40 protein-coding genes and 4 pseudogenes (2 of these 44 only partly in view) are annotated in these 46,749 nt (G+C 40.6%); 24 read left to right on the top strand and 20 right to left on the bottom strand.

Features of this window, described 5'->3' with window-relative positions:
- Nucleotides 1-488 precede the first annotated feature (488 nt).
- Entirely contained in the window at nt 489-1,691 is a 1,203-nt protein-coding gene (locus J2T13_RS12180; protein ID WP_429371557.1) for a macrolide family glycosyltransferase, read from the top strand.
- A 108-nt stretch (nt 1,692-1,799) separates the two neighbouring features.
- Here the strand turns inward: J2T13_RS12180 and J2T13_RS12175 are convergent, their stop codons facing one another.
- The 9 genes and pseudogenes from J2T13_RS12175 to J2T13_RS12135 form a co-directional block, all read right to left on the bottom strand.
- Entirely contained in the window at nt 1,800-3,236 is a 1,437-nt protein-coding gene (locus tag J2T13_RS12175) for a sensor histidine kinase (RefSeq protein ID WP_429371555.1), read from the bottom strand.
- Nucleotides 3,233-3,463 (bottom strand): winged helix-turn-helix domain-containing protein, encoded by a 231-nt coding sequence (locus tag J2T13_RS12170; protein WP_429371565.1) that lies wholly within the window; start codon nt 3,461-3,463, stop codon nt 3,233-3,235. The genes J2T13_RS12175 and J2T13_RS12170 overlap by 4 nt, the downstream gene beginning before the upstream one ends.
- Nucleotides 3,464-3,558: 95 nt before the next feature.
- A pseudogene (locus tag J2T13_RS12165) lies at nt 3,559-3,664 on the bottom strand (DNA-binding response regulator); the annotation flags it as partial.
- A pseudogene (locus tag J2T13_RS12160) lies at nt 3,644-3,868 on the bottom strand (response regulator); the annotation flags it as partial. The pseudogenes J2T13_RS12165 and J2T13_RS12160, both read right to left, overlap by 21 nt.
- Nucleotides 3,869-4,188: 320 nt before the next feature.
- Nucleotides 4,189-4,942: pseudogene (locus J2T13_RS12155) on the bottom strand (ABC transporter ATP-binding protein).
- Nucleotides 4,942-5,973, bottom strand: a complete 1,032-nt coding sequence (locus J2T13_RS12150) for a FecCD family ABC transporter permease (protein WP_429371553.1) — start codon at nt 5,971-5,973, stop codon at nt 4,942-4,944. Before J2T13_RS12150 ends, J2T13_RS12155 begins: the two are co-directional and overlap by 1 nt.
- Nucleotides 5,970-7,010, bottom strand: coding sequence for a FecCD family ABC transporter permease (locus tag J2T13_RS12145; RefSeq protein WP_429371551.1), 1,041 nt, complete (start codon nt 7,008-7,010; stop codon nt 5,970-5,972). Before J2T13_RS12145 ends, J2T13_RS12150 begins: the two co-directional genes overlap by 4 nt.
- Nucleotides 7,003-8,094: an iron-siderophore ABC transporter substrate-binding protein gene (locus tag J2T13_RS12140; protein ID WP_429371549.1), complete on the bottom strand. Its 1,092-nt coding sequence runs from the start codon at nt 8,092-8,094 to the stop codon at nt 7,003-7,005. Before J2T13_RS12140 ends, J2T13_RS12145 begins: the two co-directional genes overlap by 8 nt.
- Before the next feature lie 347 nt (nt 8,095-8,441).
- Nucleotides 8,442-9,887, bottom strand: coding sequence for a DHA2 family efflux MFS transporter permease subunit (locus tag J2T13_RS12135; RefSeq protein ID WP_429371547.1), 1,446 nt, complete (start codon nt 9,885-9,887; stop codon nt 8,442-8,444).
- Between the two features lie 167 nt (nt 9,888-10,054).
- Between J2T13_RS12135 and J2T13_RS12130 the strand changes: the two genes are divergently transcribed.
- The 5 genes from J2T13_RS12130 (at nt 10,055) to J2T13_RS12110 (ending at nt 18,698) form a co-directional block, all read left to right on the top strand.
- On the top strand, nt 10,055-10,609 hold the full coding sequence (locus tag J2T13_RS12130; RefSeq protein ID WP_429371545.1) for a TetR/AcrR family transcriptional regulator: 555 nt from the start codon (nt 10,055-10,057) through the stop codon (nt 10,607-10,609).
- Between the two features lie 495 nt (nt 10,610-11,104).
- Nucleotides 11,105-12,475, top strand: a complete 1,371-nt coding sequence (locus J2T13_RS12125) for a transposase (protein ID WP_429371543.1) — start codon at nt 11,105-11,107, stop codon at nt 12,473-12,475.
- Between the two features lie 141 nt (nt 12,476-12,616).
- Nucleotides 12,617-15,784 carry an S-layer homology domain-containing protein gene (locus J2T13_RS12120; protein ID WP_429371541.1) on the top strand — a complete coding sequence of 1,056 codons (3,168 nt, stop codon included), beginning with the start codon at nt 12,617-12,619 and terminating at the stop codon, nt 15,782-15,784.
- Between the two features lie 465 nt (nt 15,785-16,249).
- A complete protein-coding gene (locus tag J2T13_RS12115; protein ID WP_429371563.1) occupies nt 16,250-17,539 on the top strand; it encodes a GntP family permease in 1,290 nt (429 codons plus the stop codon).
- 19 nt (nt 17,540-17,558) lie between these two features.
- Nucleotides 17,559-18,698 carry a glycerate kinase family protein gene (locus J2T13_RS12110; protein ID WP_429371539.1) on the top strand — a complete coding sequence of 380 codons (1,140 nt, stop codon included), beginning with the start codon at nt 17,559-17,561 and terminating at the stop codon, nt 18,696-18,698.
- A gap of 41 nt (nt 18,699-18,739) precedes the next feature.
- On the opposite strand, the gene J2T13_RS12105 is transcribed toward J2T13_RS12110, so the two are convergent.
- Nucleotides 18,740-19,768: a CdaR family transcriptional regulator gene (locus tag J2T13_RS12105; RefSeq protein ID WP_429371537.1), complete on the bottom strand. Its 1,029-nt coding sequence runs from the start codon at nt 19,766-19,768 to the stop codon at nt 18,740-18,742.
- A gap of 586 nt (nt 19,769-20,354) precedes the next feature.
- On the opposite strand from J2T13_RS12105, the gene J2T13_RS12100 reads away from it, so the two are divergent.
- Nucleotides 20,355-20,633, top strand: coding sequence for an alpha/beta-type small acid-soluble spore protein (locus tag J2T13_RS12100; RefSeq protein ID WP_429371536.1), 279 nt, complete (start codon nt 20,355-20,357; stop codon nt 20,631-20,633).
- A 221-nt stretch (nt 20,634-20,854) separates the two neighbouring features.
- Here the strand turns inward: J2T13_RS12100 and J2T13_RS12095 are convergent, their stop codons facing one another.
- The 3 genes from J2T13_RS12095 to J2T13_RS12085 all read right to left on the bottom strand — a co-directional run bounded on the left by J2T13_RS12095 (nt 20,855) and on the right by J2T13_RS12085 (nt 23,936).
- On the bottom strand, nt 20,855-21,316 hold the full coding sequence (locus J2T13_RS12095) for a hypothetical protein (protein ID WP_429371534.1): 462 nt from the start codon (nt 21,314-21,316) through the stop codon (nt 20,855-20,857).
- Nucleotides 21,317-21,401: 85 nt separating this feature from the next.
- Complete coding sequence (locus J2T13_RS12090; protein ID WP_429371532.1) at nt 21,402-22,292, bottom strand: diacylglycerol/lipid kinase family protein; 891 nt, start codon at nt 22,290-22,292, stop codon at nt 21,402-21,404.
- 399 nt (nt 22,293-22,691) lie between these two features.
- Nucleotides 22,692-23,936 carry an ATP-binding protein gene (locus J2T13_RS12085; protein ID WP_429371530.1) on the bottom strand — a complete coding sequence of 415 codons (1,245 nt, stop codon included), beginning with the start codon at nt 23,934-23,936 and terminating at the stop codon, nt 22,692-22,694.
- Between the two features lie 199 nt (nt 23,937-24,135).
- Here J2T13_RS12085 and J2T13_RS12080 point away from each other — a divergent pair, with 199 nt between their 5' ends.
- The 3 genes from J2T13_RS12080 to J2T13_RS12070 all read left to right on the top strand — a co-directional run bounded on the left by J2T13_RS12080 (nt 24,136) and on the right by J2T13_RS12070 (nt 26,678).
- Nucleotides 24,136-24,891 carry an IclR family transcriptional regulator gene (locus J2T13_RS12080; protein WP_429371528.1) on the top strand — a complete coding sequence of 252 codons (756 nt, stop codon included), beginning with the start codon at nt 24,136-24,138 and terminating at the stop codon, nt 24,889-24,891.
- A 20-nt stretch (nt 24,892-24,911) separates the two neighbouring features.
- Nucleotides 24,912-25,847, top strand: coding sequence for an aldo/keto reductase (locus J2T13_RS12075; protein ID WP_429371526.1), 936 nt, complete (start codon nt 24,912-24,914; stop codon nt 25,845-25,847).
- Between the two features lie 192 nt (nt 25,848-26,039).
- Nucleotides 26,040-26,678: an MFS transporter gene (locus J2T13_RS12070; RefSeq protein ID WP_429371561.1), complete on the top strand. Its 639-nt coding sequence runs from the start codon at nt 26,040-26,042 to the stop codon at nt 26,676-26,678.
- 251 nt (nt 26,679-26,929) lie between these two features.
- On the opposite strand, the gene J2T13_RS12065 is transcribed toward J2T13_RS12070, so the two are convergent.
- Complete coding sequence (locus tag J2T13_RS12065) at nt 26,930-27,814, bottom strand: hypothetical protein (RefSeq protein ID WP_429371524.1); 885 nt, start codon at nt 27,812-27,814, stop codon at nt 26,930-26,932.
- Nucleotides 27,815-28,051: 237 nt separating this feature from the next.
- Between J2T13_RS12065 and J2T13_RS12060 the strand changes: the two genes are divergently transcribed.
- The gene (locus J2T13_RS12060; protein WP_429371522.1) at nt 28,052-28,432 is read left to right on the top strand and encodes a tetratricopeptide repeat protein; all 381 of its coding nucleotides are present in this window, start codon (nt 28,052-28,054) and stop codon (nt 28,430-28,432) included.
- A 175-nt stretch (nt 28,433-28,607) separates the two neighbouring features.
- Here J2T13_RS12060 and J2T13_RS12055 read toward each other — a convergent pair.
- Nucleotides 28,608-28,787 (bottom strand): annotated as a pseudogene (locus J2T13_RS12055) (ATP-binding protein); the annotation flags it as partial.
- A gap of 192 nt (nt 28,788-28,979) precedes the next feature.
- Here J2T13_RS12055 and J2T13_RS12050 point away from each other — a divergent pair.
- Nucleotides 28,980-29,279 carry a hypothetical protein gene (locus tag J2T13_RS12050; protein ID WP_429371521.1) on the top strand — a complete coding sequence of 100 codons (300 nt, stop codon included), beginning with the start codon at nt 28,980-28,982 and terminating at the stop codon, nt 29,277-29,279.
- Nucleotides 29,280-29,392: 113 nt separating this feature from the next.
- Entirely contained in the window at nt 29,393-29,734 is a 342-nt protein-coding gene (locus tag J2T13_RS12045; protein ID WP_429371519.1) for a zinc ribbon domain-containing protein YjdM, read from the top strand.
- A 202-nt stretch (nt 29,735-29,936) separates the two neighbouring features.
- Here J2T13_RS12045 and J2T13_RS12040 read toward each other — a convergent pair whose 3' ends face one another.
- Nucleotides 29,937-30,641 carry a zf-HC2 domain-containing protein gene (locus tag J2T13_RS12040; RefSeq protein ID WP_429371517.1) on the bottom strand — a complete coding sequence of 235 codons (705 nt, stop codon included), beginning with the start codon at nt 30,639-30,641 and terminating at the stop codon, nt 29,937-29,939.
- On the bottom strand, nt 30,638-31,123 hold the full coding sequence (locus J2T13_RS12035; RefSeq protein ID WP_429371515.1) for an RNA polymerase sigma factor: 486 nt from the start codon (nt 31,121-31,123) through the stop codon (nt 30,638-30,640). The genes J2T13_RS12040 and J2T13_RS12035 overlap by 4 nt, the downstream gene beginning before the upstream one ends.
- Before the next feature lie 272 nt (nt 31,124-31,395).
- On the opposite strand from J2T13_RS12035, the gene J2T13_RS12030 reads away from it, so the two are divergent.
- Both J2T13_RS12030 and J2T13_RS12025 read left to right on the top strand, forming a co-directional pair.
- Nucleotides 31,396-32,241: a VOC family protein gene (locus J2T13_RS12030; RefSeq protein ID WP_429371513.1), complete on the top strand. Its 846-nt coding sequence runs from the start codon at nt 31,396-31,398 to the stop codon at nt 32,239-32,241.
- 123 nt (nt 32,242-32,364) lie between these two features.
- Nucleotides 32,365-33,504 carry a PsbP-related protein gene (locus J2T13_RS12025; RefSeq protein WP_429371511.1) on the top strand — a complete coding sequence of 380 codons (1,140 nt, stop codon included), beginning with the start codon at nt 32,365-32,367 and terminating at the stop codon, nt 33,502-33,504.
- 113 nt (nt 33,505-33,617) lie between these two features.
- On the opposite strand, the gene J2T13_RS12020 is transcribed toward J2T13_RS12025, so the two are convergent.
- The gene (locus J2T13_RS12020; RefSeq protein ID WP_429371509.1) at nt 33,618-34,646 is read right to left on the bottom strand and encodes a PocR ligand-binding domain-containing protein; all 1,029 of its coding nucleotides are present in this window, start codon (nt 34,644-34,646) and stop codon (nt 33,618-33,620) included.
- Between the two features lie 245 nt (nt 34,647-34,891).
- On the opposite strand from J2T13_RS12020, the gene J2T13_RS12015 reads away from it, so the two are divergent.
- From J2T13_RS12015 to J2T13_RS11975, 9 genes are all read left to right on the top strand, one after another.
- Complete coding sequence (locus J2T13_RS12015) at nt 34,892-36,028, top strand: glycerol dehydrogenase (RefSeq protein ID WP_429371507.1); 1,137 nt, start codon at nt 34,892-34,894, stop codon at nt 36,026-36,028.
- A 1-nt stretch (nt 36,029) separates the two neighbouring features.
- Entirely contained in the window at nt 36,030-37,790 is a 1,761-nt protein-coding gene (dhaK, locus tag J2T13_RS12010; protein ID WP_429371505.1) for a dihydroxyacetone kinase subunit DhaK, read from the top strand.
- Nucleotides 37,791-37,934: 144 nt separating this feature from the next.
- Complete coding sequence (locus J2T13_RS12005) at nt 37,935-38,690, top strand: stalk domain-containing protein (protein WP_429371503.1); 756 nt, start codon at nt 37,935-37,937, stop codon at nt 38,688-38,690.
- The gene (locus tag J2T13_RS12000) at nt 38,653-40,329 is read left to right on the top strand and encodes a transglutaminase domain-containing protein (RefSeq protein ID WP_429371501.1); all 1,677 of its coding nucleotides are present in this window, start codon (nt 38,653-38,655) and stop codon (nt 40,327-40,329) included. The genes J2T13_RS12005 and J2T13_RS12000 overlap by 38 nt, the downstream gene beginning before the upstream one ends.
- Nucleotides 40,330-40,615: 286 nt before the next feature.
- On the top strand, nt 40,616-41,779 hold the full coding sequence (locus tag J2T13_RS11995; protein WP_429371559.1) for an acyl-CoA dehydrogenase family protein: 1,164 nt from the start codon (nt 40,616-40,618) through the stop codon (nt 41,777-41,779).
- 152 nt (nt 41,780-41,931) lie between these two features.
- On the top strand, nt 41,932-42,948 hold the full coding sequence (locus J2T13_RS11990; RefSeq protein WP_429371499.1) for an SDR family oxidoreductase: 1,017 nt from the start codon (nt 41,932-41,934) through the stop codon (nt 42,946-42,948).
- Between the two features lie 163 nt (nt 42,949-43,111).
- Complete coding sequence (locus tag J2T13_RS11985; RefSeq protein ID WP_429371497.1) at nt 43,112-43,714, top strand: RNA polymerase sigma factor; 603 nt, start codon at nt 43,112-43,114, stop codon at nt 43,712-43,714.
- Nucleotides 43,665-43,991: a hypothetical protein gene (locus J2T13_RS11980; RefSeq protein WP_429371495.1), complete on the top strand. Its 327-nt coding sequence runs from the start codon at nt 43,665-43,667 to the stop codon at nt 43,989-43,991. The genes J2T13_RS11985 and J2T13_RS11980 overlap by 50 nt, the downstream gene beginning before the upstream one ends.
- Before the next feature lie 20 nt (nt 43,992-44,011).
- On the top strand, nt 44,012-44,584 hold the full coding sequence (locus J2T13_RS11975; protein WP_429371493.1) for a DUF6677 family protein: 573 nt from the start codon (nt 44,012-44,014) through the stop codon (nt 44,582-44,584).
- 228 nt (nt 44,585-44,812) lie between these two features.
- Here the strand turns inward: J2T13_RS11975 and J2T13_RS11970 are convergent, their stop codons facing one another.
- On the bottom strand, nt 44,813-46,749 hold the 3' portion of the coding sequence (locus tag J2T13_RS11970) for an FtsX-like permease family protein (protein WP_429371491.1). The gene runs 10 nt beyond the window's last position; only the last 1,937 of its 1,947 coding nucleotides appear in the window; the start codon falls outside the window, past its right edge; the stop codon is at nt 44,813-44,815.
- Nucleotide 46,749: a 1-nt sliver of an ABC transporter ATP-binding protein gene (locus J2T13_RS11965; RefSeq protein ID WP_429371489.1), read on the bottom strand. 761 nt of this gene lie beyond the right edge of the window; only 1 of the gene's 762 nt is visible here; its start codon lies off the right edge, out of view; its stop codon straddles the right edge of the window (only 1 of its three bases is visible, at nt 46,749). The genes J2T13_RS11970 and J2T13_RS11965 overlap by 11 nt, the downstream gene beginning before the upstream one ends.

Here is a 46,749-nt window from a genome sequence, read left to right as displayed (position 1 = left end):
GTTCTTTTGTCCATAATCCCATGTGTGCTCCCCAACCTTCCTATATATCTATTTTAATAGATTTGGGAGTTTACACAATCTATTTTACAGACTCTGAAATTCCACGATGGTTCATATTTAGCTAAACCTCCAACAGCCCAATCCTCCACAAATCCCTCGGAAACAACAAGATCAAAGGGCTCGGATTCTTATTCTATTCAAATTATTATCGACAAGTCACTACGTAAACTAAGGAACCGCCATATACCGAACGGTACGTACGGTGCAAAAATAGCTGCAAGCCCCGGGTTGGCATCAGCGATGTCTGTAACGCCTGTGCCTGGTTTGCCGTTCTCGTTATAGGCCGGCTTGTAAAGGCGAATGATTTATACATATAAAACTATTTTCTATCGTATTTATCACTTCCGTTATTTGATTTCTGGCGATCTTATGGGATAGAGTAGCCTACTCTTACACAATCTAAATAGTATTTCTAAGGAGTGGTAGAAATGGCTCGTGTTTTATTTATTAATGGTGGATCAGAGGGGCATATCAATCCAACTATTGGAGTTGTACAGGAGCTTATCTCGCGTGGAGAAGATGTAGTGTACTTTTGCATAGAAGCTTTTCGGGAGCGTATTGAGAAGACGGGAGCAACAGTTCGAACATTTGACGAACATAAATTTATAAAAGCCTTTATTTCAGGCGGGAGAGATTATTTACTTGAAAGAATCAACGGCCTTTTACTTACGGCAGACATAGTCATACCAAGCGTTCTTGAACAGATCAAAGGCGAACATTTTGATTATATCATCCATGATTCCATGTTTGGTTGTGGACGGTTACTTGCTCAAATTCTTAAGCTTCCTGCAATCAACTCGTGTACTTCTTTTGCGCAGACAAAAGGTTCATTTGATAAAATGTTGGAACAATCGTTTGTAAAAGTCCATACAGAAATTGTTAAACCTATAAACGATAAATTTCAAAGCCTGACGGTAATGGTGAAGGAAAAATATGATGTGGAAATCCATTCTCCTTACGAAGTATTTTGTAATCCTGCACCCCTTACAATCGTTTATACAACAAGGGAGTTTCAACCTTTTGGGGAAGCATTCGACCCAACGTATAAATTTGTGGGCCCTGCCATCTCTTCACGATTAACTCAAGAAAACTTCGACTTTACTGCAATCAAAGGAAAAAATCCACTTTACATTTCCCTGGGTACAGTCTTTAACCAATCTATTGGTTTCTATAAGCTTTGTATTGACGCATTTGGGAACACGGATCATACGATTGTTATGTCCATTGGGAATAAAGTCCAAATTTCTGATTTGAGGGAAATTCCTAAGAACTTCATCGTAAAGAATATTGTCCCGCAAACGGAAGTACTGCAATACACAAAATTATTCATTACACATGGTGGAATGAATAGTACCCATGAAGGCCTCTATTACGGGGTTCCGTTAATTGTAATCCCACAAAGCGCGGATCAGCCGATAATTGCGGGGCAAGTCGCCAATATTGGAGCAGGCGTTATATTACAAATGCAGAGCTTGACTGCAAATCAACTACGTGAAGCCGTAGATCATGTGTTGGGCTGCTCATCTTTCAATAAAGCCGTTGCAACGATTAGGGATTCCTTTCGAACATCAGGTGGGTATCATCAAGCTGTTGATGAGATTTGTGAATTTAAAAGTCAATATCATCTCTAAATATAAGCCATCCAACCAAGGATGGCCTTTAAACTTGCCGTTAGAGATAGTTAATTGCTGAACGGGGCAATAATAGATGGCTTCTCGTTAAAGGAGCTAGCACTTGAGTTAACGATTGAAGGAGTCAGGGTTATTTTCAGTCTGATGAATTGGCAGTTGGATCTCGAACGCTGTTTTTTCAAAAGGGACACTCGTCAAAGTAATTGATCCGTTATGGAGAGTAACGATTTCTTTGACAATGGATAGTCCAATGCCGAGTCCTTCGCCTTTTCTGCTGTCATCGACACGATAGAACCGTTCAAAAACATACTCTTGTTCTTGTAAAGGAATGCCGAGTCCTTTATCGATAACCGTCATGGAGATGGTATCATCATTTTTCGAAAGTCCAATCTCAAGGTAAAGACCATCCAAGCCGTAACGGATCGCGTTGTCCAATAGGTTCCGCAGAGCACGTTCGATTAGGGAGGCATCAATCCGAGCTTCGATGTCCTCGTCCGGGATGTTGACTTCAACAGTGAAGTCTTGCCCCTCTAGAAACATCAGGTAGTCTGCGGCGATTTTACGCATCATTTCAGATACATTATGCACAGCAACATTAAGCGCTAAATTCCCCTCATCCTGCCGAGTAACATCTAACAATTGATCTAAGAGCTTATCCATATAACGAGAGCGCTGAAGCAAAATTTTGGCACTCGCTTGCAACTCCTTCTCATCCTTATACAATCCAGCGCGAATCGTTTCTGCGTAGCCTAAAATCATCGTAAGTGGGGTGCGTAGATCATGGGAAAGATTAGATAGTAGCAACTTGCGTCTGGTGTCTAATTGCTTGATTTGTTCGCCTTGATTGTGAATACGGCGGGCCATGGCATTATAATGCGCAGTGAGCTGGCTAATCTCATCTTTTTTCGTGTCCTCTAGTATAGTGATTTCACTTTGGAGGTTAAGCTGCCCTATAGCATGATTGAGCTTATTGATACGCTTGTTCATGGAAAAGAAAAACCATAGAGATAGCAGATATGGAATTAAGAAAGCAACAATTAACGGTAGCATAAAAGTAGACATGACCTTAAAGGTACGCATAAAGAAATAAATTTGTCCTTGTTTCATGGCGTCACTGGACAAGCTCATTAGCAAGTAATAGGGTTGATCCTGTAGGCTAATGGAAAAAGTAAGCGTAATGGGTTCATCGATCCCCCAGAGGTTCTCTGGCATATAAAGCATACGATCCGCAAGCTGCTGAAAATCATATTTTTTTTCTTCCCCGAAGGTATCATAAATCGTTGATCCAGCTGCTGAAATCCATTCATAACGAATATCAGGATGGTTGGTATGTGCATTATCCAGTATTGGCGATATGTCTGCGGCAAGAAAAGCTTGATGCTTTGCAATCGTATCAAGGATTTCTTGCGAGATAGCGTTCAGGCCTTTCAGATTATAACCCCTATCACCTATTTTACCCATAACGAGGGTAAGTGAAGTAAACAGAAGAATACTAATGATTGCACTAATGAGCATAAGTAGCCAAAGCTTTGTTCGATTTTTCATTGTCCATCTCCCGAGAATCTGTAACCGATTCCACGTATGGTTTGAATGTAAGGAGGTGAGCCCTCCCTGGATTCAAGAATACTTCGCAGTCTGCTTATAAAGACACTTAAATTGTTATCATCAAAGTTTTCATGATTCCACACCTGCTTGTAAATTTCCCTTTTGGTTAAAACGCGGTCTGGATTTTGCATGAACATCTCCATAATTTGGCACTCTACCGGGGTCACAGGAAATGATTGTCCATCATTTATCAAAGCATAACTATCAATATCCAGAACTAACTTATTTAATCGCAGAACCTTAGCAGGATAAGAGGAATAAGGGCGATGTCTTCTTAACTGTGCTTGCACGCGAGCACCCAACTCCATTGGACTAAAAGGCTTTGTAACGTAATCGTCTGCACCTAATCCGAGCGTCACGATTTTGTCTTGCACTTCTCGTCTTGCACTAAGCGCAATAACTAACGATTTGGCATTTGCTTCTCGTAAATAGTGGAGCACCTCAAACCCGTTGCCATCATCCATCATGAGGTCCAGTATCAATAATTCTATGGTATGTTCCTGTAAATACTGAATAGCTTGTCGTCCTGAACTGGCTTCTATGACTTGAAGTTCTGCTTGTTCTAAATGCATCCGAATTAACTGACGAATTTCAGGTTCATCATCTACAATTAAGATCTGATTGATGGTGAATCACTCCTCCTTTTCCAATGACATGAATCCCATCGGGATCACAATCAAATCATAACAATAATAAATAAAGAAATATATATATTATACAATGCATTAAGAATCTATTAAGAAAGTCACATCTGTATGTTGATGTAATGGTAAGCAAAAAAGACACTAGTGCTCGGCTGCTCTAGTGTCTTTTTTACTTGCTGTTTCAGACAACGGTGTGACGAGGGCTCCTCAAGCGCCTGCAGATATCTGCCTGGGGTAATAGACTTTATTTAAGGAGTATATTCATTATTAACATGATATCGTCCTATGGGTAGCACCATAGGAGAACCCGAGATCGGATCTTCTATTACCGAGCAATCAAGCCCGAAAATGTCTTTCACTAATGTGCCTGTAATAACCTTAGATGCCTCACCCTCAGCTACAAGCTTACCTTTATGAAGCGCAAAAATATGGTCTGCATAACGTGCGGACAAGTTTATATCATGTAGAACCATTAAAATCGTAGTTCCGTGTTTTCGGTTCATCGAGAAATAAAATGTCGGTTTGTTGGGCCAGAGCCATTGCAATCCAGACACGCTGTCGTTGACCGCCTGAAAGCTCGTCAATATTATGATTGGCAAACTCGGTTATATTCATAATGGTCATTGCTTCGGCAACGGCTTCATAATCCTTTTTGGTCCAACCGCTCAGTAAGGATTGATGCGGAAACCTTCCTCGTCCAACTAAATCCGCTACAGAAATCCCTTCAGGAACAATGGGGGACTGTGGCAGCAGCCCGATCACTCGAGCTAATTGTTTGGCTGGGATTTTGCCGATGGGTCTTCCGTCTAGAGTCACCTTGCCGGATGTTGGTTTTATTAGCCGGGCTAGTGTTTTAAGAAGCGTAGACTTTCCGCAGCCGTTGGAGCCAATAATAACGCTTATTTTATTACTAGGGACAATAAGATCCACACCGTGGATAACCGTTTTATTCTCATAGCCCGCTACGAGTTGTTCGGCTTGAAAAATATGTGTTGGTATCATCATAATTCCCCCTTTCGATTCATTCGGATTAACAAGAAGATCAGATAAGGCGCTCCGAGTAATCCGGTAATGATACCTACAGGGAATCTGTACTCAAAAGCGAATTGTCCGATTAGATCTGACGCCAGGACCAAATTAACGCCAACAAGACCTGCTGGAATCATGTTTGAGGATCCGGCTCCGACGAGTCTATTCGCGATCGGTCCTGCAAGGAAGGAGACAAAGGCGATCGGGCCCGTGGTAGCAGTAGCAATTGCAACCATACAGACGGAACTCACAATCAGTCCAATTCTTGTCTTGTCCGTGTTCACGCCGAGAGAAGAAGCGGATTGTTCTCCAAGTTCCAATATACTTAGATGTTTTCCCAGCACGATTAGGATAGGCGAACAGATCACCACGATAATGACAAGAGGCGGAAGCTCGCTCATTTGAGAGCCATTGAGGCTGCCAGTGAGCCATCTGAGTGCGGAGGGAATGTCTTGTTCAGAACCAACGACCAGAAGATAGGAGATGACAGCATCAAGCATAGCTTGTATGCCTATCCCGATAAGGATTAATCGCCCTATTGAAAATGACTTCCCTCTGGATAGTACGAAAATGAATAGGACCGTAGCAAGGCCAGCAATCACCGCAGCAAGGGAAACAATTGCTCCGCTTGTCTGAAGGACAAGTATGCAAAAAACAGCTGCCGCACTTGAGCCAGACGTAATCCCGATGACATTTGGGTTCGCAAGGGGGTTCCGCAACATGGTCTGGAAGGTGTAACCTGCAAGACCAAAAGCAAATCCTGCAAAAAGACCCGCAAGCATTCTTGGTAGACGTATGGTACTAACGGCAAAAGAGACACCTTTGAGCTGCTCTCCTGAAAGCGCTCGTAGTACATCTTTAACGGGATAAATGGTGTTCCCTAGTAAAAGCATGGCACAGCAAAGAATGACTGCAAGTGCTGCAAGGAGGCTAGTAACAAGTATCCAGCGGCGGCGTCTTTGACGTCTGCCCGCCATAATAAATTCAATAGTCTGATTTGTCATAATGAACGCACTTTCGATCGCATAGCTAATATGATTAGGATTGGAGCTCCTATAAACGCTGTAACTATACCGACTTCAAGCTCTCCAGGGTTTGTAATGAGCCTGCCTGCTACATCGGATAGAGTCAGAATGATTGCTCCAGCAATTGCTGACATAGGTATAACATAACGTAAGTCGGGTCCAAGAATAAGGCGTACGACGTGAGTGGATAACAGTCCGATAAAACCAATAGGTCCAGCCAGAGCAGTAGCCGCGCCACACAATATAACACCCGCGAAAGCTGCAATAAACCGCAGGATTCCTGTTCGGACGCCCAGACCTGTTGCAACTTCGTCTCCTAGTGCCAGGGCATTAAGTGCCGGGGCTGTAATAAAAGCGATGAGTATTCCGATGATCAGAAACGGGATGAATGTACCAATCCCGCTCCAGGTCGCCGAGCCGACGCTTCCCACTTGCCAAAACCTGAACTGATCCATGACATAAGAGCGTGGAATCATTATAGCGGTGACCAGAGAAGAAAGAGCTGCACTTATGGCGGCTCCGGCCAAAACAAGCTTAATGGGCGTGGCTCCGCCACGCCCCATAGAGCCGATTCCGAATACAAACACTGCAGTAATCGCAGCCCCAGCTAGAGCTAGCCATATATATTGACTCGCGCTACTTATGTTCAAGAAAGCAATCCCGAAGACCACAAACAATGATGCACCTGTGTTTACTCCCAATATACTTGGGTCGGCAAGAGGATTGCGAGTGACGGATTGCATAAGCGCTCCGGAAACTCCAAGTGCCGCCCCACAAAGTAAACTGAACACGGTTCGGGAAATCCGCTTGCGAACCACGTTCGCCCCGTAGGAGTCTACGTCTTGGTGAAATAAGCCGTCTACCAGTTCATGAAATCTCACGGGTCGAGAACCGAAGACCAGTGAGGCAATCACGCTTACGCCTAGCAGGATAAAACAAATGATCAGAACGAAGGTGAAATTCTTAGGAATATGTGAACTTGGCTGGTTGTTGTTCGGAATCGATGAACTATTCATTTATCTTGTCAATAGCTCCACCGATTAATTTCAAGTAATCGTCGATGGTATAAGAAATCGACAGTGGATTTGGCGTTCCAGCTGCTACCAAAGGGGTATCGCTCTCTATAAACGCAACAGAACCTCTTTGGATCGCAGGAATCTTGCCAAGCAGTGGATCGGCTTTAAGGGCTTGATACAATTCGTCATTACCATATCCAACGATTAGATCTGCATCATTAAGGGCCTCAGCATTCTCAGCGCTTAAACTTAAGGAGTAGCTGGTAGGATCCGTAATCAGTTTAGTGATACTTTCAGGATCAACCATCCCTAGCTCATGCAGGAAAGAGACGCGAGAGTCCACAGGTGTATAAATATGTAGTTTAGACATATCTTCTGCCGAGAAGTTAACCCAAACCACTTTCTTGCCTTTAATCTGAGGATACGCAATGACCTTTTCGTTAATCATGTCCTCAGTGTCCTTAATGAGTTGCTCGCCTTCCGCTGCCATACCCATACCCGTTGCATTTAAAGTGACTTGCTCACGCCATGTGGTTGTCCAAGGAGCAGTCGGATAGGCCACAACCGGAGCGATTTCACTAAGAAGATCGTAGTCTTCCTGAGTTATACCGGAGTAAGCTGCAAGAATGACATCCGGCTTTGAATCTGAAATTGCCTCAAAATCAAGACCGTCTGTATCCATGAAAACATTCGGGTCCTTTACGCTGAGTTCCTCTAGCTTTTTGGCTGTCCAAGGCAAAAGTCCGCTATCATCCTGAACACCGAAATTCGCCGCCGAAAAGCCTACAGGAACAACGCCAAGAGCGAGAACGACATCGTGATTTGCCCATTGAATGGTAGCTACGCGTTCAGGCTTGCTCTCAATTACAGTTTCGCCCAAAGCATGCTTGATGACGATCGGATATTGGGTATTTTCATCCTGGGAAGCGGGAGTTTCTGTTTTAGACGTTTCGGTACTTGTCGAAGCACTTTCAGTCGAAGTTGGTGCAGGTGTTGAATTTGAGCCTGAACAACCAACTAGTGAGATCATAAGTACAGCCGAAATAATTAGTGTTATTAATGAAATTTTTCGTTTTGCATTCATTTGTATACCCTACCTTATCATGAAATGTATTTTTAAATAGTACGGACTAACTTTTCTGAGTAAACACACATAAATTATAATTTTTTGTAAACTTTTTGATAAAAGATATTTTTGCTTTCCACTTCGGTGATGATCAGTAGTAATGGGATGATGCTGTTATATTTTAAGTCTCCTTTTTTTATATTTGATAATGATTATCAATTTCATTAATATATATTCACTTTGACGGATTGTCAATGAAAAGATGAAAGGCAGGTTATCGATAATTAAAATAAGCGCTACTAAAAGTAGCTTCACTTTTAGTAGCGCTTATTTAATTCACTCATGCACCCTTCAATACTAACTACTTATACCTTTTCTTCAATCATTTCCTTTTTTTTCATAGGCATAAATAATACTATGATAAATGCGACAATGGCTAAGATCATCATGAAGTAATAGGCATCACTTGCACCTAAAATGGAAGTAAGAGATTTAAGTAACTCAGTAGTAGTAGATGGATTTTCCTGCATCAATGTTGTTGCATGGCTTGTTGCCTGGACTGTATAAATCGTAATTACGACAGCAGTACCAATCGCCCCAGCAATTTGGCGAACGGTATTATTCACTGCTGTACCGTGCGTACCGAGTTGTTTGGGTAGCGCATTTAGTCCGGCCGTATTGAGTGGCATTGTAATGAAGCTTAATCCAATTCGTAGGCCAATCGTACGAATCATTAAATACATATACGTTGTCGATTCAGATAAATCTGTTACCGCCCACATGGATGGGATAATAAACAGTAAACCAATGATAAACAGTGGCTTCGCACCAAAGCGATCGAATAATTTACCAGTGATGGGTGACATGAAGGCATTCACGAGTGCACCCGGTAATAATAAGAGCCCTGCATCAAATGCTGTAAATCCACGACCATTTTGTAAATAAATCGGCAATAAAATCATATCTGCGTACATCATCATCGTGACTAATACGTTAATAAGAGACGTTAACGTAAAGACTTTATTTTTAAAGACAGATAGATTCAACAGGGGGTCATCGGACTTAATTTGGCGAATACAGAAGATGGCTGTTACAACGATACCAATCACTAATGAAAGTACCACAATTAAATCGTCCCAGCCTTTACTACCTGCACTACTGAAGCCGTATAGAATAAGGCCAAATCCGACGGTTGATAAAAGAACACTGACCACATCGAGCTTCGCCTTAGACGTTTCGGATACATTCACCAAATATTTCAGTGCCAGCAAAATGACAATGATGACAAGTGGGATTATGCCGATAAATAACCAGCGCCAAGAGTGAAATTCGATGACAAATCCCGCAAGTGTTGGTCCAATGGCAGGAGCGAAAATTATCGCCAGTGCAAGTAGTCCCATGGCGCTGCCACGTTTCTCAACTGGGAAAATGGCAAGAACGACACTCATCATGAGCGGCATAATAATCCCTGCACCTGCAGCTTGAATCATACGTCCTACTAATAGCACACTAAAGGTTGGCGCCGCTGCACAAATAATCGAACCGACTAATAAAAATAGCAGGGCACTTATGAATAGTTGACGTGTTGTAAAACGTTTCATTAAATAGGCTGTAATCGGAATCAATATCCCGTTGACCAGCATAAAGCCCGTTGAAATCCATTGTACGGTTGTTGCTGTTACATCAAATACATCCATTAAATTACTTAATGCGACATTTAATAGCGTTTGATTCAAGGTTGATAAGAAACAGCCAATGATCAAAATGGTTAGTAATATGCCTTTATTTATTTCTTTATTGTCTTTTGGCATGGAGTAAATCCTCTCTTCATTGCTTTTTCAACATGGTGTCGATAAAATAAATCATATCAGCATTCAAGATGAATGCCTATTTGCAATTCCTTCGAAAGTGTTGACTAATCGACATAATTACATGATTTGTTAATGAAGTAAAAAATAATCGACGATAGAGGGATAACATGTCTACACATAAAAAAGAAGACCCACGCGCCATTCGATCGAAAAGGATGCTGAAGAAGGCTGTTTTTTCCTTATTAGGTGAAAATCTCGATATCCCTCAGTTGACCGTTCAGAAAATTGCTAACCGTGCAGAACTAAATCGTGCAACCTTTTATTTGCATTATGATGATATTAACGACTTGTTACGCCAGATTGTACATGAAATTTTTGACGACCTAGCTTTGAAAATTGAACCGTTATTAGAAGTAAAGAGTAGTAACGAGCAGGAACGGTTGGTTACATTTTTGGATTGTGTTTATGATTATCGGAAGATTTTTGCTGTATTAATTGAGAATAAAGGATTCAAAAACAACTTGTTTAACTTAATAAAAAATACGATAGAAAGGCGAAGAAAGGCGAGAAACATTGAATCCACAAAGGACGCAGTTTCGGTTGATATTATTGCATCATCACTACTGGGGATCATTATGTGGTGGATTAAGGATGGCACTCAATTTAGCTCTGAATACATAGCAGGTCAAATTATCTCAATGCATGCAAAAAGGCACATGTAAGTAAGGTGTAGGAAAAGAAGACTGTAGAGCTTGTGAAGCATCATATAAATACTCTCTATATAGAGCTGAAAATGCCGGGCTGACAGAACTGTTAGAAAAAGGGGAACTTTGCTTTAAACACAAACATGTAAGGTGTTAGGTACGGTTTGCACATTCCGCATAATTAGTCCACCGACCTGTAAAAGGTTAGGGACTTTTAATTATGGTTCAGCCCTTATGTATCCTCAAATCACAACCTAGAGGCAATAATGATATTCTTGTCTACTTACTTATATATGATGAATATCCAAAAAAACCAATATTGTCATATGACAAAACTAATGACACGGGTCACTACTCGGCCCAAAATTTTATATTTATAATAGAATCAATTTCATAATTCCAAAGCCTTACTGCGCTTAAGTTCGTAGAGCATAAAAAAAGGAGTACCTCCCCAAATCTCGAAGTGTTTAGTACCCCTACCAGACACTTATGAGAAGAAAGGAGCATCTCCCAATGTACAATATTCAACAAGAAAGCCTGTTTTCCTTGCAAGACTTATTAGAAATGTCACCCAAAGATACCTACGGCTATCTCTTTGACACGTTAGATATTAATCCATTCTTACGTGTTGTGTCGAAGAAAGCCTTTTTAGGGGCACCGACTCAGCTCAATTATGCAGCTATGCTTCATTCGCTTTTTATTCGAATTGTGGAACGAATTCCTACCATAAAAGATCTAAGGAAACGTTTAAAAAGAAGTATTGAATTTTGCACGGACTGTGGCTTTACCGGCTCTGATCGGATTCCAAGTGAAGCATCGTATACACGGCTGATCCAAAAGCTTCAAAAATCGAATGTCTTTCAGCAATCGCAAGAAAAATTAGTTCAGCAAGCCTTTCAAGAAGGCTTTATCGATGCAACAACAATCGCTATGGACGCCACTCATATTGAAGCTAGAGATCGCCGACCGGAGAAGAAGAAAGACGATACCGATCAACCAGCAGCTGAACTTCCGAAGAAGAAACGCGGCCGTAAATCCAAGGGTGAGCGTGAGCAATGGTTAAAGGAACAACTGAAACTCGAAGAAAATCTCCCCCTGTTCGAGAAGAAGGTAGAAGCACAATTAACTTACGGGTATGACGCGTTGGTGAAGGAAATTCCACTCACCCCAGCATGGGGTGTGAAGAAGAACTCCGAAGGTAAAAACGTGTTCTGGTATAGATTTAAAGCACATCTGCTGGTCGACTGCAAAAGCCAATATATACTTACAGGATTGCTTTCTTCCGGCAATATCAATGATGGAAAAATGGCCATTCCCTTGCTTAAAGGACTGTCCGAAAGACATCCTAACCTACCGGTTACTCATGTGCTTGCAGATGCTGGTTATGATTTAGTTCCAATTTACAAGCAAGCCGAGATGATGAACGCGAGAGCGCTCATCGATTACAACCGTCGCAATGAAAACCAGGATGCAGACGTGGACAAATACTTTCGTCCGACCTGCAAAGAAGGCCATTCATATCGGTACGACAGCTATGATTCGAAATACGAAACCGTAAAGTACACGCAGCCGAAAGAGTGTGAGGAATGTCCGTTTAACGATGGACAATGCCAGAAGGTCTTTAAGAAAAAGATCGACGATAACCCAAGAAAATACACCGTTCCAGCTCGTGGTAGTGACAGTTATTACGATCTGTACAAGAAGAGAACAGCCGTTGAACGGGTGAATGCGTATCTGAAAGAGTACTTTCAATTGAATAACATCCGCCATCGCGGAGCACTGGCTAAGGTTGATTTTGAGCTTGCTTGTCTGACCTACACGGCTTGTAAGCTAACAGTTGATCGCTTGAACCAAAGTATTAAAGCTACAAAAATGGCTGCATAGCTCCTATTTCAAAAAAATGATGTTGTAATTTTCGGATTGTCTGATTATTGAGAGGACGCTTTATGAAATTGATTCAATAGGTAAAGAGAAAAATAGGTCCGATATATATATTTTAACAGATGAAACAGGAGGCGTACAAAATTGCTAAGAACATTTAAGAAGGCAGTGTCAATAGTACTCGTTTTAAGTTTATTTCTAAGCGTGTTTCCGAAATTTACTTTTGCGGATGACAAAAGTTCATTTAAGGAGTTTGTTTATTTTTCTGTAGAAGGAAGCGATCCCGGGTTCATCGATAACGTGAACCATACGATCAACGTCGTCGTTCCTTTTCGTTCCGCAGTCAACAATATGCTTGAAACCTTTACGGTTTCTGAAGGTGCGTCCGTTCTTGATCATACCAGTGGGCATAAGCGCACTGATTATACGAGACCCGTAATATTAACGGTTGTTGCCGAGGATGGCAGTATGCAAGACTATACGGTTACGGTAACTATCGGGCCTAGCAGCTTAAAGTCTATACTAACATTTAGCTTGTCGAATCCTGCAGTGACGGGTCTTATCGACGACGAAGCCTTTGCGATCTTTCTCACCGTTCCGCAAGGTACGAGTGTGACTGCGTTGAAGCCTATATTTACTACAGATGAAAGCGCGGCTAAAGTTAAGGTCAATGGTGTTGTTCAAATTAGTGGTGTCAGCACCCAGGATTTCACAGTCGCGCAGCCATTGATATATACGGTTGAAGCCTTGGATGGTAGCACAAGAAACTATCCAGTTACCATTTTCCAAAAAGAGCCCAGTACGTCCAAGGAAATCACTTATTTCGGGTTGGCATCGCTTTCTTCGGTTGGATTAATCGATGAGACAAACCATAAGATAGATCTTATGGTTCCCTTCGGAACAAACTTGCAATCCTTGGCACCGGCATTTACATCCACGGGTACCGGGGTGTATGTAAATGGAGTACAGCAAATTAGTGGTGAAGGCGTCTTAGATTTCTCATCGCCTGTTTTTTATGTTGTTTATGATGAAGCCGGGGGCTCTCAAACCTATACCGTGACCGTACAAGCTGCGACTGCAGGTGCAAGCACAACCAAAGATATGCTGACCTTTGCCGTTGCAGATGTAGAGGGTACTGTGAATGAAGCTGAGCATACGATATCCATTATATTGCCTAATGGAGGTTTAGGGCTCAATCAAATTGCAACATTTACGACAAATGGTCAAACTGTAAAAATAGGAAATGTTGTCCAATATTCCGGGATGACGGTTAACGATTTTACAAGTCCGCTGACGTACACTGTAATTGCAGAGAATGGGTTAACGCAAAATTATGTGGTCACAGTGGTCTTGGTCAATCCATCTGCGAAAGTTGCCTCTGTAATTGTGCCAGCGAATGGGAATTACGCGTCAGGGAGCCACCTCTACTTTACGGTGGCGTTTGATCAGGCAGTTATTGTGGATACGACGAATGGGACGCCATATTTGCCGCTAACGATCGGAAGCAAGTCAGTTATTGCCGCTTATGCGTCCGGCTCGGAAAGCAACACGCTGACATTTAGTTACACGGTTCAAGAAGGCGATTCTGACTTGGACGGCATAGCCGTCGGTTCGAGTTTATCGCTTAATGGAGGTACTATTAAAAATAGCGATCGCATTGATGCGACATTAAGATTAAATAACGTAGGCAGTACGGCAGCGGTGCTCATCAGCACTACTGCGACGGTATCAACAACTGCGGTAACGAATGTTACTTCAACTTCGGCCAGTGCAGGCGGAGATGTAACCAGCGAGGGCAGTGCGGCTGTAACCGAACGCGGTATTGTTTATTCTAAGAGCAGTAATCCAACAATACTGGACATGCAGATTGTCGTTGCCGGCACGACAGGCAACTTTTCTTCGAATCTGACCGGACTTACAGCGGGAACAACCTATTACGTTCGCGCATTTGCGACGAATAGTGTAGGGACAAGGTACGGAAACGAGGTTATCTTTACGACAACGTTGCCGAACAGCGTAGCGACAGTATCAACGGATCCGGTAACGAGTATTACCTCAATCTCGGCAGACGTAGGCGGGAATGTAACCATCGAGGGTGGTGCGGCGGTAACCGTACGAGGTATTGTTTATTCTAAGAGCAGTAATCCAACAATACCGGAGGACAAGCAGATCATCGTTGCCGGCACGACAGGTGGCTACACATCGAATCTGACCGGACTTGAAGCGGGAACAATCTATCACGTTCGCGCATTTGCTACGAATAGCGTAGGGACAAGCTACGGAGACGATGTTATCTTTACGACGCTTCCAACGACGCCTCCAATTACAACAGTAATTGCTATGTCTTTAAACAAGCATACTGGAACAATGCAAGTTGGGGATACTTTCACTGTAGTAGCTACTGCAACTATGAGTGACACGACTACTCAGGATGTAACTTCTCTAATTACTTGGACAGCGGATGATCCTTCTAAAGTTTCCATTAATAATGGCGTGATCACAGCATTACAGTCAGGCAGTGTAACAGTACAAGCTATGTTTTCAGGAACTTCAGTAATCGTTGATCATATTAATCTCAGCATTACTAATCCGTCTATTCCAGAAACTCATGGAACTCAAGGAACTCAAGGAACTCAAATCAATGGTACTAATGTAATTACTGTAGAAGAGCCTCCAGTTAGTACTTCTCCAATCTTCAGCACGGTTGTTAATATTGCAAAGGTTATCTCAGAAATCACTAAGAAGTTAGAAGACAGCAAAGGAGTGTCTGTAAACTTTAATGACACGGCTTCTCACTGGGCAGATAAAACGGTTAAGTTATTTACTAAGCTTGGAGTTTTAAAAGGATACGTGGATGGTTCATTCCGGCCTAATGACAGTATTACTCGAGGAGAGTTTGCTACTATCATTTTTAGAGTGTTTGGATTAACTAGTTCTACATCTACTACATTGTCAGATGTTAAAGATCATTGGGCTGAAGATGCGATTATGGCATTGTCCTTTAATGGTATTATCGCAGGTTACGAAGATGGCACGTTTAAGCCTGACAGACAAATTACTAGAGCTGAAATTATTTCTATTATTTCAAAGTTAGTAGTTCTCAAGACAACTTCTAGTCAAGGTACTTTTAAAGACATTGATGGGGTCTGGAATAAAGATCAGATTCAGGCAGCGGCTTCTATGGGACTAGTAAATGGTCAGTCAACAGATCACTTTGCACCACAATCCAATGCTACTCGCGCAGAAGTACTTACAATTATATTGCATGTATTAGAATTAGACTCAAGTCTTAGATCTTTATTTGAAAAATAAAATAGTAAAGACGTGGGCGTGTGGGTAGATTTTACTCACACGCCTTTTCTTTTGAGAATAACGAGGTAACATTCATTCACATAAAATCAACAGTGATACTATCAAACATTGTAATACATACGAATAATAGTAAAGGTGAGATGATCATGGGAGCAGATTTATCGCGTGGTGCTGATAAATGGCACTCAGGCACTATTTTGTGCATATGCACAAAAATATTCATTGGAATATCAATTGTTTAACGACAACAATACAAATATAATGAAAACGTATTCAAGTTAGTGAAGCAGGATGACTTTAGAGGGGTAATAGAAAGATTCACCACAATACATGTATATACGTGTAGATCAATAAAGCCTACTTTGTGAATAAACTTACAAGGCCTGTGGTGAGTGCTCATATTGGCTCAATAGGGTCTACGAAATTCAAAAATCAAAATCACCCTGAGGAGGATTTGAGATGGCAATGGATATTAGTTGGATTGGGGCCTTAGCCGGACTAGCGCTGGCAATTATATTGATTTTGTTTAAACTGGCACCAACGTATGCATTGATTCTGGGAGCAATTGTTGGAAGTTTTATTGGTGGGGCGAATTTTACAGAGGTAATCAGCATCCTAATTTCCGGAACACAAAGTGTTCAAGGTACAGTTATACGCATCATCGCTGCAGGTGTTTTTGCTGGTGTAATGATGGAATCTGGATCAGCGGGAACCATTGCAAAAGTTATTGTTGATAAACTCGGTGGAACGAAAGCTATGCTATCGCTAGCACTGGCTACCATGGTTATCACAGCGGTAGGGGTATTCATTCCTGTTGCCGTATTGATTGTTGCACCTATCGCGTTGTCCGTGGGACACAAAATGGGATATTCCAAGATTGCCTTGCTAGTGGCTTTATCTGGCGGTGGTAAAGCGGGTAACATTATTTCACCTAACCCGAATACCATTGCAGCGGCGGGCGGATTCAATCTCGATGTTAACCAGGTCATGCTCGGCGGATTAGTCCCTGCTCTGTTCGGATTAGCAGTTGCGGTTCTTATCGCATCATTAATTAAATATAAAGGCACTAAAGTAACGGATCTTGAAGCTGCCGAATTAGAAAAAACAAGCACCACGAATCTACCACCATTATCTAAAGCTCTAGTAGCTCCAATCATCGCTATTGTTCTATTGATGATTAGCCCGGTTGGTTCGATACTAGGCGTTGATTTCCTCGCAGATCTAAAAATTGACTCCTTGTTTATCCTGCCATTTGCCGGTGTAGTTGGCTCCTTGGCATTAGGTAAGTCAAAAGAAATAGTGAATTATTGTACGGCTGGTTTAAATCGAATGACACCAACGATTCTGATCATTATCGGCGCAGGTGCCATTGGCGGATTGATTACAGCGTCAACCCTGCCTGCAGAAGTTGTTGCTCTTGTACAATCATCGGGCATTTCCGGGGTCTTCCTTGCACCTATAGCAGGAATTTTAATGGCAGGAGCAACAGCATCCACTTCAACAGGTGCCATTTTGGCTACGGGTTCATTCTCAAGTGCGATATTAAATACAGGTGTAGCCCCTCTATCGGCCGCAGTTATGACCCATACAGGTGCTACAGTAATCGACCATTTACCACACGGAACATACTTCCACGTTACACGTAATGCCATGGGCATCAGCATGAAGGATAGAATGAAGGTTGTCCTGTTTGAAAGTATGGTTGGTATAACGATGACTATAGTAGCAGTCGTTCTTTTCGGATTTATCTTATAAAAGGGGAGGAGAATAATTCATGGGTAAAATATTTATGTTAGCTCCTGATTCGTTTAAAGAAAGCATGACGGCAAAAGAAGTATGCGAAGCCATGGAAATCGGTATAAAGAGAGCTATTCCAGATGCGGAGTGCATTCATGTACCTATGGCTGATGGAGGTGAAGGCACGGTCCAGTCCTTGGTAGATGCAACAGGTGGCACCTTGATACAAAAAGAAGTGACCGGCCCTCTGGGTACACCGGTTCTCGCCCATTATGGAATTTTGGGAGATGGCAAAACAGGTGTGATTGAAATGGCATCAGCCAGTGGAATTCATCATGTTACGAAGGAAACCAGAAATCCTTTGATTACGACGACCATAGGAACGGGTGAATTAATTAAGGATTGTATTGAAAAGGGCATTACGAATATCATTCTAGGCATTGGTGGAAGTGCTACGAATGATGGAGGGGCTGGAATGGCTAAAGCACTGGGGTATAAATTCCTAGATAAACAAGGGATTGAGCTACAGCTGCTTGGTGGAGGAAACCTACTTGAGTTGGATAGGATCGATTCCTCTGATGTGCTTCCGCAATTAAAAAATATTAATATCTTGGTAGCATCGGATGTAACCAATCCATTGTGCGGGGAGCGCGGCGCATCTGTTGTTTTTGGTCCCCAAAAGGGTGCCACTCCTGAAATGGTTACAGTTTTGGATGAAAATTTAAGACACTATAGTAACATAATAAAACAGCAACTTGGAATTGATATTGTGGATGTACCTGGTGCAGGAGGTGCGGGCGGCCTTGGCGGTGGACTAATCGCTTTCACCAACGCTACAATGAAAAAGGGAATTGAAATTGTAATCGAATATACAGGGTTGAAAGAAAAACTAAAAAATGTGGATTACTGCTTTACAGGAGAAGGTGGGATCGATTTTCAGACGAAATTCGGCAAAGCACCTTACGGAGTTGCTAAGGCAGCTAAGAGTGTTAACGGCAGTATGAAAGTGATCGCCCTGGCAGGATATGTAGGCAAAGATGTGGAGACTTTGTACGATGAAGGATTTGATGCCATCTTTGGAATTGTTCCCGGAGCAGCAGATATTAATACCTTACTGGCACAAGGCAAGGAGAATGTTGCCCGTACATCTGAAAGTATTGCCAGATTGTTAAAATAACATAAAAGAGGGTGGCCCATAGTCAGATGTGGACATCCTCTTTATTTTATTCGATTAATCAGCATAAAAATGAGTTCCATGAGCTCCAAAATATTTTTGGGATCTTTGCCTGTAATGTTATAAATCTTGTTTAATCTATAGTTTAATGTATTCCTGTGGATCATGAGTCTATTGGCGGTTTCATTGGCGTTAAGATTACAGTTAAGGTATATCTGGAGCGTTTTTATTAATTCATCATGTTTTTCCAGAGAATGGGCTAGCCGTTCTAATCTTGTATCATTTTTTAGTAGCCTCGACATATCGACGATGAACTCACGTTTTCCATAGGAGATGGATTTCTCGTTGAAGTAAACACCCTTCAATACGCGCATAGCTGATTTGGCTTGCACAAGTCCTTCAGAAATCGTGTCGTTCATATTACTGATGGAAATGAAAGCATCTGGATACTGATTGCCTATTGTTTGTCGCTGAGATTCAATCTTATCTACTTCCTGAAGGACTATGCAAAGCGAATATTTCGACATTTTAAAGGAAGATAAGCTTGTAGTGATATCCTCAGCAATCTCATTAGGAGATTCCACATAAATGATTTGGGAGGGCTTAGTTAACTGAATGCCATAGGTCAATGCCTGATTCATTAATTCTTTCGTATAGGTGGTGTCCGAGTTTATCATTAAGCTAAAAAATTCTTGCTTTAAGTTTTTTTTCAAATTCTCCTTTTCCAATGTGATACTATGGTCGATTAACAAAATAACAGCTGACTTTACAAGGTTTCCGAAGGGCCCCGTTTCCTTTACTTCACCGCTGATTCCTACCACTCCAACAATACTGCCATTTAATTCGATCGGTAAGTTAATACCCTTCTTTACGAATTCCTCATCTTTGTTAATTTCCACGATTTTTCTTTGCTTTATGGCTTTCACCGCACCATGATGCAGCGTACCAACCCTTCCTTTATGTCCACTCCCGATGATCATACCTGTGTGATCCATAATATTAATATTATATGGAATATCCTTCATCATTCTATCGACAATGTTTTGGGCCTGATGATGCGTCAATTCATACATAGCTGGATCTCCTTCATAATCACGTCTCTAAGTGGAAGCATCAATCAACACACCCGTTCGGTTTAAGAATTTTGTGCAAAAGAACAAAGGCTGTACAAGGTCCCTTTATTAATAAAATGGATTAGCTTCATGTAGAATTATATCAATAACTATTTTAAGGGTCTATGAGCATACAGTTACAATGTATTCCAAGCCAAGTTCCAATAATCGCTGTTTATTGTAAATGAGATAGAGTATTGATACCAACAAGGTTTATAGGAGAACTTTTTAATTCCTAAGATGCCATATATGCAAAATTAACGAATGCATAGTCGAGCCAAATTCTTAGCAGTATCCGTTAGTTGGGCTCAAAAAGAAACCCCGGAGGGTGAGATGACCCCCCAAATTTGACATTTGGGGGGTCATTCTCTCAACAATCGGCTTTGGTACACTGCATGCTTTAACGACATCATTAAGTGATTCATTATATGAACTCGAATTTACAATAGAATCATGTATACCACATCTAATAAAGCCCTAGTGGAATCGGGATGGAGAGTTGTGCTTCTGGGTATGTTAGAACAAGACATCGAGGGGAGTGTGGCATATGGCAAGAAGAAAGAGAAGATATGCGGTGCCGGGGGTGGAACAAGGGATGCAGGCTTTCAAAGCAGACGTAATGAAGCGTGAAGGATATACGGTTGATCCGAATCAACCCGACGATGTGAAATACGAAGTGGCTAAGGAGCTTGGTGTATCTCTGCATCAAGGTGACAATGGAGGGCTGACTACAGAATCAGTTGGGCAAGTCGGTGGTAAAATAGGAGGTGCTATGGTACGGGAAATGATCCGTCTCGCACAAGAGAAATTAGCAAACAAAGAGTAGAGCTAAAGACTTCTGGAAACGTGTCTTTAACCCGAAAATTAACATCATCTCCAATCTTAATTGTAGATCGTGAAAAGGCATACTGAATACGGCTATTCAGATGCCTTTTAACTATAACCAGATGTTGTTGTTTATTTCATATCAAAGTGGCAATAACGTTCGAAGTGAGTAGATGGTATTTGATAGTTTTCAATGAACTATTTAATCGCTCATCATCTGGATCAGGACAGTAGGAACTGTCCTAACTTCGCTAGAGCCTTCAGTTGAGCCCAGCAGACGATGGCTGCGAATATAATAACGAGAGTAAAGAAAAGAAGCACAGCGGCTCTCATGACTTGCTTCCTTCTTCCATCTGGTTTTTTTGGATTTCTGCCTGAGTCGATTGTCGACTTAAAGAGAGCCCGTATTCCTACCAAACTACCGACGAACATGATGCCAAAAAGCAGAAAGATAGCCATTCGTTCAACGGCGAAAAGGATCAGGTCTGTGTTTTCCAGACCAGGGATTAGATTCATAATAGGGTAGATGGCAACAAAGAAAAGAGAAATGAGAAACAATACCTGTCCCCACTTCATTATCCTGTCGAACCATCTCGATAATAGTCCGGGTGGGTTCTTTTTCAGTTCACGACGTACTCGGCGCTCGGCGTCTCTCCGTTCAATCATCGCTCGTTTAGACTTCATGTATTTCCATATCTCCTTTAGTTTCCGTATGCCAAGGATTTCTATTTTGAGATAAAACACCTGCCTTTTCAAGCGTACTCAGCCCTTATTCCTCCTCTGGAACAATCACCTGGAATCGTCGAGGTGAAATGCTGAGCTCGATGGGTAAAGGCGGTCCCTCTTCGCCATCTACATTAGTCCTAACAGGTTCTTCTGAGCTTACACTTACATTTTGTGCAGTAAAGTAAACAACATCTTTATGATCCTTCAGTTTGCCAAGTAGCAATGAGATACTGACCGTTAGGGTATTGAATATATTGAGATCTTTGATAATAAAGCAGTGAAGCAGACCATCGTCAACAGCGGCATCAGGGGCAAGTTTTTCAAATCCACCTACGGAGTTCGTTAATGCGGCCAGAAAAAGTGGAGATTCCCCTACCCATGTCTTTTCATCATGGCGAATGACAAGATGTTGGGAAGGATTGCCCATAAGTTCTTTAATGCCTTCTTTTAAGTAGGCAAAAGCGCCAAGCTTAGATTTATCGTCTGACGATACGGAAGACAGCGATTCAGCGAGTGAACCTACAGCGACGACATTGGAGAACAGTAAGTGATTCACTCGGCCTATATCTACTGTTTTTACTCTGGATGAAATGAGTGTTCGGATCGCCTGTTCGGGATACAGTGGAATTTGTAATGCCCGGGCAAAATCGTTGACCGTCCCAAGAGGGACCACACCAAGTTTCGGGCAGTGGTCCTGATTGATAAGTCCATTAATAGTTTCGTGAAGTGTACCATCTCCGCCAATGGAAACCACCAGATCATAACATTCTTCGCATGCAGTGACACAATAATGGGTTGCATCCAATTCTTTTGCCGTCTCATTGACTGTCACGTTGTATCCATGATCCTGCAGAATTTCTTCTACGTTACTGACATGTTCGAGAGCTTCTTCTTTACCGGAAGAGGGGTTAATAATGATCATGGCTCGCTTCATATACATATTCCTCTCTATAATGAATTAGCGAGATACAGCTCGCTACTTTTAATTTGTAAACGGACTCCAACTCGGGTTTCACTTAATCAGGCACTCACCCATTTGGGGTATGGCGTGGTGTTATTTACTATTAACCAAAAAGACGGCTGGTGTTATCTTATTTTAAGATAAATGGACAGGTGCAGTCATTAAACTGACCTACGACCGGGATATGCTCGAATGGAAGTTGCTAATAATATCATTTGAGCGCAAAAAAGCTTGCAGTCCGTTAGTTGGACCGCAAGCATTCCTAAGCATTCTATGACTTATTGAAACTCTTACCTCGTAGTAAACATCATTTGAGTTGCCGAAGCGATAAGATGGAGGATCTCAATGAGATAGGGAGACTCCCTTTCTTCCTTAAGTGCTTTTAAGTTGCTTTAATGTTACTTTGAATACAAACTGGCTACCATCTGTGTTCGAATTCTTGAGCCACACCTCTCCACCCATCAGCTCGGCAAGCTGTTTGCAGATGGATAACCCTAACCCTGTACCTTTATATTTACCGGTAGTTTCAGCATCGTGAACTTGGGAGAAGGAACGGAACAATCGATCCTTGCGGTCCGCGGGTATGCCAACACCCGTATCCCTTACTTCAAACGTTACTTCGACCGTATCTCGTTGAGTGGTGACCATACCGACAGCAATACTGATTTCTCCACGCTCGGTAAATTTAAGTGAATTACTGATCAGATTGGTCAAAATCTGGCGTATTTTATGGCTGTCGCCGATCAAAATAGGATCATTAACCGAATCAAACTCGGCAAACAACCGCAAACCCTTCCTCAAGGATTCTGCAGAGAATAATTGCAGAACATGGCTCAAGTCTTCACGGATATTAAACGGACTACTTTCCAACTCTAGTTTTCCTGCCTTGATTTTTGAATATTCCAGTATGGTGTCCATCATCGAAATAAGGCTACTACTGCTCTTTTCGACTACATTCACATATTCAGTCTGTTCTGGCGTTAAACCGGATGAATGCAGTAGGCTTGCCATGCCGAGCACCCCATTCATCGGAGTACGGATTTCATGGCTTAGCACTGCCAATAGATTGGATTTCTCCTCCAACATGTTGGCAGTTGTTTCTTCGGCTGTCCTCAGCTGTTGAACGGTTACTTCCAGTTCTAAAAGTGTACTAAAGAACGTCGATAAAGAAAGTAACAACTCCACATCTTTCTCTTGATATTGATAATATTCATGGTCAAAGGCGCATAGAGATCCGTATACTTCTCCATCTTCTTTGATAATGGGGACGCCAAGAAAGGAACATCCACCTACAAATGGCGTTGCATCCATACTTTTAGTCAATGGATGGGTAAGGTTGTTATCTATAATCAACGGCCCCTGCGCATGTTCCGTGACAAGAGCACAATAAGATTCCTTGTTATCAATAACAAGTCCTTCTCCGATTATAACCTTGCTACGGTTATGTACCTTCAAGACTTTAGTGGAGACACTGTCCAAGTTAGCTATACAAAAAGTATTCGCTGGCATCATTTTGCTAGCCGTTTCCATGACTGTAGCAGCCGATACATACAGTTTATTGGAAATGATCGACAATACATCTACGAAATCGGTTTTTAAGATATGTTCGTCCCCCATCTAGATCTAATCTTTTAATTATAACATGTAAGTGCTTATAAATGCCTCAATTACCGTCTTATCGCGGGTTATATAAATTTAAATTTGAATATTAAATATTGTTCGTTAGGACTGAAAAGTTTCACATAGTGAAACAAAATAGGCGAATTTTGATGTAATAATGGAGTTACTATAAGCTTTAATTGAAACCGAGGTGATTATGATTTCCGGATATGAAGTTTCCAGTTTAAGAAAGGGGCTTCAAATATTAGATCTTTTAAGTGAAAAGCGTTGTTTGAAACTGACTGAAATTTCCGAACAGCTTGAACTTAACAAAACAACAGTTTTTCGCCTTTTGCACACGTTGGAAGAGATGAATTACATCATAAAGGTTGATAAGTATTATGAACTTCACCCGGAAAAGTTATCATCAGAATCCGCCAATAGCCATACGATTGAATGGTCTACATTACGTAGCCTCTATCATTTGGGGATGGAAGTGGAGAAGAACATTTATATCGGTACGCTTGATGGAACAAATTTAAGAGTTCACCAAGTATATAATTCCAACACGCAAGAAATGATTGATCAAAAGGTCGGTAGCCTCACACCCGGTCACCAATGTTCTCTAGGTAAGGTGATATTAGCCAATATGGAGTTAGCAAAGCAAATAAATATGTTCTCACATTTATCATTGACGAAAGCGACGGATCAGACTTTTACAGATCCTGTACTATTTCTCCACCACCTCAAGGTCATTAAAGAACAACAGTATGCTGCGGATTATGAGGAATTTCAAGTGGGTGTAAATTGTGTTGCTGCTCCTGTTTTCTATCAAGATACGGTCATTGCGTCGATTTCAATTGCTGATTCTATCGAGAATATGCCCAAAAAGACGATACGCAACTTAGCGCGTAAATTACTTACAGCAAGTAAAAACGTAACCAACGAGCTAAATACTAATGTTAACTATTAAATGAGAGAAGGTTTTTTTACATGGCAAAACAGATACAGCTTGGTAAATCAGATCTATATGTCAATCCAATCGGTTTAGGAACAAACGCGGTTGGCGGTCATAATTTATTTCCAGGTTCAGATGAAGAAGTGGGTAAGCAATTAGTACGTACAGCCATTGAGAACGGTATTAACTTACTTGATACTGCTTTTATGTATGGCCCAGGTCGTTCAGAGGAACTTATAGGTGAAGTCGTGAAAGAAGGCGGCAAACGCTCTGATGTTGTTATCGCGACGAAGGTTGGTCCTAAATTTGTTGACGGCAAAATGTTGATGGATAACTCTCCTGCCTTTTTGCAGGAAGAAGTTGAGAAAAGCTTGCAACGTCTGCAAACGGATTATATTGATTTGCTCTATATCCATTATCCTGACCAAGATACACCGAAGGATGAAGCAATCGGTGCCTTGAAGCAATTAAAAGATGAAGGGAAGATTCGCGCGATCGGTATTTCGAACTTCTCACCCGACCAACTTAAAGAGGCAAATAAAGACGGCTATGTAGATGTATTCCAAGGGGAATACAATCTGCTAAATCGCAAAGCTGAGCAAGCGTACTTCCCATACATGATTGAAAATAAAATTTCCTTTATTCCATATTTCCCTCTGGCTTCAGGTTTATTAGCCGGAAAATATACAAAGGATGCAACGTTCAAAGATTTCCGGGCAAGCTTGCCTTACTTCCAAGGCGAAGCATTCGCGCAAAACCTTGATAAAGTAGAACGTATTCGTCTAATAGCAGACGCTAAAGGTGTCGAAGTGGCTCATGTCGTACTTGCGTGGTACTTAACAAGGGAAGCGATTGATGTCATCATTCCAGGTGCCAAACGAGCAGAGCAAGTATTAAATAATTTAAAAACGTTAAATGTTCAGCTAACGAACGAAGAAATTCAAGCAATCGATTCCATTTTTCATGTTTAATCGATAAGGCACTCAATCCATCTCTGAGATTTCATCAATTAACAAATTAGCGTTTCAATGGAAGAAGTCACTTGAAACTATGAGCTATATCATTAACTTGTATTCTTAACTTTAGTATTTTATTTTATGTAGACTGATCGTTATAATAAGTGCAAAGTAAACGCTTTTTCAGCCACTGTACTTAAACTGTAAATTAAGCCACCAAAACCAATCGTCGAAAGTAAGATCGATACTACATCGGTATATGTTCCATTCCTTATAGGGTTAATTGCACTTGTTCTATTTGTTACTCGACAGCTAAATATGAAACAGCCAATGATTAATTTACGGGTTTTTAAATATCCGATGTTTACACTAGGAACAATTTTACTATTTATTGGGATGTTGCTGATTTTATCAACAGCCATATTATTGCCACTTTATTTAAAAGGTGCTTTATTGTTAAGTGCTGCGGTAGCAGGTCTTACTCTACTACCAGGAAGTCTATTAAATGCCTTACTATCACCGATTGTCGGTAAGTTATTCGATCAATATGGCGCGAAAAAGTTTCTACCGATCGGCTTTTTATTTACACTGATCTCTAGTGTAATATTTGTCCTGACCATCTCTGCGGAAACACCAGTTTGGCAAATCATTGTGGGGTACATGGTTTTGTTTGCGGGGATCTCAATGATTATTATGCCAGCACAAACAAATGGCCTAAATCAGTTTCCGGACTCTTCATCAGCTGAATTGCTAGCAGCGGGTGTAAAGTATACGTTCTTCTTTGTTACAGGCCTCTCATGCGTTGGATTACTGGTATCTTTGTTCATCAAACCTAAACGTATATAAAGTTGAGATTGGAACTATTTTCTTAAGGAAATGAATAATACTGATTAGCGTATTTATCGTACCCTAAATTACTTTCTATTCTATAAATAAGCATAAATTGAAGCGTCAAAGAACATGAAGATGTTCTTTGGCGCTTCTTAATGGGTAAAACCGTCGAGTTCGACATCGAATAGACCTTCGATTGATAATGTTGCACCGTGTACCATCAATATCGTCCGTTCTGCGGAAAAGCATCAATGGAAGACAAGTGTTTATCTCTTTTGAAGCTGAATCAGTGACTCTGCTTTGATATGGATGGAGGATATATGTGCTTGACTGGCTTCAACTAATTGGATACCTTGTCCAACGTTCATACCATTTATAGGAGCCATCCAAGGCTCAATGCATACGAAGGGTTTTCCTTGCAATGCCCAAAGCACCATATACTGATATACATCTTCTGAAGTGATTGTCACTTTCAGTTGTCTTGCATGATCAATCATCTCACAATGATTCGATTGTAGTTGCTCATAAATGACAGTAGATTCAGGTTGATTAAAGTTAAGTTTATCTTGCACGATACTATTGGGTACCAATTCTTTGGAATTAGATGAGGGAACATTTATTTCGAGACTGTCCTTATCTTCCACATAGAAATAAGGGTGGTAACCTAAATAGAAGGGCATCACTTTATTATCATTATTATGAATAGTAGCTTGTATACTTAATCCACTCTTGGTAAGTGTATATTGCATAATCAGTTTGAAGTGGAAAGGGTATCTTTCATATGTTTCTTCATTATCTACCATCTCAAGCGTGATTGAAGCACTGTGCTCATCAGCAAAAGTATGGATGACCTTACCTGCCAGATTACGTGCAAAGCCATGCTGCTTTAATTGATAAGCAGTATCGTTGTAATAGTAAGTCTCATCAACTAAGTAGCTACTAATAGGGAACAAAATAGGATTGCCACCGCGTATATTTTTCGAAGGATCCTCTAATGTTTCTTGTTCAAGATAAAAAATGGGTTCATTATTGTACATATATTTACTAATGATACCGCCCCGTTCGGGAACTATTTCGATACAAATGTTACGATCCTCATGGGTTAGAACATAGGTCTCAAATCGGTCTTGCTTAGTGTAACAAGTAAACATAATCTTCCTCCTCAACGGTAGTTATAAGTAAGAGTGGTACCGTCCTAATCGTGCTGTAAAACAATAAATAATATTATACATCATGTAATGATTTTGATGTGATAGAAGCAATTGCGTATTGTGTATCAAAACATACGATGACTGGATCCTATTTAGTTGGATTTATTGGTAAACCCTCTACGGAAATGATAAAGTAATTGTTAACTGAATTCACCTATTAACGGGGAGGTATTAACAATGAGAGATGAACTTATCGCGCAACTGAATGCCTGGCATGAAGAAGATGAGTACGAACAAATAGTAGCTCGAATTAAAGAAGTCCCTACAATACTGATTGATGATGAATTAGCCATTCATTTGGGGAGAGCACTGAATAATTTGGAACGTTACCAAGAAGCGTTAAAGTGGTTTACTAAGATTGCTGAAGAGGGGAAGAATGACCCGCTTTGGCATTTCCGTGTGGGGTATGCCTATTATTATCTGGACCAGCTTGAGGATGCTATAAGAGAATTTGAGATTGCGCATGAAATGGATCCAGAGGATGAAGATACGGTGACATTTTTGGAATGGAGCCGGAGTGAGGCGGCTACGGTCTCTTCAGACGAGCCCGAGCTTTAAAGAGCGTCGACTGTGATAACACTGAATTCTGGGCACTCCATAGGTGGCCGATGGCGGTCCGTGGAATGAGAGTCAGTAGTAAGTACCTATGTTCTTTTTCCTAACCATAGTAATAGAGCGAAAAGGTAGCCCGTTCTCTGAAGAGGAATGAGCTACCTTTTTATTGTGACCTCGCTCACGAAAGGTGCACGTAGAACGTGGTAGATTTACCGACTACGCTTTTGACGTAAATCTTCCCTTTATGCTGCTCAACAATGGATTTGGCAATCGCTAGACCCAGGCCGTAGCCCCCTTGTTTGCGCGCTCTAGAAGCATCAGTACGGTAGAATCAATCAAAGATCCTTGTCAGATGTTCCCAGTTTGGTTATGTTTTTTTGTGATTATATGGGATAAAACAACATTTTGTAGTATGGCAAAAATGATGACAACACTCACTATTTTATACGTGAATTCTTAATTATACTTGTCTAAACTGCTCTCGAGAGTTGCGTTGTGGATGGAGAGAAATGGCGCATAAGATTCAGTGGTTTATACAAATACAATTGAGGTGAAGCAGATGTTGGGAATTGGAATTATCGTCGTCGTTGTGATTATAGGATTATACATCATGATGTCCTATAATCGATTGGTTAGTATGCGTACTGGAATAACGGATCAACAATCACCTACGGAGAAATTTAATAGATATGCGGAGATTGAAAATACGCTGTATAGGATAAATGTCCAAGCTGAAGATTACCCGGAGTTGGAAGCCTTGCTTGAGATAGAGGAATCGAAAAAAGCAGATGTTAATCTAAAGAAGATTCTAAGGGGTAATTGTGTAAGAAAGAAAACAGAGGAGCAATAAGTATTGATCTGATAGGCTAACCATCCTATACTATTATAAGTTAACATATAAGGAACCCCTATATGTTTTTTGTGAGTTTAAGGGAAATTAAAACGAATGGAGGACATGAAATCATGTCTAATTCACCAAATTGTCCACAATGTAATTCAGAATATACATACGAGGATGGAAATCTTTTGGTTTGCCCAGAGTGTGCACATGAATGGACTTTAGAATCAGAAACCGACAATGGTGATGATAGAAAAATTGTCAAAGACGCTAATGGAAATGTTTTAAACGATGGTGACTCTGTAACCGTAATCAAAGACCTTAAAGTAAAAGGAAGTTCATCCGTACTGAAAATAGGTACAAAAGTAAAAAGTATACGTTTGGTTGATGGAGATCATGATATTGATTGCAAAATCGATGGATTTGGAGCTATGAAATTAAAATCAGAATTTGTTAAAAAGATATAGGCGGATCTAAAACAACATGATAATGAAAAAACTCGTCCAGTGCATTCTCAGCATCGTACGAGTTTTTTCTCTTGTGCTCATGGCTTCTTATAGTTCCACTTGAGTTTCTATGCCTGTTTGAATAGATTTCTTCGTATACAGTAGCTGCTACTGCCATATCGAAATAGGCAATTCCGATCATCCGTCTAGGAGCTAGTTTCTTCTAGTAAGTAACCTCAAGTTGGTGTTCAATGGCTTCGCTTGCTGCGGGCAAGACGATACCCTTTTTCCATATTAAGATAGGGTCGTCGGGTGTTCCTAAATATAGGGCTTGTATTTCTATGCTATCACCATGATTTATCTGATAGGCGTTATTCTCCCCAATATCAAAGGTATAGTACGTATTAGAAAGTCCCATATCCGCAAACTTCTTAGATTTAATTACAGGACGGACAGGTGATACATAGAAATTTCCGTCACGATCGAGCTTATGATTTGCTTGATTTACATTGTATCCGTCGGTCATTCTAACATGATAAACTATTCTTCCATCCTTCAGTTGGCTGACATCTGTTATCTCTACCACATCTGTGGGTACGTTAATAATGTTCCAACGAAATAAACCAATATAACCTAAGACTAGTAGACCGCAAATCGTGGTAGCGATGATTAATCCTTTGGTAAAGGCAATGAATTTGGAACGATTCCAAAGCGTTGCAACGCTTCGAAGATCTGAACCCTCGTTTTTATTATTCTTAATGGTTTCCAATGGTAATGTCATGCTTATGTTCATTTGGTCCAGTAGTTCTCGACAGCCAGCACATTCTGGTAGATGTTGATCTACCATTTCTTTACTGTCTGTACTGCACACATTGTCATAGTATAATGGCAGCATATCTTTGATAATATCGCATGATATTTTGGTCATTGTTCTTCCTCCATTAACAGGCCTTGTATTTTTTGCCTTGCTCGATGAAATGTGACTCTCGCCCAGCTTTCTGTTCTACCTAGAATTTGGCTTATATGGTCAAAAGATAACTCCCCAAATACCCTCAGTGTAAACACTTCCTTATAAGGCTCCTGCAATCCGTGTAATATTTTGTGGATGCGGATAGCCTCTGCCTTATCGACTATATTTTTCTCAATATTATATTCACTAGCTTTGTCGTAACGATGATCGGATTCAAATCGTTTTTGTTTATCAACATAAGTAAAGTACGTATTTTTAGCAATTTGGCACAGCCAGACACTTATTTTGCAGGTGCCTTGAAACGAATCTATATTTTTTAGTGCTTTAAAAAATGTTTCTTGTGTTATCTCTTCTGCAATATGTTTATTCCTGCTTAATGCCAACACAAATAGGTATACGTCTTGAAAATGCTGATCATAGATATTCTGCAAATCAGCCACATGTTCACCTCCTTATATATATAAGACTTGGTAATGGATTGTTCGTTACAAAATGAATAAAAATAGTGCAGGTATAAAATACATCAAATGGTTGAGAGTTTTTTTCTGTCCACAAATGTTAATCATAGGGTAAGTAAAACGTTGCGCTTGATCTATCACGATAAAGGGTACCATAATGTGCTTTACATTATGAACGTTAAGATATATTATATTAATATAGTTACTAACTTTATTTAAGCTAATATCAAACCATTATGAAGGGTGTGTTACATATGGAGAAATTTCATCAAGAACCTAATATATATGTCGGAGAGGTCAATATTAAGGTCGAAGAGTTAGATCGCGCAGTAACTTTTTATGAAAATATTATGGGTTTAGGGGTATTGGAGAGAACCGTGGATCGGGTGGTTTTAACAGCCAATGGGACGACAGCCTTAGTTACGCTTGAGCAACCTGCGGATGTCATACCGCTTACTGGACGTCACTCAGGGTTGTTTCATTTTGCACTATTAGTGCCAACTCGCGGGGAACTCGCTGTATTTCTACGACATTTGATTCAGACAAATTATCCATTCGGGGCTGGAGATCATAATGTGAGCGAAGCTTTATATATTACAGACCCGGATGGGAATGGGATCGAGGTATATTGGGATCGACCTTCTTCAGAGTGGAAATGGGACAATGGTCTAGTGGAGATGGCGACGCTTCAGATCGATGCCAAAGGGATTCTCGCAGAAAGTGATGCACCGTGGAATGGTCTGCCCACGAGCACAATCATGGGGCATATCCACCTTCATGTTGGGGATTTAAAGAAGGCGGAGCAATTTTATAATGATGTACTTGGATTTAAAACGGTTTCGTACTACCCTCAAGCTGCCTTCATGTCCACCGGAGAGTATCACCATCACATTGCCATTAATACTTGGCAGGGGGTTGGGGCACCGACTCCACCGAAGAATAGGGTTGGATTGAATAACTATACCCTCGTATATCCTAATGAAGCATTAAGACAGAGTGCGATTACTCAACTGGAGCAATCCGGTGTGCCGCTCATCCAAGAGCTGAATGGGTATTTAACAAGCGATCCCGCAGGAAATCGGATACGATTGGTTGTATGAAAATGGAATATCATGATTTAAGTCATTAATCTTTCTTCAATGGTGTTTGAGTATAATCCCTAGTGGGTAAAGGTAAATATTACCTACATACATTATGTTCAGAAGAAAGAGGAGAGAATGACTATGAATAGCAAAAGATTTAAGTTGATGGTACTCACAGCCGTCTTAGCAACAGGAGTTCTAGCTGGTTGTGCCGAAAAAGAAGCGGAAATATCTAATACAACCGTCGGTTCGAATTCTAAGCCAACAACAGAAACAATGAAAGATAGCCCAGAAGCAGAGCCAGAAGTTAAAGGAACTCTAATTAAGAGTGCTAATGAAGATATCCAACTGACGATCCCGACGGATTGGATTGAAGACGAGCAATTGAATGATTCCGCTATTATTTCCGCTTCTAAACAATCACAAGATAAATATGTCATGGTTATTGCCAACCAGAAAAGTGACTTCTCTGATGAAACTTCTTTGGATGATTTCGTAAATATATTTAAAGAAAATACAAAAATTAGTGTGGACCAGATGAAAGTGGTGAACACGGATGATATGGTGAGCACGGAAGATATAGAAGTAGATGGTGTTTCAGCAAAATTGGTTGAATTTACGGGTGAGGTTCAAAAGATTAAGGCTCATTACTTGACGGCAATGATTGAAAAGGGGAATCGTTTCTACCAGATTATTAGTTGGTCATCAGAGAAAGGATTTTCTAATAGTAAGGACGAATTCTTGGAGATTATTAAGTCGTTCAAGGTCCTGAAGGAGGAAGACAGCGTAAGCTTATCGCCTGTTACCAATCAGGATCAAGGCGAAACTGCAGAATTCACAAGCGAGGATGGCATGATGACTATCAGCCTTCCCGCAAATTGGAATAAACAATCCAATCTGATGGAGGATGCGGACATTCAGGCTAGTAAAATAGATTCGGAGGACTATCTAGGCATCATATCCGAAGATAAAGAATTGTTTGCTGATGATACAACATTGGAAGAGTATCATAAATTGATAGTGGAAAGTCAAACAAATAGTGGTGTATTAGAAAACTTAAAGATTCATGATCCCGTCAAGACGCAAGTAGACGGAAGAGATGCTCTCCAATTCGAGGTTACCGGTGAAATCACTAAGGTCAAGGTTGCCTATTTGTTTACACTTGTTGATCATCCCCATCATTTTACGCAGGTTATTTTCTGGACCATTGATCAGTACTTTAACGATAGGAAACCATTGTATCAAGATATGACCCAGACACTTACTGTTAAGGAGAATTAGCCAGCGACGCGGGGAATGTTGACGCCCCTTTTCTCATGAACGTGGGTTCTCTCTGCAATCCCATTAGACAAAAATGAAGGGCCTTGTTGATGCCCTTCATTTTTATTTTACATTTATTTTATCCTATTTCGGTAAACAGCAGGAGTTACAATTTCGAATTTTTTAAAGGTCTTGATGAAGTATCCAGCATCACAGAATCCTAATTCATCACTTATTTGATTAATGGATTGATCTGTTGTCTCCAACAGCTGCTTGGCCCACTCCATTTTTAAGCGTGGCACAAAGACGGAGAAGTTTTCTCCGGTTTCTTTTATAAATATGCGGCTGAAATAACTTGGGCTAATATGGCATTGTTTCGCCATGTCACTTAATGTTATGTTTTTATTTTTATGATGATAGATATAATCAAAGGCCGGTTGAAGCAATGGATTCGTAGAACGGATTTCATTGGATGTTAACTTTTTTATTTTGTTGTCAATTAGCGTACTGGAAAGCTCGTTTTGAATCGCCTGTATATTTCGATAATTACGATCAGAAGAACTCATGGAATCTAAAGAGGGGTTATCGGTATCCATAGAGAGAGCTTTCTTGTACATATCTATTGTTGAATTCTTATGGATAGCTTCTTCTACGATGTAGTTGCATAGGTGAAATAACATATCGGCGATGGTTGAGACTTCTTCGTATGACAAGATGGGTAAGGCCAGATAATCTTCTTCTAAAGCTTTGAACTTACGATCTGTTTCGGGATTCGCGGGTCGAGATACAATTTGTTCAAGGGGTGTATCTGTGTCGCGCAGCTTAATTTGTCCAGCCATAATGGCACCAATATATTGATTGTCGATAATGATCGGAATGGCAATATCCATAATATTAAAATGGCACATGTAGATATAGGGTTTATTCAGCCGGACGGCTTCCAATCCTCCTCTTGCATCACAGGTCTGACAATACGGAGATAGGATGGAATCTTTGCGTACTCCCTGACAAAAGGGCTGGCAGTAACTATGTTTGGTAACAGGAACACCTTTGTAGTCTACTGTAATAATCGCCATTTTGGTGACTAGCGCAAGGGAGTCTTGTAACTTATGCCATTTCTCTAAATCAATAATTTTATCTAGATTAAACATGGAATGGTTCATGGGTGTACGCTCCCTATACATGAATAGAAATATAGAAATGGGAATAGAATAATATAATGACGGGTTGAGCTTTTCATCATAATTATACTATATTAAGCGGTTGAGAGGACAAGATTATACTATTTACTAGACCCATGACATAAAAACACAATCTGAAAGCGCTTAAAATTGCGGTTATAGTTCAATGATTACTAACCACGGCCAGACTATAATAGAAACATAGAAAGTAAAGGGAGGAATTATTGATGAGAAAAGCCTTTATTAGCCCAACGAAATATGTTCAGGGGGAAGATGAACTTTTAAATTTAGGGTATTTTGTGAAAACATTCGGTGATTCAGCGTTACTCATTGCACATCCAGATGATGTGAAACGGGTAAAAGGCAAATTGGAATCTACTATAAATAAATTTAATATCACACTGGTCGAAAGTAATTTCCAAGGGGAATGCACACGCGAAGAAGTTAAACGATTGCAAGAATTGGCTAAAGAACATGCCTGTTCTTGTACGATTGGATTAGGTGGAGGAAAGGCCATTGATACGGCTAAATGTGTAGCAGAAGGGGAAGCATTAATTATAGTCCCTACGATTGCAGCTACCGACGCACCTACAAGTCATTCGGCGGTTATGTATTCCGCAGAAGGGGAATTCGATGACTATGCCTATTTTAAACAAAGCCCGAGTGTGGTTATGATTGATACGACTGTCATTGCGAACGCCCCTACTAGATTCCTTGTTTCGGGTATGGGGGATGCGCTCTCGACTTATTTTGAAGCTAGAGCAACTTCTCGATCTTACTCTAACGTTAATGCAGGATTACCATGTGGTGTTCGTGAAGGCGTGTGTGGTCCGGCTAAAGGAACCAATACAGCCCTAGTACTGGCTAAGTTTTGTTATGAAACATTATTGAAAGATGGTATTCAGGCAAAAGTAGCTTCGGATTGCAACATGGTCACTCCTGCACTTGAGAACATTATAGAAGCCAACATCCTCTTATCCGGGCTTGGTTTCGAAAGTGGGGGGTTAGCTGCTGCTCATGCTATTCATAATGGCTTAACTTCACTAGAGGGGACTCATCACTATTATCATGGGGAGAAAGTAGCTTTCAGTACAATCGCTCAATTGGTGCTTGAGAATGCAGATCAAGATGAGATAAATGAAGTACTGGCATTTTGTGTAGCGGTCGGTCTTCCAATCTGCCTCGCAGACATTGGCGTGGATAGCGTAACTTATGATGAAGCGCTGAAGGTAGCCCAAATCGCCTGTATTCCAGCAGAATCTATTCATTCCATGCCATTTCCAATCACGGAAGAAGCGGTGGCAGCAGCCATTATGGTAGCCGATCAACTGGGTCGACAATATAAAATAGTTAAGGATGAATAACATGAAAAAAATAATGAATAAGCCAGAGACGCTAGTAAGAGAGATGTGTAATGGCTTAGTTCTGGCACACCCGAACCTAGAGTTTAACAGTAAATATAAGGTCATTAAGAAAAAGGAAATTAATAAAGATAAGGTTACTTTAATCAGTGGTGGCGGCAGTGGGCATGAACCTGCACATGCTGGATTTATTGGAAAAGGGATGCTCGATGTCGCTGTATGTGGCGATGTATTCGCCTCTCCTTCCCAAATTCAAGTGTACCAAGGAATCCGTTCTTCCGTATCCAATAAGGGAACGTTGTTAATTATTAAAAATTACAGCGGCGATATGATGAACTTTAAGAATGCAGCGCACCTTGCTAGTGAAGATGGGATTGAAGTGGATTTCGTTAAAGTCGATGACGATATTGCGGTTGAAGATAGTCTCTACACCGTTGGTAAAAGAGGTGTTGCGGGTACGGTCTTCGTTCACAAAATAGCAGGTGCAGCAGCGGAGCAGAGCATGTCCCTAGGTGAAGTGAAGGAAGTAGCTCAAAAAGCGATCGACCATACCAAGAGTATAGGATTCGCGTTTACTTCTTGTACGGTTCCTGCCAAGGGAACCCCGACGTTTAATCTTGAAGACAATGAAATGGAGTATGGTGTTGGCATACATGGTGAACCTGGAATCCGAAGAGAGCCTATCGTTACAGCGGACGAATTGGCGGACAGAATGGTGACGGCATTACTGGACAATTTGAAGATAGATCATGATTCTCAGCAGGAAGTTGCTGTATTGATCAACGGATTTGGAGGAACGCCGCTCCAAGAATTGTATCTTTTGAATAACTCCGTCATTCGTGAATTAGCTTCTAGAAAAATAACGGTCTATAAAGTGTTCGTTGGAAATTACATGACGAGTATAGATATGGCTGGAGCGTCTGTTTCTATTATGAAACTAGACAATCAGTTGAAGGAATTATTGAGTGCAACGTGTGATACGCCAGCGCTAGTGATTCATGAAGCATTTGATCAAGTGAACTACACTGAAGTCGTATTAGAAGAAGCTGAGAATACGTCTGTATCTTACACATGTGAGACCGATGTTGCGTATGCGAACATTACCAACGATAAGTTTTCTTTAAATAATGTCGTGTATCTGCTTGATAAAATGAGTGAAATTATCATTGCGAATGAAATTCCATTCTGTGAGTTAGATGCACATGCGGGTGATGGTGACTTTGGCATGAGTGTCGCGAAGGGGTTCAAGCAATTAAAAGCAGAATGGAAAGACATTGTAACGAACCATACAACGGATATTGGAAGCTTCCTAGATGCTTGTTCCTTGATTATTATGGAGCATTGCGGGGGCGCTTCTGGGCCAATCTGGGGATCAGCCTTTAGAGCAGCCAGTAAAAATGCTGGAAATAAACAAGAGCTATCCGCTCACGAGTTCGCCGAAATGATGGCCGCTGTTGTGAAAGGGATACAAGATACAGGAGAGAGAGCCTTTGGCCGGGGCGCTGTTGTGGGGGACAAAACATTGATTGATGCGCTTGTTCCTTATGCTGAATCTTGGGCGAATAGTGCACTTCAAGGCGATAATATCAAGGTTGCATCGACGAAGGCAGCAGATGCTGCTGTACAAGGGGCGAAACAGACCGAGGCCATTGTGGCTCGTATGGGAAGAGCGGGTACCGTTGGTGAGAGAAGTATTGGTTATCCGGATGCAGGAGCGTATGCCTTAGGGGTTATTTTTACAGAGCTTTCAAAAGAAATTAAATAAATAAGCCTTTAATTATACCAATAATACCCTGTCCTTTCTATAGGATAGGGTATTATTTGGTATAAATATTATATATAATGTGCTTGTGATCTAATAATGTAAAAATATGCTTTGAATTTAAAATCAAAGGAGAAAACAAGGGACATGAAAAAACGATTTGTATTTATACCTGCTATGATTATTTTACTTGTAGCTTTTTCTACTACTGCCTTTTCATCAAAGTCACCCCCAAGTACGGAAATTAAAATGCCAAAACGCGTAGCCATAACTTCAAGTTCACAATACATAACCGTAGACAACAAAACTTATGAGCTAGGTAAAGATACACCAGCTGGGCTGCCTGGCATGTATGAAGATGTGTTTTTGATACCCATAAAACCTATTGCAGATGCATTTCACGGTACTTATTCACTAAATACAAAAACAAAAGAAATAAAATTAGTAATTGATCATGTTAAATTTGAATTTAAACTGTATAGTACAGCTGCCAAAATTGATGGCAAGTCGGTTACTTTACCCTATGAAGTGCGCCTAGACCAAGGTGTTGTTAAAGTACCAGCGAAAGCCTTCGAAGGAAAGCTAAAAAATTATGATGTGCTATTGTTTGAGGAAAGAGCATTGGTATTCAGAGAAAAGGGAAAAGTGGACTTCTATGATGAGTTAGGGATGAAAATCGGATTCTCAGGTATATATGATCTAGTCCAATTAAAGGATATGAGGGATCGCAAACAAGCTGCAAAAATAGAAGAAATAGCGAATAAAATTGTAGCGAAAATAAATAAACCTAACATGAGTGACTATGAAAAGGTAATGGCAGTAAACAACTATTTAGTTGAAAATATTAAATATGATCTGAATTCGAGTGCGCCCTACCTTTTTATATGGAAGAGCCGTATGTAATGGTTTTGCACATGCCACTAGTGTATTGTTGGGAAAAATGGGTGTTGAAACGATATATGTAACAGGTTATGCGGGTGTAAATGGATATGATGATATCGATAAGTATGAATTGTTGAATTATAAAGATGCTCTTCACGCATGGAACTTAGTGAAACTTGACAGTAAATATTATCATTTAGATACGACATGGAACCAAGGTAGTATTAATGAAGTGCCGACTACTGCAAACAAGTACAATTACTTTTTAGTATCTGATGAGCAAATAGCTAATGATCATATTTGGAGAAAGGGTTTTTATCCAAAAAGTCAGGATGATAGCTACAATCCACAAACGGTTAAGGACCTAAAGACGAAGGGTTACCCCATCATATCAGGAGAAATTACGTTACAAGGTAATGCAAACGCTAAAGAAGATATATGGGTTGACATAGCAGTTAGAACAATTAGGAATAAGAATCTTTCTTTCAATCGAATTATGAAATTGGATAAAGGGACGAATAGTAAAAGCTTCTCCTTAGCTATAGGGAAGGAGTTCGCGAACGAGGATCTAACGATTAACGGAAGTAATGTAACGCTTGATGCTAAAGGATACTATAGCTCCGCTTTACTATATAACACAGTTATTGAGGGTGGAGTAGAAGATTTTAAAGTTATATTAGAACCCAATCATGTTAACGTTGTCAAAGGTAAAATGATTGTGCCGGATGGGATAACGATTGAGAGTAGGTTAGATTTCGGCGGGTCAGTTACAATTTACAGACCAACGGAAACTGGAGGGTTTTCTCTGGGCGAGAATGACATGATAACTTTTAGTGGCAATCTACAACCCGGTGATCGAGAAGCGCAGTTGGAATTTAATAGTCTGCCCCCTGAAGCTAAGTACTATTATACGATTAAGTATAATTTTGCAGAGACTTATGCTGGAGAGACACTTGTACAACTTCCCGTTCAGCATTCTGGAACCGTTGATCATACGGGCAATATTGTTGCAGAAGATCATAAAATTGATGGTAGTAAATATCCATTAGAAGAAGTAATCATCAAGCTATCTAAGAATAAGTTATGGATACCTACAAGTAATCAAACGGGGAAGGTAACGGTAGACGGTACGGCAATTAAAGAGATTAAAGAAAAACTTAAAGAACATCACATGGGTAGCCACGCAGCACTTAAAAAGCTAAAAACGATCAATGACGCCCAGGCACTTGAGAAAGCTAAACCCGTTGAAGTTGATTCAAACGGGACTATTTATTATAGTGAAAATACGGCCTCGGGTATAGAAGTTTTCCGTTCTTATAGCAAGACGTCTAATCCGGAAGCATTAGGCTATAATATCACCCTAAATAAAATATATATATCCAAAGAGGATTACTTAGGGACTATAGGTGAACTTAATGAGTTTCTGAAAAATTCTCTGAATGAGAAAAAACTTGCTGATATTTATGTTTACACAAGTGGTGAAGGTAGTAAAAAATTAGGTGCAGTAGATAAGTCCGCTCTATATAATGAAATACTGAAGGGTTACGCACAAATCAACATTTCGTATAAAAAGGATAACATCACCTATACTTTAAGTATATATGGTAGCCCGTATGATAAAAGCATCTCCGTATCTATAAGAACGAATATAGCACTATAAAGGTTAGAGTCATAAATTATAGAAGTATTAGGCGTTGTCTGTGAGCTTCTTCTAAAGTATTCTCACTTATAAAGTCACCTGTAAATGAATAGAAATGACAAGGAATAAGCAAGATGTCTCTAACTAACATCTTGCTTTTTCTTTGTCTCGTTTATGGTGCTGATTCGAATAGCGACACAAGGCTCATTTCTTGACAACTTACAGGTTTAAAAATGCTATAATATATAAAACTTATCGGAATTATATGTTATGTAAAATGAACCATCTTAAGGGGGAGTTAATCATGATGAACTTATTTATAAGGAATGTGAACCAGAAAGAATGGTTAGGGAAGTTATATGAGAAGGCAACAACGTTTAAGGATAAGGCGGACCAGATAGATAAATTGGGCATTTTCCCTACAGATAATGTGCGGGATTTAATCGAGATGGGCTACACCCAGTCGACACTTCCACAAGCTTACGGAGGGACAGGGCTTAGCGTATATGATATGTTGCTCCTTCAGGAAACGTTGGCTAGCTTTGATGCTTCGACGGCGCTATCCATTGGCTGGCACTTATCTGTTGTAGGGGACCTATTTGAGAAGGAATCATGGACGTCTGACAACATGCATTTGATTGCCGAAGAGGTGAGCAAAGGAGCATTGATTAATCGTGCTGCTAGTGAAGCGCAGACAGGAAGTCCAACGAGGGGTGGGCGTCCTGGAACAACAGCGATAAAAGTAGGAGAGCAATGGGTGATATCAGGGCGCAAAATATTTACCACATTGTCTCCTGTATTAACTTATTTCCTTGTTTCCGCGTGGATTGAGGAAAAAGAGACGATCGGACATTTTCTATTACATAAGGATTTAGCAGGACTCAAGGTAGAGGAGACATGGGATACCATTTCGTTACGAGGAACGGGCAGTCATGATCTTATTCTTGAGCATGTCAGGGTTCATGATGATCAGCTTGTTGAGCTCAATAATCTCCCTCGGTATAAGGGACCTATGCAGAATGGTTGGTTGCTTCATATTCCAGCTTGTTATCTTGGCATTGCTCAGGCAGCGCGGGACTATGCCTTGCAATTTGCGAATGAACATCGTCCAAATAGCTTAAATGGTCCGATTAGTGAGCTTAGCCATGTTCAGCATTTAATTGGGGAAATCGATCTTGAATTAATGAGAGCAAGACATTTTCTATATAGTGTGGCAGAGGCTTACGATGACGAATCGCGTAGAGATCATCTCACCAACGAGCTCGGAGCTGCCAAACATGCCGTCACTAATGCAGCGATTACGATTGTAGATAAAGCGATGAGAATTGTGGGTATTCGAAGTATTCAGAATGATAATCCGTTACAACGATACTATCGAGATGTAAGAGCAGGGTTACACAATCCACCTATGGATGATGCAACGTTACACAGAATAGCGTTATCTGCCATTGAGCAAGCGAAGGCGAAGTGAAAGACGAAACAGTGTTATAAATCTGGTTCGGTAGGAGAGGATTGTCTTAGTGATGAGCGCATGCTATCTTAGGAGTAGTTGAGGCAGGCAGCATGAGTGTTTCTCATGATTGGCTGAGATAGCTTCAGCGCCATACTTTATGGAGGTGGATCATGAAGGTTCTATTCATTGGAGGCACGGGGACGATTAGTTCTGGAATTACCGAACAATTGCTAGAAAAGGGATGCGAACTGTATCTATTAAATAGAGGCACCAGAAATGATACCTTGCCTGCGGGGGTAAACATCATAAAAGCTGATATTAATGATGAAGACCATGTAGCTAAGTTGATTGAGCCTATGGAATTTGATGTCGTTGCTGATTTTATAGCTTTTGAACCGGCTCAATTGGAAAGAGACTATCGATTGTTTAAGGGTAAAACGAAGCAATTTATGTTTATTAGCTCAGCTTCGGCGTACCAGACGCCTTTATCCGATTATAGAATTACAGAGGGCACTCCGTTATCCAATCCGTATTGGGAGTATTCCAGAAATAAGATTGCCTGTGAAGATTATTTGGTGAAACAGTATCGTGAGCATGGCTTTCCAATGACCATCGTAAGACCAAGTCACACCTATGATGAACGCTCCATTCCACTTGGTGTACATGGTAGTAAAGGAAGCTGGCAAGTGGCTAAACGGATTCTTGAGGGTAAAGCTGTGATTATTCATGGAGATGGTACATCCCTGTGGACCATGACGCATAATCGTGACTTTGCTAAAGGTTTTATTGGTTTGATGGGCAATATTCATGCGATTGGCGAGTCGGTTCATATCACTTCAGATGAGAGCGTTACTTGGAACCAAATATACGAAATCATTGCCGATGTTCTGGGCGTGAAACTCAATGCTGTCCATGTCTCATCGGAATTTCTCGCCGCATGCAGTACAGAGGATTACAGAGGCGGATTGTTAGGCGATAAGGCTAATTCGGTTGTGTTTGATAATTCCAAGCTGAAAAGACTAGTACCTGAATTTGTTGCAACCACTCGACTTGATCAAGGGATTAAGCAAACCATAGAGTACATTCTAGCACATCCTGAATATCAGATAGAGGATAACGAATTTGATATTTGGTGTGATAAGGTTATCCATGCTTTAGATGTTGCTTTAATGACAGTAACGGGATAGATATTGTTATATAGCAGAAGCTCCAGTACCTCTAAGGTCTAGGGCTTTTTTTATCCTGAGCATGAAGTCCATTTTTGCCATCCATTCATTTTTATGTGCAATTTGAAGGGGAAAGAGTAACCTTGTCGTCTAAGTCTTGGAAGGAACGAAAGGAGGGGCACATATGGAAGGTTTGGCGGATGAGCAGCTAGTCAATGAGATCCGTCAAGGTCATTCAGAGGCGTACCGAATACTAGTGGATCGACATAAGAGCTATATATATACGCTAATTTACCGTATGGTAGAAAATCATGAAGCGACTGAGGATCTTTCACAAGAAGTCTTTGTGAAGCTATATCGTTCCATTGGGCTTTTCCGTGGAGATGCCAGATTTACGACTTGGCTGTATCGATTAGCCCTCAATGTGGTGATCGATTATCAACGTGCTCAACGTAGAAAGCCCCATAGTGTCCTGATTGATAAGGTGGAGGGTTGGTTTATCGATGTCAAAGAACAGCCAGAGGAACAACTACTACATAAAGAAGCTCAAGCCGACATGTTGCAAATGCTCTCTGAACTTCCAGATAAATATAGATTAATTCTCTATTTGTACCATTATAAGCAGCTTTCTTACCAAGAAATGTCCGATACAACAGGACTTCCGATCAAGACGTTAGAAACTCGGTTATATCGCGGCAAGGCCATGCTGAAACAAAAATGGTTGGAGGTGAATCATCGTGAATCCGAGACATCAGGAAGACAAGCAACTTCAGGATTTTTTAAATAAGCTCGATGAATTGCCCTTATTGGAGCCAAATCATGGTTTTACGGATAAGGTCATGCAGGGAATAGATTCAATAGATTCTAGTTCTACAGTAAATAACACGAGTGCAGGGTCACGATCCCCTAAGTGGAAGCAAAATGCTTTTCATGGATGCATAGCAGCAGCGGCTACCATCTTGTTTGTAAGTACCGGCATGCTTCATAAAGTGTTAGCTATCAGTGATCAGGTGGTTCAGCTTTCGACCTATATTGAAAAAATATCTCTTTATTTAGTATCCTAATCAAAGTATAGAAGGAGTAAATGATGATGAATAACCCTAACGACATGAATGGATTCCCAGATTATAACCAGATGCCATACTCGCCCTTTTATCCGAAATCCCCAAGAAAGAAGAAATGGCTCGCCTGTTTGCTTTCCATGTTTGTACCAGGTACAGGGCATCTCTATCTAGGTCTGATGCAGCGAGGGCTTTTGATTATGGTGCTTGTGATATTAGATATCTTTGCCGTTGTTTCTTTAGTGAACGCTGAAGGGGGATCAAGTGTCCCTTTAATCACTTTATTTTCACTAATTATCCCCGTTATTTATTTTTATAATATTTTTGATGCTTTACAATCGACGAATCAGATTAATGTTCGCTACGAACGTGGGGAATTGGAAGTGGGTGAGAATCCTGGTGATCCACTGACAAATCTGATGAGGGGCAATAATTTGGCTGCTATCTTGGTTGGTGCTGGGGCACTCATTTTTATGGTAAGCATGAAGCCAAGGTGGTTCGAAGGTATTTTCGAAGTCGTTGGTTCCTATGTAGGTGCTTTGGTGCTTATATGTGCAGGTCTTGCGGTGTTTTTTCTGGAATCGCGAAAAAAGTAGCATACGTAGCAATGGAGCCTGAATCGCTGCGAAATCGAGTTCGTGATGAAGCTGAAAAGATGATTAAACGCTACTGACATGAAGTTGTCAGTAGCGTTTTTGTGTAGTAAGACCAGAGGATGAAAAGGAGTTAATTAAAACCTAAATGACCTTGTACTTTGAAGATTGCCATGATCAGTCTCGATAGTTATATAGATGAATTGTGATGAATGGACAGGCTTAACGCTATTAAAGGGCTGCTTTAATTACCCTTTTGTAATAATAGACCGATAATATTCCGAAAATGGAGTACAAGGCGGTATAGAGTAGCATCACGATAATCATCGGTGTCCACAACTCTGTGCCGAATAGGAACCACCCAGACTGGACTGCAAAATAACTATGGAGAAGCCCAATGACTAGGGGAATTCCGAAATTAAAGAGTTGTTTTATTTGAATTCCTCTTAACAAATCTCCCTGTGTGAAACCTAGTTTTCTGAGTATCGTATAATTGGACTTTTCTTCTTCGCTTTCATCCATTTGTTTGAAGTAAAGAATACATCCGGATGTAATCAGAAAGGTTAATCCAAGGAATCCAACAATAAACATGAGGAGTCCCATCGTTTGTTTCTGATTCGTACTCATTTCAAGTCGAGAATCATGACTGCGGTTATCATTAAAAGCCAGATTGTTGAAGATAGCATTTGCCTCTTTAATCTTCGCGTTATCTTCAATGTCAATTCCGATATACACGGATGACTCTTTCTGAATGGATGGATTTAAATCCTTCTTCAAGAGATCAAATACCTCTTCGTCTACAATGGCAACGGGGATGCCGCCATTCGTGAAATACCATGAGACGATTGTGTCCTTCTCTAGACCGATATATTGTTTGGGAATGACTTCATGTTGGCTTTTCAATTCAATTTGTCCAGAGTCAGACAGATTCATGAGTTTCTGCATCATATTACTATAACCCGTAAAAAGAACTTCATCCGCAGACAGCTGGACCCCTTGGGTTGATGCTTCACTAATAACAGGCAAAGTCATATTTTTAGGATCAACGTTCAACTCTTCCATATTTGATTCTATTATGTTCTCTATATTAAAATTTGCTTGAATGACATCAATCTTGTTCTCGGTATATCTAATGTTATTCGCTTGTAATGCTTCTGTAAATTGTTCTGCATCTGGGATATTTGTTAGTGAGAAATCCGAGGGCACACTCATTTCGGCCGACTTCTCAGCAGAATAGTATGAGATATAGCTTAAACATAATAAACCAATCGCAAGTGCAGAGACAGTCGTAATAATGGTTAACAATACGGCATTCGATTTCATTCGAAACATGATGGATGAAAGGGATAATACCTCATTAATATTGAGATAACCATTTTTTCTTTTTCGAATGATATTAAATATAAAACTGACAGATCCCTTATAGAAAAGATAAGTCCCAATGATGACAGATCCTAGAATAATGATCATCGCAGTGAAGAGTTCAACCATCGTTACGAAGTCTCCGCTAAATAATTTCGATGAAATATAATAACCTAGCGCGATCAACAGAATCCCAGAGATTCCGATAATCATCTCCATGAAGGATACTTTTTTTACTTTTCCTTCCGTGCTAGATCTCACGCTAAACAAGGATAGAATACTCTGTCTTTTGATGAATGCATAATTCATCAGCATGATAAAGAGATAGATAATGAAGAATACAATCAGTGTCTGGATGAGTGCTTGGGTAGAGAATTGAAGGGTTGCGATCGCTTCGACACCTATAACCTTAAATAAGATCATTATGATTAATTTAGAGACGGCGAATCCAACAAAGATTCCTAGAATGATAGATCCAAAATAAAGGATAAAGTTCTCTGCTGTAAGGATGCGGAAAATCTTGTTTTTGGTCATCCCAATCAATTGAAATAAGCCAATTTCTTTACTACGTCTTTTGATAAAGATGTTATTGGCATATAGAAGAAATATAGAAACAATAGCGACAAGTAAGATGGATGCTGATTTAATGGCGGCTGCCCCTTTAACAGACCCTTCTGCTGCATCCATGGAGGGGTCATATTGTAACGTGACAAAGGCGAAATAGAGGGCGGCGCTAAAAATTAAGGCAAAAACGTAAAGATAATAATTCTTCAAATTCTTCCTCAGATTGCGAAAGATGAGTTCAT

Origin of the sequence: Paenibacillus sp. DS2015, assembly GCF_050433705.1 — a bacterium.
In the GTDB taxonomy this organism is placed as follows: Bacteria; Bacillota; Bacilli; order Paenibacillales; family Paenibacillaceae; genus Paenibacillus_AQ.
Note: the sequence above shows the minus strand (reverse complement) of the source record. Positions and strands in the feature narration are given on the sequence as shown.

Coding starts and splice junctions, on each gene's coding strand:
- J2T13_RS12015 (WP_429371507.1), top strand. CDS start 34,892: ATGAGAAAAGCCTTTATTAGCCCAACGAAATATGTTCAGGGGGAAGAT.
- J2T13_RS12105 (WP_429371537.1), bottom strand. CDS start 19,768: ATGTATGAATTGACGCATCATCAGGCCCAAAACATTGTCGATAGAATG.
- J2T13_RS12090 (WP_429371532.1), bottom strand. CDS start 22,292: ATGAAGCGAGCCATGATCATTATTAACCCCTCTTCCGGTAAAGAAGAA.
- J2T13_RS11985 (WP_429371497.1), top strand. CDS start 43,112: ATGGAAGGTTTGGCGGATGAGCAGCTAGTCAATGAGATCCGTCAAGGT.
- J2T13_RS12065 (WP_429371524.1), bottom strand. CDS start 27,814: ATGTTTACTTGTTACACTAAGCAAGACCGATTTGAGACCTATGTTCTA.
- J2T13_RS12140 (WP_429371549.1), bottom strand. CDS start 8,094: ATGAATGCAAAACGAAAAATTTCATTAATAACACTAATTATTTCGGCT.
- J2T13_RS12095 (WP_429371534.1), bottom strand. CDS start 21,316: ATGAAGTCTAAACGAGCGATGATTGAACGGAGAGACGCCGAGCGCCGA.
- J2T13_RS12075 (WP_429371526.1), top strand. CDS start 24,912: ATGGCAAAACAGATACAGCTTGGTAAATCAGATCTATATGTCAATCCA.
- J2T13_RS11990 (WP_429371499.1), top strand. CDS start 41,932: ATGAAGGTTCTATTCATTGGAGGCACGGGGACGATTAGTTCTGGAATT.
- J2T13_RS11995 (WP_429371559.1), top strand. CDS start 40,616: ATGAACTTATTTATAAGGAATGTGAACCAGAAAGAATGGTTAGGGAAG.
- J2T13_RS12100 (WP_429371536.1), top strand. CDS start 20,355: ATGGCAAGAAGAAAGAGAAGATATGCGGTGCCGGGGGTGGAACAAGGG.
- J2T13_RS12060 (WP_429371522.1), top strand. CDS start 28,052: ATGAGAGATGAACTTATCGCGCAACTGAATGCCTGGCATGAAGAAGAT.
- J2T13_RS12125 (WP_429371543.1), top strand. CDS start 11,105: ATGTACAATATTCAACAAGAAAGCCTGTTTTCCTTGCAAGACTTATTA.
- J2T13_RS12020 (WP_429371509.1), bottom strand. CDS start 34,646: ATGAACCATTCCATGTTTAATCTAGATAAAATTATTGATTTAGAGAAA.
- J2T13_RS12025 (WP_429371511.1), top strand. CDS start 32,365: ATGAATAGCAAAAGATTTAAGTTGATGGTACTCACAGCCGTCTTAGCA.
- J2T13_RS12085 (WP_429371530.1), bottom strand. CDS start 23,936: ATGGGGGACGAACATATCTTAAAAACCGATTTCGTAGATGTATTGTCG.
- J2T13_RS12115 (WP_429371563.1), top strand. CDS start 16,250: ATGGATATTAGTTGGATTGGGGCCTTAGCCGGACTAGCGCTGGCAATT.
- J2T13_RS12130 (WP_429371545.1), top strand. CDS start 10,055: ATGTCTACACATAAAAAAGAAGACCCACGCGCCATTCGATCGAAAAGG.
- J2T13_RS12135 (WP_429371547.1), bottom strand. CDS start 9,887: ATGCCAAAAGACAATAAAGAAATAAATAAAGGCATATTACTAACCATT.
- J2T13_RS12030 (WP_429371513.1), top strand. CDS start 31,396: ATGGAGAAATTTCATCAAGAACCTAATATATATGTCGGAGAGGTCAAT.
- J2T13_RS12150 (WP_429371553.1), bottom strand. CDS start 5,973: ATGACAAATCAGACTATTGAATTTATTATGGCGGGCAGACGTCAAAGA.
- J2T13_RS12110 (WP_429371539.1), top strand. CDS start 17,559: ATGGGTAAAATATTTATGTTAGCTCCTGATTCGTTTAAAGAAAGCATG.
- J2T13_RS12005 (WP_429371503.1), top strand. CDS start 37,935: ATGAAAAAACGATTTGTATTTATACCTGCTATGATTATTTTACTTGTA.
- J2T13_RS12045 (WP_429371519.1), top strand. CDS start 29,393: ATGTCTAATTCACCAAATTGTCCACAATGTAATTCAGAATATACATAC.
- J2T13_RS12080 (WP_429371528.1), top strand. CDS start 24,136: ATGATTTCCGGATATGAAGTTTCCAGTTTAAGAAAGGGGCTTCAAATA.
- dhaK (WP_429371505.1), top strand. CDS start 36,030: ATGAAAAAAATAATGAATAAGCCAGAGACGCTAGTAAGAGAGATGTGT.
- J2T13_RS12175 (WP_429371555.1), bottom strand. CDS start 3,236: ATGAAAAATCGAACAAAGCTTTGGCTACTTATGCTCATTAGTGCAATC.
- J2T13_RS11975 (WP_429371493.1), top strand. CDS start 44,012: ATGATGATGAATAACCCTAACGACATGAATGGATTCCCAGATTATAAC.
- J2T13_RS12040 (WP_429371517.1), bottom strand. CDS start 30,641: ATGACCAAAATATCATGCGATATTATCAAAGATATGCTGCCATTATAC.
- J2T13_RS12145 (WP_429371551.1), bottom strand. CDS start 7,010: ATGAATAGTTCATCGATTCCGAACAACAACCAGCCAAGTTCACATATT.
- J2T13_RS12180 (WP_429371557.1), top strand. CDS start 489: ATGGCTCGTGTTTTATTTATTAATGGTGGATCAGAGGGGCATATCAAT.